We start from the raw sequence: 57,123 nt of genomic DNA, 5'->3' as shown, positions 1-57,123 counted from the left end.
CGCGGTGGAGCACACAATCCGGCGGGCACATCCATCGCGGACGACGCGCTGATGATCGATCTGAGCAAACTCAACGACGTGCGGGTCGATCCGCAGGCCCGCCGGGCCCGGGTCGGGGGCGGCGCCCTGCTGGCCGATGTCGACCGGGCCACCCAGGAGCATGGGCTGGCCATCCCCGCGGGCCTGGTCAGCCACACCGGCATCGGCGGGCTCACCCTCGGCGGCGGAATGGGCTGGCTGACCCGTCGGTCCGGGCTGAGCATCGACCATTTGGTCGCCGCCGAGGTAGTGCTCGCCGACGGACGCATCGTGCGCGCCAGGGCCGACGAACATTCCGAGCTGTGGTGGGCGCTGCGCGGTGGCGGCGGAAACTTCGGCGTCGTCACGGAGTTCGAGTTCACCCTCGATCCGGCCGGACCCATGGTCCACTACGCGATGCTGTTCTTCGACCTGGATCAGCTGACTCCGATGCTGCGCGCGGCCCGCGAGATCGTGCCGGATCTGCCGCACGATGTCACGGTGGTCTTCGGTGCGCTGAACGCACCGCCCGCGCCGTTCGTCCCGGAGGCCGTGTGGTTGCGGCCCGGCGCCGCCGTGCTGGTCACCGGCTTCGGTAACGCCGAAGAGCACGCGCAGGTGCTCGACCAGTTCCGGGCCCGGCTGACCCCGGTTTTCGAAATGGTCACGCCGATGCCGTACGTCGCGTTGCAGCAGTTGATCGACGAGGCCAACGCCTTCGGGATGAGCGCCTACGAAAAGGGCACGCGCATCGCCGAATTCACCGACGAGGTGGTCGAGACCTTCGCCGAGCACATTCCGCGCAAGCGGTCGCCGATGTCGTTGGCGCTGGTCTACCGCCTGGATCACGCGTTCAGCGCGGTCGCCGACGACGCCACCGCCTACGGTGGTCCGCGCGCACCGCATTATCAGCTGTTCATCGTCGGTGTCACCCCCGACCCCGCCGGGCTGCCGGACGAACGGGACTGGGTGCGCGCCTTCTGGGCCGCGTTGCAACCACATTCCGGTCTGGCGGGCGGATATGTGAACGGAATCATCGAATTCGACGACGCCGGACTGCGCGAGGTGTACGGCACCAAACTCGATCGCCTGGCGGCGATCAAGGCCGCCTACGACCCCGATAACGTCTTCCATCACAACGCGAATATCCTCCCGGCACTCTGAGGTCCGGCGTCGGACGCGGGGTCGAGCCGGAAAACCCTCGGCCGCTACCGATTCGGCGGTTGGAGGAGACCGGTTCATCCCTGCCCGAGGCCAACCGCGATAATCGGAGGCGGTTGATCGGGCCGATCGCGCGCACGGCGGCGAGGCGACGGTCTTCTCCGCACACGGCGCGGGTGCGTTCCGGAAGCTCATCGGCAAGGGTTGAGCAACCGGTCAACCGATCAGCTCGCGTCGTTCGCCCGAGTAGTGGACACTTGGGGTCGAGGCCGTCCGGGGGCCGTGTCACCGGATACCAGCTCAGTGGGTGGCACGGAGGCACAGGACATGTTCGCGCGCATCATTCTGATCCTGTTGTTTCCCATCGCCTGGCCGATCTACTTTGTCATCTGGTGCTGTAAACATCCCGATGAAGTGCGGCATACGATCCATTCGGTGCGCGATCTGATCCGGCGCCACCCGAAGCACACCGCGTGGCTGGGAGTGGCCTTCGGCGGGACCGGGCTGATAGGCCATCTGCTCGACGGCGAATTCCTGGCGATGGCGTTCGGCGCGGCGCTGGCCGGCTGGTGCGGTGGGTTGCTGATCAAGTGGAAGCGGCAGGAGATTCGCTGTCACTCGCTCGCGCCGAGTGAGATCTCCGAGGTCTCGGGATAGGCGGGCGAACCGCGCACTGTCGCCGAGAGAGGGGATCCATCGGCGAATCGGCACGAAATCGCCATCGGAAATCCGGGAGAATCGGAAGCGGAGCCGCGAGAAGGAGTGGTCGGTGCGGAATGCGGGAAGCGAGCCCGCGGCCGGGCGGTTGGCGCGGTTGGCGGGGCCCTCGGATGCGCTGTTCGTCTATGGCACGCTGCAATTTCCGGAGGTGCTGGTCGAATTGATCGGGCGGTGCCCGGCGTCTGTGCCCGCGCAGGTGCCAGGGTGGCGGGTGGCCGCGCTGCCGGGGCGGATCTACCCGGGGCTGGTGCCGGATCCCGATACGGTGGCGCGCGGTGTGGTGCTGTCCGGACTGGATGCGGGGGAGTGGGCCGTGCTCGACGGCTTCGAGGACGACGAATACGACCTGCGGCTGATCCATCCCGGGGGCGAGCGGGCCTGGACCTACGTCTGGACGGCCGAGGTGACGTCGCACGACTGGCATCCGTCGGAGTTCGCCGCGACGCACCTTCCGGCGTTCGCGGCCCGGTGCGGTCGTTGGCGGCCTACCGCATAGATGTTCGCCGGCGCAAATCTACGGCGAACTTTCCGGACATCGAGGTTGCAATTAATAGACGACCGGTCGTATATTAAGTCGCATGGCGCGACCGAGACGCAGTGATGACACCCGGCAGCTGCTGGTCGAGGAGGGAGCTGCCGGGTTCCTGTCCAACGGGTACCACGGCACCGGTATCAAGCAGGTGCTGGATGCGGTCGGGGTGCCGAAGGGGTCGTTCTACAACTACTTCGACAGCAAGGAGGGTTTCGGCCAGGCGATCATCGACCACCATTCGCTGTGTATCCAGCGGAATATGGCCGATGCGCTCGGACCGGCCCCCGATCCGGTGACCGGATTGCGGGCGTTCTTCGGGCGGCAGATGGATGAGTTCGTGGCATCGGATTTCACGGGCGGCTGCCTGATCGCCAATCTGGGCGCCGAACTCGAGGGCAGTGACATTCTGCGGGAATCGCTGTCGGATGCCTTCCGGACCTGGCGCGACGGTGTCGCCGTCGCGCTACGGGAAGCGCAGGGGCAGGGCCTGATCCGTGTCGATATCGACGCCGTCGAGCTGGCCGATCTGCTCATCGAATCGTGGGAGGGCGCGGTGATCCGCATGAAGCTCGACCGCTCGCTCGAACCGCTGCACAAATGTCTGCGGCGGCTACTGGACGACTATTTCCGTCCCTGATCTCGACCTCTGTTTCCAGCTGGTCGCCTTATGCCCATTCCAAGACGACCGGTCGTATCTCAATAGGTTAAGGAGAAGTAATGTCAGCGAAGACGGTCATCGTGACCGGATCCTCCAGCGGGATCGGGCGCGATATCGCCAGAGCCTTCGTCGAACGCGGGGACGCGGTGGTACTGAACGGGCGTGACCCGGACAAGCTCGAGGCGGTGGCCGAGGAGCTCGCAGCGCCGGACCAGGTGGCCCAGGTGGTCGGCGACATCGGTTCGCCCGCAACGGGATCCGCGTTGGTGCGGGCGGCGGTCGAGCGGTTCGGCCGGGTCGACGTGCTGGTGAACAACGCGGGGATCTTCGGCGCCAAGCCGTTCGTCGAGGTCACCGAGGCGGACTTGAACAGCTACCTCGACGGCAACCTCAAGGGCACCTATTTCACCACCCAGGCGGTGGTGCGGCAGCTGCTGCAACAGGGCGGCGGCGGCAGCATCGTCAATATCGGCACTGTGCTGATCAACCACGCGCTCGCGGGACTGCCCGCCTCGGCGGCCCTGATCAGCAAGGGCGGTGTGCACGCGCTGACCACCAGCCTGGCTGCCGAGCTCGCGGGCGAGGGTATTCGGGTCAACGCCGTCGCACCCGGCATTATCCGCACCCCGCTACACGGCGACGGTGACGACATCGCGGCGGGCCGCCTCGCACTGCTCAACCGCATCGGCGAGGTTTCCGAAACCACCGCGGCCGTGCTGTATCTCGCGGACGCCGCATTCACCACCGGCCACATTTTCCCCGTCGACGGCGGGTTCATCGCAGGAAGGGCAGCGTAATGCCGTACGTCAATATCAAGGTCACCGACGAGGGCGTCACCCGAGAGCAGAAGTCCCAGTTGATCAAGGGCGTCACCGACTTGCTGTATGACGTTCTCGGCAAGGCGCCGGACAGCACCTTCGTGGTGATCGACGAGGTCGAGCTCACCAATTGGGGAGTGGGCGGCTTGAACGTCGAGGAGTGGCGCGCCCGCAAGTCTTGATGCGCCCGGCCATGGCGAGGGCGGCGGGTTGCGGGTGTCAGATGCGGCACCCGCAACCCGCCGCCCGTGGTCGGCAACCGAACCGCAAGCTTCTCGTAAGTGCGTGGCGGGACAGTGTAGATCGGGCGCGATCCCTCCCCCCGGGGTTGCGCTGCGGACAGTTCGAACGATCTACAGACGTCAGCACGCGACTCACTCGCGGGAGGGGAGCTTCGGACATGCCGACTCCATTGGAGATAACGACCCACTTCTTCCTCCAGGTCGCGGTGATTCTGCTTACTTACCGCCTGCTCTGGCCGCTGTTCCGGCGCCTGGCGCAGGTGCAGGTGGTGGCCATCATGGTCGCCGGGTTCCTGCTCGGGCCCTCGGTGCTGGGGTGGATCTGGCCACAAGCCCAGCAGTGGTTGTTCCCGACGCAGCTCACGGTGGGGGATACGAACGTCATGCATCCCAACCTGTCGGCGATCTACGTGGTCGGCCAACTGGGTCTGGTCCTGTATATGTTCCTGGTCGGCGCCGATTTCAAGCTCGACATTCTTTCCTCGCATCTGCGGAAGGCAGGCGCGACCTCGGTCGCCGGTGTCGGGGTTCCGCTGGTGCTCGGTGGTGCCGTCGGCTGGTGGATGGTGAGCCTGGGTGACTACTTCACCGGCAAGGTCGAGCCGTGGCAGGGCGCACTGTTCGTCGCCGCGGCGGTGGCGATCACCTCGTTCCCGATGCTGGCCTGGATCGTGATCGACTCGGGTTTACAGCACACCCGGCTCGGCACCATGGCGCTGGCGTGTGCGGCCGTCGACGACGCCTGCGCGTGGATTCTGCTGTCCGCCATGGTGGCCAGCACCCAAGGCAGCATGAACGGCGCATTCCTCGCGGTAGGCGGTGGTATCGGCTACGTGGTGTTCATGGCCGTCGTCGGGCGACGTTTGCTGGCCCGGCTGAACGAGTGGACACCGAAGCACGGCGACACCGAGAAGACGGGCGGCATCCCGGTCGCGCACCTGGTGGTGGTGCTGCTGGTCGTACTGCTCGGCAGCTGGTTCACCGATTGGTGTGGCATCTACTCGGTGTTCGGGGCCTTCGTCGTCGGTGCGGTGATGCCGCGCGGCGCACTGCTGGACACGATCAAACAGCGGCTCGAACCCATCGTCTCGTACCTGCTGTTGCCCGCATTCTTCATCTATTCGGGGCTCAACACCGAGCTCGGACTCGTCCTCGAACCGAGCGTGCTGCTGATGGCGGCGGTCATTCTGATCATCTCGTTCGCGGGCAAATTCGGTGCGATCGGGCTCGCGGCGCGCTGGCAGGGTATGAGCTGGCGGGAGGCCGGATCCCTCGGCGCACTGGCCAATGCCCGCGGGCTGATGGAGCTGATTCTGCTGAATATCGGTCTGACCGCCGGGTTGATCACCGCCGAGCTGTACACCATCCTGGCGCTGATGACGCTCGTCACCACCTTCGTGGCGAGTCCGGTGCAGCGGATCTTCGAGCGCGGCGCGTGGAAGGCCGGCATGGTCTTCGGTCCCGACGGCGAGCAGCCGAAAGACGCACCGAAGCCGCAGCAGGCTGCCGAGAGTGCGGGGTCACTCGCGCCCTGAATCGGACGGGACGTACCTACGAAACACGAAACGCATCGGTGCCCGGTGTGGAAACCCTTGGCGCCGATGCGTTTCGGTGTACTCGGTATTACCGCTGCGCGCGCAGCGCGTACGGTTCGATGGACCCGCGGATCAGGGCCCGCGCATCGATGGTCTCCGGCCGGTACGGCAGGGTGACCAGGCGATCGGTCATCCCGGGCACCGGATCGCCGATCTGCTCGTTCAGCCCGAACAGGAACGACCACTCGTGCTCGTCGCTGGTGTAGAGCACCACGGTGCCGAACTGCTCGTGGAAGCGCTGCCAGGACCGCTTGAGGGTTTCGTTGCGCCACATGGTCGCGCATCCGGCCTGGGCGCTGAGCACGCCACCGGGGGCGAGCAGTGCCTTACATCGGGACAGGAACTCCGACTCGTAGAGACGGTTGTGCTGTGCGTCCTCGACCCGCTCATCCGGCAGATCGATGACGATGACGTCGTAGCGGGTACCCGATTCCTGCGCCTTGGCGAGGAAGTCCCAGCCGTCGGCGTAGTGCACCGTGATCGGGCCCTCACCCCGCACGGCGGCGGCGAGCTCATCGCCGGTATAGCCATAGGGCAGGTGCTCGGCGCACAGCTCGACCTCGAGTTGATCGATATCGACGTGATCGACGTGGGTGGCCCCGGCCGCGACCGACATCTGGCTGGCCACGCCCTCGCCGGAACCGATGATCAGCACCCGATCCAGCTTCTCGGCCAGCACGAAGGCGGGGACCATCATCGCCTCGTGGTAGGTCAGCTGGGAGAACTCGGTGGACTGGCGGTCGTCGTCGGAGAACAGGCTGATGCCCTGCTCGCTCCGCGCGATCACCATGTGCTGGTACGGGGTGTTGGTGTCGACGATGACCTCGCCCAGATCCCAGATGCGGGTCAGGCCCGCGCCCACCGGTTCCTGGATCTTTTCGGCACCGTGTCCGCGCTGGATCACCTGCATGCGAACGTCCTTGGGGGACAGCTTGTCTCGCAGCAGTTCGACGGCCTTCGTGGCGCCCGCACCGATGCTGCCGCAGGTGAAGACGTCGACGAAGATGTCGCCGGACTCCGGATAAGTGTGAATCGAGGCGTGGGACTCCGACAACAGCGCGAGGACGGTCACCCCCTGCGGATCGAACTTTTTGTGCACGACATCGCAGATGGTGACGCCCGCCGCGATCAGAGACTCACGCAACGCCGATTCGAGTCGTTCGAGGTCGTCGCAAAGGGCCGCGTCGACACCACCGAACTCGGCCAGCACATGCCAGCCGGTGAATTCCGCCGTCATGGGCAAACTCACTCTCGCTCAGCGCCCGAGACATGAACGGTCAAGGGCGGAAAACCATTGAAGGACACCGACGAATAGCTCGCGGTATAGGCGCCGGTATCGAGGATCTGGATGCGATCACCGGCTCGCAACGTGGTCGGTAAGAGGACTCGCGTGCGTTGATACAGTACATCGTCGCCGTCGCAGGTCGGACCGGCGACCACCGCCTCGTCGACGGGATCGCCGTCGCGGTCGGTGACGAATCGATACGCGATGTACTCGTTCTCGGTCTCGGCCATGCCGTTGTAGCGGCCGATGTCGAGATACACCCAGCGCCGACCGTCCGGCGCGATGCGCACGCCGACGACTTCGGCGTGAATGGTGCCCGCATTGCCGACCAGTGCGCGGCCGGGTTCGATCACCAGACCGGCTGTCGCGGGCAGGAATTCGGCGGCGGCCGCGTTGACCACCGACGCGATGTCGCCGAGCGCGGGGGCGGCATCGGCGTAGGAGATGGGCAGGCCGCCGCCGATATTCACGGTCTGGACGGCAATGTCTTTGTCCGCCAACGCCTTCGAGATCTCGGCGGCCTGCTCGATGCCGATCTGCCAGGCCTCGGGGTCCAGCTGCTGCGAGCCGACGTGGAAGTACGGCCCGGCGACGATCAGCCCCAGATCACGGGCGCGCACCAGCAGCCGCAATGCCTCGGAGGGTGCGCAGCCGAATTTGGTGCCGAACGGGGTGCGCGACTGCGGCGCGGCGGACAGGAAGCGGCATTCGACCTCGGAGCCCGGCGCATGTTCTGCGATGCGCAGCAGGTCGTCCTCGGTGTCGAAGGCGTAGCGGCGCACGCCCAGCGCGTAGGCGCGGGCGATATCGGCGGCCTTCTTGATGGGATTGCCGTAGCAGAGGGTGGCGGGCGCGACGCCCAGATTCAGGCACTGGTCGATCTCGCCGATGCTGGCGACATCGAATTCGGCGCCCTCGGTCGCGAGCAGGCTGATGAGCTCGTCGACCGGACTTGCCTTGACCGCGAAGCGAATGCGGGCCGCCGGCATGGCGGCGGAGAGTGCGCGGTAATTCTCGCGAACTCTTCCAGGGTCGATGACAAGATACGGCGATTCGGGCATAGTTGATCTTTCGCGTCGGCGGCGGGGGAGAGAGTATCAGCGGCCGCTACCCAGATACGAATCCGTCAAACCTCGGATTCGCGGCCGGGGCGCCCACCGGCAGGTCAGCGGTCGGCAAGCGCCGCTGACCAGGGCGGATATGGGGGTTTGGCAGATTGCGGAGGTGCTCAGCCCGCAGTGACGGTGATCTCGTCGAAGACGACCTCGCCGGCCGCGTCGGACTCGGCCAGATCGACGGTCGCGTCGATGGACCACCCGTGGTCGCCCGCGGGGTCGTCGAGCACCTGGCGTACCTGCCAGAAACCGGGTCTTCGTTCGATCTGGAACAGTTGCGGTCCGCGGGCGTCGGGGCCGGTGCCGATCCGGTCGTACTCGGCGAAATAGGGCGCCAGCTCGGTCTCCCAGTCGGGCCCGGTGCTCAGTTCGCCGAGGGTGTCCCAGTGCCGCAGAGCCGCGAGCTCGACGCGGCGGAACATGGCATTGCGGACCATCACCCGGAAGGCGCGTTCGTTGGCGGAGATCGGGCGGATCGTCTCCGCACCGAACGCCAGCTGGTCGGCGTCGGTCTCCGCGCCAGGATTGGTGAGCTGCTCCCACTCGTCCAGCAAGCTCGAATCCACCTGGCGGACAAGCTCACCGAGCCACTCGGTGATGTCCTCGAGTTCCTCGGTGCGGGCGGATTCGGGCACGGTCCGGCGCAGTGCGCGGTAGGCGTCGGCCAGATAGCGCAGCACCACCCCCTCGGAGCGGGCCAACTCGTAGAACGAGATGAGCTCGGCGAAGGTCATCGAACGCTCGATCATGTCGCGCACCACCGACTTCGGCGACGGCGCGAATTCCGAGACCCACGGATGCCCGGCCCGGTAGGTCTCGAACGCGGGCTCGATCAGCTCCGCGAGCGGCTTGGGCCAGGTGACCTCTTCGAGCAGCTCCATCCGCTCGTCGTAGTCGATCCCATCGGCCTTCATCTCCTGGATCGCCGCACCGCGCGCCTTGTGCTGCTGGGCCATCAGCAGCTGGCGAGGATCCTCCAGGGTGGATTCGATGAGCGACACCACATCGAGGGTATAGCTCGGCGCGGCTTTGTCCAGCAGCTCGAAGGCCGCCAGCGCGAAGGGTGACAGCGGCTGGTCGAGGGCGAAATCCCGTTGCAGATCCACCGTCAGCCTGGCCCGGCGGCCCTGTGCGTCCGGTTCCGGAAGTTGTTGCACCACACCGGCGTCGCGCAGGGCGCGGTAGAGGCGGATGGCGCGCAGAATGTGTTTGCGCTGCGCCGGGCGCGGTTCGTGATTGTCCTCGAGCAGGTGACGCATGGCATCGAAGCAGTTGCCGGGGCGGGCGATCACGTTGAGCAGCATGGCGTTGGTGACATTGAAGCGGGACACCATCGGCTCGGGCTGAGCAGCGACGAGACGGTCGAAGGTCTCCTCGCTCCAGGAGACGAAACCCTCCGGCGGCTTGCGGCGCTGCACCTTGCGTTGCTTCTTCGGGTCGTCGCCCGCCTTGGCGAGCAGGCGGGTGTTCTCCACCTCGTGCTCGGGCGCCTGCACGACCACGGTGCCCATGGTGTCGAAACCCGCACGGCCCGCGCGACCGGCGATCTGATGGAACTCGCGCGCCTTGAGTCTGCGGGTGCGCACACCGTCGAATTTGGTCAGGCCGGTGAGCAGCACCGTGCGGATCGGCACATTGATACCGACGCCCAAAGTGTCGGTGCCGCAGACGACCTTCAGCAATCCGTCCTGCGCCAGCCGCTCCACGAGGCGGCGGTATTTCGGCAGCATGCCCGCGTGGTGCACGCCGATGCCGTGCCGGATCAACCGGGACAGCGTCTTTCCGAAGCCCGACGCGAAACGGAATTCGCCGAGTGCGGCGGCGATGGCGTCCTTCTCGGCGCGAGTGGCGAAATTCACGCTGGTCAGTGCCTGCGCGCGCTCCAGCGCGGCGGCCTGGGTGAAATGCACGACATAGACGGGGGCCTGGTGGGTGGTGACCAGTTCCTCGAGTGTTTCGGTAATGGGGGTGCGGGCGTAGGAGAAGTGCAGCGGCACCGGACGTTCGGTCCCCGCGACGATCGCGGCCGGGCTTCCGGTGCGACGTTCCAGATCCTTGGCGAAGAAGTCGACCTCGCCGAGAGTGGCCGACATGAGCAGGAACTGGACGCGGGGCAGTTCCAGCAGCGGAACCTGCCAAGCCCAGCCGCGATCCAGGTCGGCGTAGAAGTGGAATTCGTCCATGACGACCTGGCCGACCTCGGCGGCCGCGCCCTCGCGCAGTGCCAGATTCGCCAGGATCTCGGCCGTGGCGCAGATGATCGGTGCGTCTGCGTTGACCGCGGCATCACCGGTGACCATGCCGACCTTATCGGCGCCGAATACCTCGCACAGAGCGAAGAATTTCTCGCTGACCAGGGCCTTGATCGGGGCGGTGTAGTAGGTTCGCTGCCCGCGGGTCAGGGCGAACAGATGTGCGCCGACAGCGACCAGAGATTTGCCGGAACCCGTCGGGGTGGCCAGGATGACATTGGATCCGGAAGCCAGCTCGAGAATCGCCTCGTCCTGCGCGGGATATAGCGGGGTGCCCTGTTCGGCCGCCCAGGCACCGAATGATTCGTACAGTGCGTCGGCGTCGGTCCCCGGTATCTCCAGCAGTTCGGTCAGATCCACTCCGACCACCCTACGTGCCCGGGATCATGACCCGAGCAGCGCATTGTCAGCCCTTGGGGCCGCCGTCGCCGTCCCAGCCGCCCTGTTCGGCGAGGAAGCGCTCGAATTCGGCGCCCAATTCGTCGCCGCTGGGCAGTTCGCCGTCGCTGGCGAGCAGGCTGGACTGCTGTTCCTGGGCGGTGACGAAGCTGTCGTACTGGCGTTCCAGCGCGTGCACGACCGTCTCGACCTCGGAATTGCCCGCGATGTGCTCGTTCACCTGTTCGCGCACCCGGGCGGCGGCGTCACCCAACGCGGCCAGCGGAATCTCCAATCCGGCATTGTCGGCGACATTTTCGAGCAGCGTCTGCGCGGCCTCCGGATACGCGGTTTGGGCCAGATAGTGCGGCACATGCACCGAGAAGCCGACCGATTCATGCCCGTGCTGGGCCATCCGGAACTCCAGCAGCGAGGAGGCGCTGCCCGGCACCTGTAGCTCACCGGGCCACCGCTGGTGATCGGAGATCAGATCGCGATCCGAGGAGTGCGCGGTCACCCCGAGCGGGCGGGTGTGCGGAATCGCCATCGGAATCGCGCTCAGCCCGATACTGCGGCGCACGCCGAGCTGTTCGGCCAGCAGCCGCACCGCGGTGGTGAACTTCTCCCAGCGCAGATCCGGTTCGATGCCCGCCAGCAGCAGGAACGGGGTGCCCGCGGTATCGCGCAGCGCCCAGAGATTCAGCTCCGGCTCGGCATAGTCCGCGAAGTGATCGGTCTTGAACGTCATGAGCGGGCGCCGGGAGCGATAGTCCAGCAGCTCGTCGACATCGAACGAGGCGACTAGTTCGCTTTCGAGGCTCTCGCGCAGGTGCGTGGTGGCCAGGCGGACCGCATGGCCCGCATCGGTGAAACCTTCCAGTCCGTGCACAAGGACCGGACCCGAGCCATCATCGGACGACAGCTGCGGAGCGGGGAACTCCAGTTCGTACATTCGCGACTCGTGGTCCATCGCGTACTCCTTCCTGCGCGGTCCGCCACCTGCGAGCCGGATGCAGTGCGAGACCTCCATGTCCCGGCACCCGATGTGCGCCGCGCGCGGGAACCATCTCCATTGTCCCCCATGGCGGTGGCAGCCACCGCGCACGGTGCGACACCGACCTATATGTCCAGCCAACAGCGGCAAACCCGCGAGCATTCCCGCCCTGCGCAATTCGCGTTCCGCACGGCTCGGACGGGGTGGTCGGCGTGGCATCGTGGGCGGGCCACCGTGAGTTTGGCACAGTGGACGGTGTGACTGTGACTGTGCCGGTGTCGAGGCGGGGGCCGGGTATCGCCGTGTCCGGACTCGCGGCCGGTGCGGTGCTGCTCGCCGGTTGCGGGGGCGCCGTCACCGGGCGGCCGGTCGCGGCCGAGCAGACCGTCGTCAGCCGGCACATCGACGCCCAGCTCGGCAGTCTGCTGCCGGACCCGTCGCAGTTCCCGGGGAAATATCCCGCGGTGGTGCTGCCCGCGGAAGCGGCCGCTCAGGCCGCGGGCGATCTGAACGGGATCGCCAGAGGAGCCACGGTGCAGCCGGATGGCTGTGTGCCGCCTCAGCAGAGCTTCGGACCCGATCAGACCGCGATCGTGGTCGGCACCGATAACGACACCCGGGCCACGATGACGGTGGAGCTGACCCGCACCCGCCAGCCGCTGTCGGCGCTGCGCACTCAGCTGAAGCGCTGCGGCGAACTGCGGGTGAACCGAGCCGGGGCGACGACCACCGTGCGCACCGAGCTGCAAGCGCCACCGCCGGTAGAGGCCGACGACACTCTCGCGCTACGGCGCACCGTGGCACCCGATAGCGGTGGTGCGGGACTGACGCAGTCCATGCAGACGCTGACCGGGCAGGTGGGAGATGTGCGAATCACGGTGACGTACATGATATTCAGCGATGGGCAAGCCGATACGGCCTCATTGGACGAGTTGTTCACCACCGCCGTGCAGAAGGTGCGGAAAGGGTAGACCGGCACCGGAGATCGCGGTCGAGATACGTGGCGGCGGGGCGGAGTTATCCCCAGCTCGGCGGTTATCCCCAGGTTCGGCGAATGCCCAGGTCGATGGTGCGGTCGGTGCGGCCGCCCGGCGCAGGCTCAGGACATGACTACTCCGACCGAACCTTCCGATACCGGGTTCGTACCCGAGGCCGAACCGACCGCGCCGCACGACGGCGGACCGACCGCCGGATGCGATGACCTACCCGCCAGGTATTGCGCCCCGAAACGAGTTCTTCCTTCGTCCCGGATCGGTGACATACCCGATGCCGGTCACGCCGGTGGTGGGGCTCCGCGAATACGCGCGGCGGGGGCTGGTCGCCACGGGGTGTGTAGCGAGCCGACGCCGTGGTACCGGGGCGGGGAGTGGGCGCGGCCGCTGCGGGTGGACGATCCGGGGGAGTTGATCGCGGCCATGCCCGCGATGGTCGGATTCCCTCCAGAACGGTCCCTGGTCATCGCGGTACTGGCGGACGGGGTGGCGGCGGGGGCGAGCCCGATGATCGAGGCGGTGGTGCGGTTCGACCTGGATCCCTCCGGCAAGCGGCGCGGGGCGGCGACGATGTTCGCGACATGTATCGCGCAGATCTGCACCGCCGAGGAGGCGCGGGAGGTGCTGGCGGTGATCGTCGACGATCGGATGCGAGAGCCCGCACCGCACGAAAGCCGGACGCGACGGGCCGGTGGCGAACCATCGCTCGGTGCGCTGGTGACGGCGCTCCACAGGCGATTGGCCCGGCGAGGGATCGAACTCGGCGGGGCCTGGGCGGTGCGCGCGATCGAGGCCGAACAACGGTGGTGGAGCCTGTTCGATCCGGAACACCGTGGGACCGTACCGGATCCGACGGCATCGTCGGTGGCGCTCGCGCACGTCCTCGACGGACGTCCGATCCGCCGGTCCCGCTCGGAGCTGACCGCGCTGGTCGCCGCGGACCCGGCGATATGCGCGGAGGTTGCGGCACAACTCGACAGCGCGCTCGCGGCGGCCCGGGACCGCTTCACCCGGGCGGTCCGTCACGGTGACCTGGACGGCTACCGCCGTGGCGCCCTCGAACATGTCCTCTGGCAGATCGCGAATGCCGAATCCGGTAGTTGTCTCGATGCCTGGGAAATCGCGGAACTCGTTGCGGCCCTGCGCGATCGAGACGTCCGTGACACCATGTTCGCCCTCGCTGTCGGCGATCATGCCGCCGCCGCGGAACGCCTCTGGGTCGCCATGGTCCGCGCGCTGTCCGGTCCCGACCGTGCCGACATCGCCGCGCTCCTGGGCTACAGCGCCTATGTTCGTGGTGACGGCCCCTTCGCGGGCATCGCCCTCGATGCCGCCCTCACCGCCGACCCCGCCAACCCCATGGCCATCCTCCTCGAAACCTCGCTCCGCGCGGGCATGCGCCCGGAATCCCTGCGCCGTCTCGCCCGCAGCGGCTACGCCACCGCGTCCTACCTCGGCATTGATCTCGGCCCGGTGGTGCGGTGAATTGTGCTGTGGGACAACATGCGTCGGCCTCGGCCGCGCCGCGGGCCGCTTCTCCCTCACCGCCCAGGTGGAGCAGCCGCCCTATCGCTATGTCACGGTGGAGGGCTCGGTGACCGCCATCGAGCCGGCCACCCTCGAGACCGTGCGTCCCATCGCCGTTCGCTACCTCGGTGAACAGGAAGGCGCGGTCTTCGCCGAACAGAACACCGGCGAGCAGTCGATCCTCATCCGCATGCGCCCGGAACGCTGGCTGAGCACGGACTATTCGAAGCAGTAGGGGACGGGTGCCCGCGCAATCCGACGTGGGCGGTGCGGCAGGCGTGGGGTTGTGTCGGTGGATATGGTCCGGCGGGGAGCTAGCGCGGGCCGGATCGTGGTGCCAGGACCGCGGGGTCGATGAAGGATGGATCGCGGGGGATATCCGTGCGATACGGCTCGTCGGAGTCCCAATCCCACGACTCCTCTTCCTCGCCCAGTCGCTCGACCATGGTGAAGAAGCGGTCTTCGATCGGTCGTAGCACGGCGATCGCCTCGGTCAGATTGGTCGCGCCGATGAACCGCGCCTCCTCCTTACCCACCGACAGCACGGCCAGCCATCCGTTCCAGTCGGGCTCCCCGAGGGCGGCACTGGTCTCGGCCCAGAACAGCACCGGATCCGTGGTCGGTTCGGTCTTGAACGGCGCGGCGGCGGCGAACATCAGCAGCGCCGTATGCACGCTCGATTCCACATAGCCGAGGTGGAACAGGTACGCCTCCAGCGCGCCCTCCCGGTACAGCACCACACCGATGGTGGGCTCCCCGGTGCAGGCGTCCTCGGTGCGCCGGGCGAGGAACTCCCGTGGCGTCACGCCGACGGCGGCGGTCGCCCAGGCCGTGCCCGCCCGACGGCCGTCCCAGAACCAGCCGTCGAACATGGCGTCGGGATCGGAGATGACGTCCGGGTTCGGGGCGGGTGTGTCGAGCCACTGCTCGAAGCCTTCGCGTGTCATCGGGATCCTGGTAGCCAGCATGAAGCTGTCGGTCACGGCTGTCTCCTCACCTGAATACCTGGTCTCGACCACGAACGCGTAACTGCCGCAACGGCCGTCACCGTGGCGGCAGTTCTCGTCCGGTCTGCGAAAGCCCTGCTTATCGTGCGCTGTGCGCGCGAGAACCCAACGACCGCAGGAAGGTCCATGCATCGCTGACGATCTCGTCGAGATCGTTGTGCTCTGGATGCCAGCCCAGGTCGGCGATGGCGCGGGCACTGGAGGCGATCAGGACGGCCGGGTCGCCGGGGCGGCGGGGCGCGTCCTGGGCCGCGATGGGCAGGCCGGTCACGCGTTCGCAGGCCGAAATCACCTCGCGCACCGAGAAACCGGTGCCGCTGCCGAGGTTGTAGATGCGATGCAGGCCGGGTTCGGCGGTGGCGAGGGCCAGCAGATGCGCTTGGGCGAGGTCGCGAATATGGATGTAGTCGCGGACCGCGGTGCCGTCGGGGGTGGGCCAGTCGGTGCCGAAGACCGAGATGGCCTTGCGGTGGCCGAGCGCGACCTGGAGCACCAGCGGGATGAGATGGGTTTCCACCACCCGGTTTTCGCCGAGTCCGCCGTAGGCGCCCGCGACATTGAAGTACCGCAGGCTGGTGGCGGCCAATCCGTGCGCGATCGCGTAAGAGGTGATGGCGTGGTCGATGGCGAGCTTCGACGCGCCGTAGGGGTTGGTCGGCCGGGTCGGGGCGTCCTCGGTGATCGGCACCTGCTCCGGTTCGCCGTAGACGGCGGCGGTCGAGGAGAACACCAGCCGCGGCGTACCCGTGTGACGCATCGCCTCGAGCAGTTCGAAGGTCTTCACGACATTGCCGTGCCAGTATTTCTCCGGCTGCTGCACCGATTCCCCGACCAGCGACTGCGCCGCGAAATGCAGGACACCGTCGAAGGTTTCGGCGCGCAGCAGGGCCGTCGCGGCCGTCGCGATATCGCCCTCGACGAACCGGGCGTCCGCCGGGACGCCGTCGGCATTGCCGGTGCTCAGATCGTCGACGACGACGACCTCGTGGCCGTCCTCCAACAGCACCTGCGCGCAGACGCCGCCGACATAGCCCGCACCACCCGTGACCAGAAGTTTCACGTCAGACCAGCTTGACCTGGACGGCGTGGGCCATCTCGTCCGACAGCTCGAAACCATTGTGTCCGGGCACGGTGATGACCACCGAACCGGGCTTGGTCTCGACCGTCACGCGCGCATCCGGCACCACGCCGGCTTCGCGCAGCTGTCCGATGACCTCGGGGTCGGTCTGGATGTGCTCGGCGAGCCGCCGCACCACCACCGCGTGCACCTGGCCGTGCGGCAGATCGGACAGGCGCACCAGGGTCTCCTCGGCGGCGGTGGGCGGCGCGATGCCGAGCTCGTCCAGACCGGGGATGGGGTTGCCGTACGGGGAGGTGGTGGGGTGGTTGAGCACCTCGACGAGCCGGCGTTCGACGTCCTCGCTCATGACATGCTCCCAGCGGCAGGCCTCCGCGTGCACGTTCTGCCAGTCCAGCCCGATGATGTCGACGAGCAGCCGCTCGGCGAGGCGGTGCTTGCGCATGACCGCGACCGCCATGCTGCGACCCTTCTCGGTCAGCTCTAGATGACGGTCACCGGCGACCAGCAGCAAACCGTCGCGCTCCATCCGAGCGACGGTCTGGCTCACCGTCGGGCCGCTCTGCTCGAGGCGCTCGGCGATCCGCGCGCGCAGGGGCACCACGCCCTCCTCCTCGAGGTCGTAGATGGTACGGAGATACATCTCCGTGGTGTCGACCAGATCCTTCACCTGTTACCCCTTCGTCGGCACGAATTCTACCCACGCACGACGGCACCACCCTGTGCCGGATCGTCTCGCGTCGCGCGAGCACCGCCAGTCGCGTGTCCGCCGTACCCGATCTCGCGCCCGCCGTGGGAATCTTCTCGGCGCACGGCTGGCCGCCGTGTTCGCACTTGCTCTATTTCTACTGCATACGAACGCTCCACGGGGCCGGTAGCTTCCCGCGTACCGTTGCGATCATGGCCACTGCACCCCGCGGCGAACCTCAGGCACCGCTCGAGACCGCTGAGACGCCACGCCCGGTGGTATCGGGCCCGGGAACCGTTGTCTGGACGGACCGTTTCCTGGACTACGCCTGGACGCCCCAGCACCCGATGAAACCGGCGCGCCTGAAGTTCACCATGGCGCTCGCCGAAAGTCTCGGATTGCTCGACGGTGTCGAGCGATTGACGCCGGAGCCCGCGGGCACCGCCGATCTGCTGCGGATCCACACATCGGACTACATCGAGGCCGTCGAGCACGCGATCCAACCGCCGGGCGAGCCGCAGGCCCCGCCGTATGGCCTGGGGTCGCCGGACAATCCGGTCTTCCCGAGGATGCACCAGGCGGCCTCGGTGATCGTCGGCGGCACCCTGGCCGCGGCCCGCGCGATCGCCGAGGGCCGGACCCGGCGCGCGGTCAGCATCGGCGGCGGTATGCACCACGCGATGCCGAATTCGGCCTCGGGCTTCTGTATCTACAACGATGCGGCGGTGGCCATCTCCTGGCTACTCGACCACGGCTTCGACCGCATCGCCTACCTCGATGTCGACGTGCATCACGGTGACGGGGTGCAGCGGGCGTTCTACGGCGATCCCCGGGTGCTCACCGTCTCGATCCATCAGCATCCGGCGACATTGTGGCCGAATACCGGTTGGCCGGAGGAGACCGGCGCCGGCGCGGCCGAGGGCACCGCCATCAATCTGGCGGTCCTGCCCGGCATCCGAGATGCCCAGTGGCTGCGCGGCTTCCACGCCGTGGTACCCGGCGCGCTGGCGGCGTTCCGGCCGCAGATCGTGGTCAGTCAGTGCGGGGTCGATACCCATCGCGAGGATCCGCTGGCCGATCTGGAACTCACCGTGGACGGCCAGCGCGCGGCGTTCCTCGCCATGCGCGAGCTGGCCGACCGCTACGCCGAAGGACGCTGGCTGGCCGTCGGCGGCGGCGGGTACGGCCTGGTCCGGGTGGTGCCGCGGGCCTGGACGCATCTGCTGGCCGCCGCACTGGACCGCCGCATCGCCCCGGATACCGCGGTGCCACAGGATTGGATCGATCTGGTGCGTGCGGCGGCGCCCGCCGTCGACCCGCCCCGCACCATGGGTGACGGTGGCGACATCGCCTACCGGGCCTGGGACGGACCGGGCGGAACGGGGGAGACTGGGGACGCGCGCGTGGACCGCGCGCAACGCGCTATCGATACGGCCGTATTGGCCACGCGCCGAGCCACCTTCGGGCTGCTCGGCCTGGATCCGGAGGACCCCCGTGACTGAACCCGCCCCCGGCCCGGATACGCCCGGCACCCCGGTGGTGCCGCCGCCACCGCCGCAACATTGGTTCGCCGATGTGCTGGCCGCCGACGGTGGCGTGGTGCGGTTGCGGCCCATCACCCCGGACGACGCGGACCGGCTGCAGGAATTCCACGCTGCGCTGTCCGACCGGACCAGATATCTGCGCTATTTCGGCCCGTATCCGCGCATTTCGCCCAAGGACCTGTACCGCTCCACCCACGTCGACCACCACGACCGGGTCGGACTGCTGCTGGTACTCGGCGAAGCGATCATCGCGGTCGGCCGGTACGAGCTGCTGCGGGATCGTCCCGGTCCGCGGGCGGCGGAGGTCGCCTTCGTCGTCGCCGACGAGCATCAGGGACGTGGGCTGGGCTCGATCCTGCTCGAGCATTTGGCCGGGGCGGCCGCCGAGAACAAGATCGAGACGTTCGTCGCCGAGGTGCTCGCCGAGAACAATGTGATGGTTACCGTCTTCCGGGACGCGGGCTATCAGGTCGAGCGCAGCCGCGACGGTTCGGTGCTGCACCTGGAATTCGCCATCGATCCGACCGAAGCGCTGCTGTCGGTACGGGATTCGCGCGAACGCGCGTCCGAGGCACGCAGTGTCGGCAATCTGCTCGCGCCCGGTTCGGTCGCGGTTATCGGCGCCACACCGCGCACCGGGCGGGTCGGCGGCGTGGTCTTGGCGAACCTGCTGGCGGGAGTGTTCCAGGGGCCGGTATTTCCGGTGAACCCGAATCGGAAGTCGGTGCGCGGGGTGCGCGCGTATCCGACGGTGCGCGATATCCCGGACGAGGTGGATCTCGCGGTGGTCGCCGTGCCCGCCGAGGCGATCGGGTCGGTCCTCGACGACTGCATGGCCAAGGGCGTCAAGGGTTTGGTCGTGCTGACCGCGGGTTTCGGGGAGACCGGCGCCGACGGCCTCGCCGCCGAAGCCGAGTTGGTCGCCGCCGCGCGCGGGCACGGAATGCGGGTGGTCGGCCCGAGCGCGCTCGGAATCGCCAACACCGATGCGACGGTCTCGTTGAACGCGACGCTGGCCTCGATGCTGCCGGGGCGCGGTCGCATCGGATTCTTCTGCCAGTCCGGGCCGTTGGGCGCGGCCATTCTCGGTGAGGCGGCGGCGCGCAATCTGGGTCTGTCGACCTTCGTGTCGGCGGGCAACCGCGCCGATGTTTCCGGCAACGATCTGCTGCAGTACTGGGACACCGACTCGGCCACCGATGTGATCCTGCTCTACCTGGAGAGCTTCGGTAATCCACGCAAATTCTCGCGGATAGCCCGACGGGTGGCGCGCACCAAACCCATCGTCGCGGTGAGTAGCGGCAGGCTCGGGGCGCGCGCCCAGCCAACCGGCGATATGGATCGGTCGATCGTGCGTGATCTGTTCGGGCAGGCGGGAATCGTTCAGGTCGACTCGATTTCGGAGCTGTTCGACTGCGCGGCGCTGCTGGGTTATCAGCCGCTGCCCGCCGGTCCGAGAGTGGCCGTGGTCGGCAATAGCGCGGCGTTGAACTGGCTGGCCGTCGACGCGGCGCGCGGGGAGGGGCTGGAGGTCAGGCGTCCCGCGGCGCTACCGCTCGGGAGCGCGCGACGCCCCACCGAGCGTGCGGTGGACGAGCATCCGGTCGGTGAGCCGGTGGATCTGGGGCCGGATGCGACGCCGGGGGCATATCTGGACGCGCTGGTCGCCGCGCTCCGTTCGGACGAAATCGACGCGGTGCTGGTGGTCTTCGCACCCCCGGTACCGCTGCCGATGGCCGGATTCGCCGACGCCATCCGCGAGGCGGCGCTGGCCGTACCCGACTCCGGCAAACCCATCCTCACCACTTTTGTTGCCGAACAAGGCATTCCGAACCTCCTCGCGATGCGTGGTCCTGCCGGTACCGCGGTGCGCGGCTCGATCCCGTCCTATCCGGACCCCGAGCGGGCCGCGCGGGCGTTGGCCAGGGTGCGCCGGTACGCGGAATGGCGGACCAAACCGGTGTCGACGGTGGTGCGCCCGGCGGGCATCGATGCCGACCGTGCCAAGCGGTTGATCGACACCTGGATGGGTGGCTCCGACGGCCGCTGGCTCACCGATCTGGAAGCGGTGGAACTGCTGGACTGCTACGGCATCCCGGTGGTCGAATTCCGCGAGGTCCGCAGTGCCGACGAGGCGGTCGCGGCGGCCGAGGAACTCGGCTACCCGGTGGCGGCCAAGGCGACCGGCGAAATGTGGCGGCGCAGACCGGATCTCAGCGGTGTGCGGCTGGATCTGTGGCGTCCGGAGGCGGTGCGCCAGGCCTACGCGCATCTGGTCGAGCTGTGTGGCGACCCCGCCGTGCATATCCAGAAGATGGCCAGCCCCGGCGTCGGCTGTGTGCTCCGCGTACAGGACGATCCGTCCTTCGGCTCGGTCATCGAATTCGGCTTGTCCGGCATGATCATCGAACTGCTCGGTGACCGCGCCTACCGTGCGCTCCCGCTCACCGCCGACGAGGCGACCGCTCTGATCGATGCCCCGCGCGCGGCCCCCCTGCTTTCCGGCACCCCGGCCAGCCCGCGCGTGGACAAGGCGGCCCTCGCCGAACTCGCCCAGCGCGTCTCGGCGCTGTTCGACGATCTGCCAGAGATGCGCGAGCTGTTCTTCGATCCGGTCCTCGCCTCCCCGAACGCGGCGGCGATCCTCTATGCCCGAGCCCGTATCGGACCCGAGCCGAGCCGATTCGACGGCGGTCCACGTCGCTTGGGCTGAACCGCTCCGCCGAGGAGGACAAGAGTTCGCCGACCGGTTCGCGCGAAACCCGGAGGGGACGGGTGCGCGGACACCGGTCGGCGCTTCGATGGTGACCTATTACGGGCCACCGAGCCGGACGCTGGACCGGCCTCGGAGCGGTCCGGCGTCGTGGTTGTGCCGGATTACCGGCACGAATGTGGGGTGACTAGCTGGCGTAGGCCCGCAGGCGATCGGCCCGCTCACCCTTGCGCAGCTTGGCCATGACCTCGCGCTCGATCTGGCGGACCCGCTCACGGGACAGGCCGAAGAGCTTGCCGATCTGGTCCAGGGTGCGCGGCTGGCCGTCGTCCAGGCCGAAGCGCAACCGGATGACCTGCTGTTCGCGCTCGTCCAGGGTGGCGAGCACGCTGCGGACGTCGTGGTGCAGCAGGCCGGCGATCACGGCGGATTCGGCGGAGGTGGCCTCGGAATCCTCGATGAAGTCGCCCAGCGGGGCCTCTTCGTCGTTGCCGACCGGCATATCCAGGCTCACCGGGTCGCGGCTGTGGTCGAGCAGATCGGAGATCTTGTCGACCGGGATGCCCGACTCGTTGGCGAGTTCTTCGTCGGTGGCCTCCCGACCGAGCTGCTGGTGCAGTTCACGCTTGATCCGAGCCAGCTTGTTGACCTGTTCGACGAGGTGGACGGGCAGCCGGATGGTGCGGCTCTGATCGGCCATGCCGCGGGTGATGGCCTGGCGGATCCACCAGGTGGCATAGGTGGAGAACTTGAAGCCCTTGGCGTAGTCGAACTTCTCCATGGCCCTGATCAGGCCCAGATTGCCTTCCTGGATCAGGTCCAGCAGCGGCATGCCGCGGCCGGTGTAGCGCTTGGCTAGCGAGACAACGAGGCGGAGGTTGGCTTCGAGCAGATGCGAGCGCGCGGACTGACCTTCGCGGACGACGAGGGCCAGATCGCGCTTGCGGGTGGCCGACAGTCGCTTGCCGGTCTCCAGCAGATGCTGCGCATAGAGGCCCGCCTCGATGCGCTTGGCCAGCTCGACCTCATCGGCGGCCGTGAGCAGTGCGGTACGGCCGATCCCGTTCAGGTACACACGTACCAGGTCGGCGGCAGGGCTCTGGGCGTCGAGGTCCGAATCGCTGGTGCGCACACGAGTGGTGGCGGGGCTTGTCATGACTTGCCTCCTGTCGGTGGTGTCTCATTCCGAACAACGGACCCGACCTAGAGAAAGTTCCCGCTCCGGGCTTTGATAAACCGCGCTGGCCTGCGGTTTTCGCTACCTACGGCTGAGAAGTTCCTGAGAAGCCCCGCGCGTCGGAACAGGCTGTGTCCCACGCCCGCTCGGACGTCCGCCGCCGGCGTTCACACCGCGGCGTCGGCTATACGGGCCGTATCAATCCATGCCGGACCAGTCCGGCCACCACCGACAGCGCGTCGGCCGCGAACTCCGGTGTCACCTCGTCGGATCCGTGCGCCACTGCCAGCAGTTCGATCAATTCCTGCAACGGCAGACCGTCCGGCCGCATTCCCGCCACCAACGCGACGGTGGCCTCATCCACTTCGTGCTGCCAACGCGGTCCGTCGCCGCGGTGCAGCCGCGCCACCAGTTGGTTCCAGCCCTCGTCACCGGGCAGGTAGACCCGTTCCAGCGCGGTGGCCGGGTCGATGGTGAACCGTGCCGACCAGGCCAGATCGACATCGTTCGCGACAGCGCGCAGCCAGGCCGAACGCTCGAAATACTGGCTCGCCTCGTCGCCGAGCGGGTCGTCGAAGCCGTGCGTGAGGTCCTCGGCCAGGACTTCGGTGGGGCCGTCGATGGCGCGCAGATAGACGAATCCGAAGCCGATGCCCTCGACATCGGCCGCGGTGAAGGCGTCCAGCCACCGCTCGGCGCGCGCCTGCGACGCCGGGTCGCGCGGATCCAGCCCGGCATCGCGCAGCCAGGTCCCGACATATAGCGCGGGATCGGCGACATCGCGCTGCACCACCCAGGCATCGATGCCATGGGCGGGCAACCACGACGAGACCCGCTGACGCCAGTCCTCGCCGTCCACGTGCACCCAGGCCGCCAGCATCGCGGCCGTGCCACCGGGCTGCAACAGGTCCGGAACCTGCGAGATGACCAATTCGCTGGCGCCATCCATGGCCAGCCCGGAGTCGCGGTAGGTGTGTTCGATACGGGCCGGGCCGACCACGAACGGCGGGTTGGCCACCACCTGATCGAAACGGCGGCCCGCGACCGGCTCGAACCAGGAACCTTCCAGCAGATCGATGTCCAGACCGTTGAGCGCCGCGGTGGCCTCGGCCAACCACAGGGCGCGCGGGTTCACGTCGGTGGCGGTCACCGATCGCGCGTAGGAGGCGGCGTGCACCGCTTGCACGCCGCAGCCGGTGCCCAGATCCAACACCGACTCGACCGGCCGGGTCGGGGTGGCCCGCAGCAGCGACAGCGACGCGTGGCCGACCCCGAGCACGTGGTCCTCGGTCAGCGTGCGCCTGCGCATCGAATCGTCCAGGTCGGACAGGATCCACCGGTTACCCGCGCCGGCGTCCAGCGGCCGCAGATCCAGCGCCGCGCGCAGTCGGTCACCGTCGCGTTCCAGTAGCCCGGCCGCGACCGCGTGCTCGACGTCGACCGGCGCCAGCGCGGCGCCGACCTCCCGCTCCGGCAGGGCGTCACCGAGCAGCAACAGCCGAATCAGCGTGCCGAGTTCACCCGCGGCCCGCGCGGCCCGCCGCACCGGAACCGGCTCCTGTCGCCCGAGCGCCGCGTGCACATCCGCGCCCAACGCCTCGAGCAGGGAGTCGGCGTCGTAGCCGACCCGGGTGAGTGCGGTGCGCAGATCCGGGCACAGCGCGGTGAGCAGGGATCCGGTCGTCGTCTGGTTGGAAGGCACACCGGTACTCTGCCACCGCGACTCCCCGGCGCTCGCCACCTGTCCGCCGTGTCACACCGCGACGCGACACCGGCCGGGAGCGGCCCGCGGGGTGCGTCGCTCAGATGCCGTTCGGGTCGCGGGCGGTGACGCAGTAGACGGCGTCGGCCGGGTCCGTCAACACGATCCAATGCGCCTGCCGCTGCACCACGGTCGCGCCGAGGGATTCGTGCCAGGACGCGGTGGCCTCGATATCGGAGGACGACAGATCGATATGGGCGCTGGTTGGTCGGTCCTCGCCGAGGCGCTGCAGCAGGATCTGAATGGGGAGTTGCTCTTTCGCGCGCAGGCGGGCGAATTCCGGCAGCCTCCCCTGGGTGTGCTGCCAGGTGGTGAGGTTCTGCCAGAACGCGGTTTCGCGGGCGTAGTCGGCGGCGCCGATATCCAGGCAGACCTGGTCGATGCGGCTGAGCGTGCCATCCGGGGCCCGGAAGGCCGGGGCGGGCTGTCCCTTGGCGCGGCCGCTGGGGGTGAGGCAGAAGATCTGGCCGGACGGGGAACGCAGCACGGCGTAGTCCGGATGGTTCGCGACCAGTTCGGCGCCCAGGTCCAGGGCGGTACGCACGGCAGCCGCGATATCGTCGACATCCAGGTCGAGGTGCACGCCGCCCAGTCCGGTCACGGACTGCATTTTCACCCCCGCCGCCGCGAAGAGCGCGGGATCGGGGAGCAGCGTGAGGAACTCGCCGTCGGTGCCGCGGCGCTCGGATGGCCGGGTGCCGGTGACCGTGGACCAGAACATCGCGCAGTCGTCGAAACGCTGTGCGGGCCGGTCCAGAAACGCCCAGACCCACCGAATCATCTTGTCTCCTGTGTGTTGTGGGACACACCTGCCAGTTTTGTCCCCGGCACACAGTAGGTGCCGAGTGCCGGACTGTCGAGCCATTTGCGCACGGTCGTTCACCCGGCGCGGAATGTCTTGCGGTAGGCCAGCGGTGGGATGCCCAGCTCGCCGCGCATGTGATGGCGCAGCGATCCCGCGGTTCCCATACCCGCCGCCCGCGCCACCGCGTCGACCGGGAGATCGGTGGTTTCAAGCAGGTGCTGCGCGTGTCGCAGGCGCTGTCGTAACAGCCAGGTGCCCGGCGCCTGCCCGGTCTCCGCCTTGAACCGGCGGGTGAAGGTGCGCACGCTCATCCGGGCATGGGCCGCCAGCGTATTCAGGTCGAGTTCACGATCCAGGTGACGCAGCGCCCACGCCCTGGTCGGCGCGGTCCCGTCGGAGCCGGGGTCGGGGACCTGGCGCTCGATGAACTGCGATTGGCCGCCCTCGCGCCACGGCGGCACCACGCAGTAGCGGGCCGCGCGGTTGGCGATCTCGCTGCCGTGGTCGGCCCGGATGATGTGCAGGCATACGTCGATGCCTGCCGCGAGGCCCGCCGAGGTGCAGATATTTCCGTCCTCGACGAAGAGCAGGTTCTCGTCCAGCCGGACCCGTGGGTACAGCGCGCGGAAGGCAGCGGCGAATGCCCAGTGCGTCGTCGCGCGCCTGCCATCCAGCAGGCCCGCCGCGCCGAGGACGAACGCGCCGGTGCAGATCGACATGATCCGGGCATCCGGCCGGATCGTCGCGAGCGCGGCCGCCAGTTCCGGCGCGAGCGTGCCCTGCGTGCGCGGTCCCTCCGCGCGGGTGCCGGGCACGATCACGGTGTCCGCGGTGGCCAGCAGTTCCGGGCCGTACGCCGGGACCACGGTGTAACCCGCCGTCGACGGGACGCCCGCGGTGTCCAGCCCGCAGATGTCGACGTCGTACTGCGGTGTGCCGTCCTCGGCGGCCGCGGCGCCGAGAACCATCGAGGGGATGGCCATATCGAAGCCGATCACCGGTTCAAGGGCGAGCACGGCGACGCGATGCGGGGCGCTCATCGGTTCGCCGCCGGTTCGTGGTTCGTCGCGATCATCGGCCATCCTCCTGGGTATTCCTGCCCGGAAGACCGAGCGTCCCACCAGTATGGCCGAATATTGACGCATTGTGTCATTCAGGCCACTCGTATGTCCTCCTCGTATCCGGCACGCTCAGCGGGTGACCGAATTGGAGACCTCGCGCAGCGCCCCGGAACCGGTGTCCGACACCGCAACCCGCGCCCGTGGCCCCGGCCTGCATCCGGCCTGGATCGTGGCGGGCGTCGGCTTCATCGCATTGCTCGGCGCGGCCGCGTTCCGCTCGGTGCCGGGCGTGCTGATGGACCCGCTGCACGAGGAGTTCGGTTGGTCGCACGGCACCATCGGGGCCGCCGTATCGCTGAATCTGCTCCTCTACGGCCTGATCTCACCCTTCGCCGCGGCACTGATGGACCGGTTCGGCATCCGCCGGGTCGTGGCCTGCGCGCTGCTGCTCGTCGCGGCGGGCAGCGGCCTCACTGTCTTCATGACCCAGGCCTGGCAGCTGGTGCTGACGTGGGGGTTGCTGGTCGGCGTCGGGGTCGGGTCGATGTCGATGCCATTCGTCGCCACCATCACCGGGCGCTGGTTCGTCCGTCAGCGTGGGCTGGTGACCGGCGTGCTGACCGCGGCGGGCGCGACCGGGCAGCTGATCTTCCTGCCCGTGGTCGCGGCCCTGGCCGACGACCACGGCTGGCGGTTGCCGTCCATGATCGTGGCGGGTACGGCACTGGCCGTGGTGCCCCTGGTCCTGCTGTTCATCCGTGACTTTCCCAGTGACGCGGGCGTTTCCGCGTACGGCGCGGAACCGGGCAGCTCGGTCGGCGTCCGCACGGTCGCGACGGGCGGGGCGGGGCGGGCGATCACCGTACTGGCCAGGGTCGCGCGCACGCCCGGATTCTGGCTGCTGGCGGGCGGATTCGCGGTCTGCGGCGCCTCCACCAACGGGCTGGTCGGCACCCACTTCGTCACCGCCGCCCACGATCACGGCATGCCGTCCACCACCGCCGCCGGATTGCTCGCGGTGGTCGGCATTTTCGATGTCGCGGGCACCATCTTCTCCGGCTGGCTGACCGACCGGGTGGACCCGCGCTACCTGCTGCTGGCCTACTACACCCTGCGTGGGCTGTCGCTGCTGATCCTGCCGTCGCTGTTCGCGCCGGATACCGAACCGAGTATGTGGGTGTTCATCATCTTCTACGGGCTGGACTGGATCGCCACCGTGCCGCCGACCGTCATGCTGTGCCGCGAACTCTTCGGCGACGACGGTCCGATCGCCTTCGGCTGGGTCTTCGCCTCGCACCAGATCGGTTCCGCGATCGCCGCGACCGGTGCGGGCGTCATCCGCGATCTACAGGGCAGCTACGACCTGGCCTGGTATCTGGCGGGGGCGCTGTGCGGGACGGCGGCGCTGATGTCGATCGTCATCCGTCGTCCGGTCCGCGCCGCACTCGCCTGAGGTCACCGGCTGCGGCTCAGCCGTCGATGGCCTTGTGCGCGCGGGATTCGAGGGCGATCTGCTTGCGCCTGGCGTCCCAGCGGCTGGGTTCGTCCTTGCGGCGCGGCGGGCGGTCGTTCGCGATGAGAACCGCGATCCAGGGCAGCGGAATGGAGACGCCGATGATCAGCAGCGAAATCAGCGCGTTGCCCCAGACGCTGTACGCGATCGCCGCGAACACCAGGCAGGGGATGCGGAACGCCATAATGATGGTGTAGCGGCGGACCCGGGCGCGGTGCTGATCCTCGAGCGAGGGCGCGGCCTCGGTAATGAGGACCGGATGCTTGTCGTTGCCGGGGAAGTAGCCGCGCGAGGCGGCCGGCCGGGTGGGCATGCTGACTTCCGGGCGATCACCGCGGCCGATGTCGTCGGCGTCGGGGGTGTCGCCGTACTGCTGCATACCCCGAGTCTTCCACGCTCGCCGCTCCGTTGCACATGGCCAGGTCAGCCGATGACCGATGTCTCGGGGCACGACGCTCGGCAATGCGGCATCATGGAATCCGTGAGTACCGACACCCTGGTTCGCCCGGATACGACGACCGACGAGACAACGGGCGATGACACCCCGAAGTTCTTCCACTATGTGAAGAAGGACAAGATCGCCGAGAGCGCCGTCATGGGCACCCACGTGGTCGCACTGTGCGGCGAGGTGTTCCCGGTGACGCGTTCGCCCAAGCCCGGCTCGCCGGTCTGCCCCGAGTGCAAGAAGGTCTACGACGGGCTGAAGAAGGGCGACTGAGCCCGGTGTGCGGCGGGCAGTCGTGCGCGATGCCCGCAGTCCGGTTCGCTGTTCGTCGCGCGGTGTGAGCGATTCGCGGAACGAATCGCTGCGTCGTCGTGCCTACCGGTCGATCGATGATTCGGTCAGCTCGGACTGCCCAGCGGTGACGGGGTCTGGGGCGGCTCCCCGTTGGCCCGTGTCTGCCGCTGATTCGTCTCGAACCTCGCGCCCGGTTTCGGATTCGACCCCGGTCCGGTGCCGATATCCGCATCGGATGCCGCCGGGTCGGCATCCGGCGCGTTCTCATCGGAGCTGTCGCCGCGGACCTGGTTGGAGATCCACTCCTTCATCTGCTCGATGCGGGTGGCCCGGGCCGGCCAGAACTCCTGGACCGCGGCATTGAACTCGGCGCCGAGGATCACCGCGAATGCGAGGAAGTACGTGAACAGCAGGAATGCGATCGGGGTGGCGAGCGCCCCGTAGCTGACGCCGGTCCTGGTGATCCAGGACAGATAGCGCCGCAACCCCTCGCTGGCCGTCATGAAGAACACGCCCGCCACCAGCGCGCCGCCGAAGAGCCGGTGCCACGGCAGCGACCGGTGCAGGGCGAGTTTGTAGAGCGTGGTCAAGCCGATGATGAGCAGCAGGCCGACGCCCGGGTAGTAGAACGCGTCCAGCAATCGCAGCCCTGGCTCGCGCCAGCTGTCGGGCAGCACCCGGCCGATCAGTGTCGGCCCGAGCGCGACCATCGGGAGGATGAACACCGCCGCCACCAGGAATTGCACATACAGCAGCAGCGCGAAGATGCGCTGCCACACCGGATGTCGGGCGTACTGCTGATCGTGCGCCTCCACAATGGCGTCGACGAAGGTGGCCATCGCCGAGGATCCCGCCCACAGCGACAAGACGAACCCCACCGAGACCACCGCGCCGCGCCCGCGTCCCAGCACATCGGCGACGGTGGGTTCGATGAGGTCGGAGACCACCGAGGAGCTGAACAGGTCCCGGCTGAACGAGATGATCTTGGACTGCACGATCTGTACCGTGTCCGGCCCGAACCAGCCGCCGACGTAGCCGAGACTGCCGAGTACGCCGAGCAGTAGCGGAGCCAGCGACAGTGTCTGCCAGAACGCCGCGGCCGCGGATTTGGCGAAGATCGAGTCGTCCCAGCACTTCACCGCCACTCGGATGATCAGTCGCCCGGCGCGCCTGCCCGCCCGGCGAGCCCACCGGCGCACCGGCGCCGACCGGGATGGCGGCGCACCGCCGCCACCGCTGTGGATCGGCTCGTCGCCGGCCCGCGGTGGGGCACTCGATAGGGGGCTGTCCTCGGTCATGATGTCTACAGCATCGCGCACGAGCCGCCGCGGCACCGGATTGTGGGGTTGTCGTGTCGGTGCGCAGCGGGCGAATACGGCGTGGCGAGCGGTGAATGTGTGATGCCTGTCGCGCCTGCCGCGTCGGTTTGGCGACACGCCGTCCGCGCCCAGTAGGGTCTTCTGCGTGACTGGGTCGGGTGGCGCTGCGGCGGGAGATGAGGCAACGCCGGGCGATTCGGGATCCACGGTTGTCGCGGGCGGTTCGCTGCGTGCCTGGCAGCGGCGCGCGTTGACCAAATATCTGGCCACCAAGCCGCGGGACTTCCTCGCGGTGGCGACCCCCGGCGCGGGTAAGACCACCTTCGCGCTGCGCGTGGCCGCCGAACTGCTGGCCGACCGCACCGTCGACCAGATCACGGTGGTCGCCCCTACCGAACACCTCAAACACCAGTGGGCGGAGTCCGCGGCGCGTAATGGGATCGCGCTGGACTCGCGGTTCTCCAACGCGACCGGCGGCACGTCCGGCGATTACCACGGCGTGGTCGTCACCTATGCGCAGGTGGCCTCGCACCCCTCCCGGCACCGGGTGCGCACCGAACGCCGCCGGACCCTGGTCATACTCGACGAGATCCACCACGCGGGCGACGCCAAGAGCTGGGGCGATGCCACGGCCGAGGCATTCGGCGACGCCACCAGGCGCCTCGCGCTGACCGGTACCCCGTTCCGCAGCGACGACAGCCAGATCCCGTTCGTCACCTACGAACCCGGTGAGGGCGGACTGCCGCAGTCACGCGCCGACCACACCTACGGCTATGCCGAGGCGCTCGCCGACGGCGTGGTGCGACCGGTCGTCTTCCTCGCCTACTCCGGTGAGGCGCACTGGCGCGACAGCGCGGGCGAGGAGTACTCCGCGCGCCTCGGTGAGCCGCTCAATGCCGAGCAGACCGCCCGCGCCTGGCGCACCGCGCTGGACCCGGCGGGCGACTGGATCTCGGCGGTGCTACGCGCCGCGGACACCCGGCTGCGCCAGTTGCGCGGCTCCGGCATGCCCGATGCGGGCGGACTGGTGATCGCCACCGATCAGGAACGCGCCCGCGACTACGCTGAACTGCTCGAACACATTTCGGGGGAGAGACCCGCCGTGGTGCTCTCTGACGACCCGAGTTCCTCGGATCGGATCGCCGAGTTCAGCAAGAACACCCAGCCGTGGATGGTCGCGGTGCGCATGGTGTCCGAGGGCGTCGACGTGCCGAGGCTGGCAGTCGGCGTCTACGCCACCAGCGCCTCGACCCCGCTGTACTTCGCGCAGGCGATCGGTCGCTTCGTGCGTGCCCGCAAACCCGGTGAGACGGCGAGCGTATTCCTGCCCTCGGTGCCCGTGCTGCTGGATCTGGCCGCGCAGCTGGAGTTGCAGCGCGACCACATCATCGGCAAGCCGCATCGGGAGAAGAACGGGCTCGACGACGAGCTGCTGATCGATGCGAACAAGCAGAAGGACGAGCCCGGCGAGGAGGAGAAGTCCTTCGTCGCGCTGGCCGCGGATGCCGAGCTCGATCAGGTGATCTACGACGGATCCTCCTTCGGTACCGCCACCTTCGCCGGGAGCGACGAGGAGGCCGACTACCTGGGCATCCCCGGCCTGCTCGATGCCGATCAGATGCGCGCGCTACTGCGTGAACGGCAGACCAAACAGATCGCCGACCGCGGGGTGGTCGCCACGGCCCAGCCCGCCGCGCAGGTGGCCACGGCCGCCGAACGGGTCGCGACCGCCGACAAACTGGGCGAGTTGCGGCGTGAGCTGAACAGTCTGGTCGCTATGCATCACCACCGGACCGGGAAGCCGCACGGTGTCATCCACGGTGAGCTGCGTCGCGAATGCGGCGGACCGCCAACCGCGTTGGCGACCGCCGATCAGCTCGGTGAGCGGATCGCCGCGTTGCGCCGGAAATAGGATGTGCCGGTCCGGCCTCGCATTCGGCCGATCGCGTGAGCGCGTGGACGCCGCCGCTTACCTCGCGGGCCAGACGGCCATGGCGCAGTCGATGGACCGGGTGAGTTCGGGGAGTGTGGCGCCGTCCCTGGCCTGGAGGGACAGGCCGAACAGGAGTGTGGTGTAGAAGGCAGCCAGTGCGGCGGTGTCGGTCTGCGCGGGGAGATCGCCGTCGGTCACGCCGCGGTCCAGTCTGCGGCGGATGTCTTCGGTTGTCTCGCGGCGTTTTTCGATGAGGAAGTCGCGGATACCGGTGTTGCGGGTGGTGTAGGTGGATCCGGCGAGCACGACCATGCAACCGTGTGGTTTGTCCTCGGCGGTGTAGGCCAGCGCGTTGTCGCGCAACATGGCTTCGATGGCGGCGCGGGCGGTCGGCTCGTCGCGCAGGGCGCGCTCGGTGTGGCTGCCGTCGGTCTGCCCGTAGAGTTCGACCGCCGCGCGGAACAGGGCCTCTTTGTCGCCGAACGCGGCGTACAGGCTCGGTGAGTTGATGCCCATGGCGGCGGTGAGGTCGCTCATGGACGAGCCCTCGTAGCCGTGCTCCCAGAAGACCTCCATGGCGCGACGCAGCGCGACGGACCGGTCGAAGGCCCGGGGGCGTCCGCGTTCCGCCATGGCGACGTCCTTTCTGTGTCGATCGTTAAATATACCCCTTGACGCCGCCTGCGCCGTGCGCTTAGCTATTTATGTACTGATCGACACAGAATTTGGAGGAGTTGCTATGTCGGACCTCACGGGCAAGGTGGCGCTGGTGACCGGTGGCAGCCGCGGGATCGGCGCCGCCGTCGCCCGGCAGTTGGCGGCCGCGGGCGCGGACGTGGCGCTGACCTACCAGAGTGCGGATGTGCAGGCGAAATCTGTTGTCGCCGAGATCGAATCGCTGGGCCGCCGGGCCATTGCCATCCGGGCCGACAGCGCGGACGCGGGTGAGGTCACCGGTGCGGTGGAGCGTGCCGCTGCCGAGTTGGGTGGACTGGACGTGCTGGTGAACAATGCGGGCATCTTCCCCGCCAAGCCCTTCGAGGAGTTCACCGTCGAGGAGGTCGACCGCGCGCTCAATATCCACGCCCGCGCCGCCTTCGTCGCCGCGCAGGCCGCGGTGGCGCATATGACCGGCGGCGGCCGCATTATCAGCATCGGCACCAACCTCGCCGAACACGCCCCCTTCGGCGGCATCACCCTCTACAACCTCAGCAAGTCCGCGCTCAACGGCTTCACCAAAGCCCTTGCCCGCGAACTGGGCCCGCGCGATATCACGGTCAACCTGGTACAGCCCGGCTCCACCGACACCGATATGAACCCGGCCGACGGAAGCCACGCCGCCGGGCAGCGCGAGCTCAGCGCCCTCGGCCGCTTCGGCACCGCCGATGATGTCGCGGCCACCGTCACCTTCCTGGCGGGTTCCTCGGGGCGCGCCATCACAGGCGCGTTCTTCACCATCGACGGTGGTACCAACGCCTGAGCCCGGATTCTCGAGCATGTACTTTTTCACGGATGTCGAAATTCGTTCCGGCGCAGCCATTTTACGCTTCCGCGCCCGCCGCGCCGCCGCCTGATCCCGGGACATCGCCGGACGCTGTCCTCGGCACGGATATGCGCTGCCGGTCCAGCGCTGGGGGCGGACTCACGACGGGGTGCGTTCGAAATAGTCGGCCGGGTCGAGAGTATTGATCGGCGTCCAGCGCGGGGATTCGACGGGTGCGATCGAATCCTGTTGGGCCGCTTCGAAATAACCCTGGAGCTCCAGTGCCAGGCGGGGGTTCTCATCGACCCGGCGGGACAGGTCGTAGAGCACCGATAGGACGTGTACGCACCGGGTGGCGCGGGCCGAGCAGGAACAATCGGTGGCGGCGAGGACCGGGGCGGGGCCGGTGCCAGCCGCGACGAGTGCCCGGTGCATCTCGTCGGTGAGAACGGTGGGATCGGGGATGACCTCGGCGATGGCGGTGACGGCCGCGCGGGACAGCGGCACCACCTCCAGGTGGGTGACCGACGCTTGGCCGCTGCGGTGGATGGCGGCACGGACGGTGCGGCCCTCGATGGTGGTCCGCACGCCGCCGTTGCGGGCGATGCTACGGGCGCGGGGCAGCAGCGGTTCGGGGCGGGTCCGGCGCAGCGGTTCGGCGAGGCGGACCCAGTCCCTTCCCCACGCCGTGTAGCCGAATTCGTTGTCCGCCATCAGATCTCCCTCTTTCGTCGCAGGATCTCGACGAGCTGGTCGTCGTCGAGGCGGGCCAGGGCGGCGATACCCGAGGAGTCGGACAGGTCGGTCAGCGCGGATTTGCGATCGTGCATGCCCGCGATATGTTCCTCGACCGTGGTGCCGGAGGTGAGGGTGGTGATGGTGACGGTGCGGGTCTGGCCGATGCGGTGCGCGCGGTCGGAGGCCTGGGCCTCCACCGCGGGGTTCCACCAGCGGTCGAAATGGATGACGTCGGCGGCGCGGGTCAGCGTGAGACCGGTGCCCGCGGCGCGCAGGCTGAGCACGAGCACCGGTGGGCCGTAGGGGGATTGGAAGTCGGTCACGATCCCGGCACGCTCGGTCTGGTTCAGGCCGCCGTGGAAGAACGGCGCGGTGATCCCGAACTGTTCGGCGAGATGACGCACCAGCAGCTCACCGGTCTGCCGGTACTGGGTGAATATCAGCGTGGGGGAGCCGGTGTCGAGGTTGGTAGCGACGATATCGGTGCACAGGTCGAGCTTGCCGGAGCGTCCCGCCAGTTCGCCGAGATCACCGGTGATCAGGCCGGGGTGATTGCAGACCTGTTTGAGCGCGGTGAGCGCGGCGAGTACTCGGCTCTGGCGTTGGGCGCCGGAGCCGAAACCGTCGTCGACGGCGTGATCGAGCAGTTGGTCGTAGAGCTTCTCCTGCTCGGCGGTGAGATCGCAGAGCAGATCGCTGTGGATCTTCTCCGGAAGCGCGGCGGCGACCTGGATCTTCTTGCGCCCCAACAGCACCGGTTCGACGGCGTCGCGCAGCCGGGCCGCCGCGGTGGCCGAACCTTCGCCGATGGGCCGGACGAAGCGGCGCCGGAACTGCGTGCGGTGCGCGAACAGCTGGGGTGTGACCAGGTTGAGCAGCGCCCACAGCTCCTCCAAGTGGTTCTCCACGGGGGTGCCGGTCAGCGCGACCTTGGCCGTCGCGGTGAGCGCCCGCGCCGCCTTGGACGCCTGGGTGCGCGGATTCTTCAGTGCCTGCGCCTCGTCGAAAATCGCGGTCGCCCAGGTCTGTTCGGTGAGGAGGTGGCCGTGTAGTCGTAACGTCGGATACCCGACGACCACCACCGTGCCCGCGGGCGCGTCCAGCTCCGCGCCGCGCCACACGATCGGCCGTAGCTCCGGCGCGAAACGCGTGATCTCGTGCGCCCAGTTGCCGACCAGCGAGGTCGGGCAGACGACGAGTTGCGATCCCGTAGCCGCGCGGTCGAGCAGAAATCCGATGGTCTGCACCGTCTTTCCGAGCCCCATCTCATCCGCCAGCACCGCCCCGCCGAAGGTTGCGGTCGTCTCCCGCAGCCATCCCACGCCCCGCGCCTGATAGGGCCGTAGCTCCGCGCGCAGTGTCGCGCTCAATTCCGATGCCACCGCCTGCGTCGTGCGCAGCACTCGCAGCGCCCGCTCGCCGGAGACGACCGACGTGCCGACCGCATCGGGCACCGCATGGGCCGCGATCGGGAGTTGCGTGATCTGCTCGTCCCCGCCCAGCACCCGCCGCCATACCAGCAGGGATGGTCCCGGATCGGCGAAGGGGGCGCTGCTCGGCACCGGATCGATTGCGGTCGGCGAATCGTCGTGCCCGCCAGCGGTGTTCGCCGAATCTCCGTTCGCCGCCGCGCCGACGGCGAGGTTCGCGAGTGTATCGGGGGAGATCAGCGCGCAGTCCACATCGGCGATCTCGATCGCGCCGCGCGGACCGATGGGTATCGCGAGGCCGATGGTTTCGCGCTCGCCGAGGCCGGGGGCGCGTCCGGCGGTGTGGTCGTTCCAGGTCCACAGGGCGAACATGTGGCGGTCGGGCAGGTACGTGGCCTGTGTGCTGGACAGAGCGGACCCCTTGATCGTCGTATAGTGTACGGAGTAACGTAACAACGTACACTGTACCGAATTATTTCCGAGGGGAAGAGTGGCCGACGACACAGGTACCGGCGAGGCGAAACAGCTGATGGAACTGCTGTGGCGGCATGCGGTGCCGCCGCGCGCCGGCGGTCGCGGGCCGAAGCAGAAGGTCAGCGTGGACGCCGTGGTCGCGGCCGCGGTCGCACTCGCGGATCGGGACGGGTACGAGAAGGTGTCGATTCGCGCGGTCGCCGCGGAGCTGGGGCTGCGGCCGATGAGCCTGTATACCTACGTGCCGAGCAAGGAGGCGCTGGCCGTGCTGATGGTCGACGCGGTCGCGACGCACGACGCGCCGATCCCCGCCGACGCCGCACCCCGGGACCGGATGGGCGCGATCGCACGCCAGGTGCGTTCGGAACTCCTCGCGCATCCCTGGCTGCTGGACATCTCGCCGTGGCGACTGGTCCTCGGCCCGGGACGGATGCTCCGTTATGAGCGGCAGCTGGCCGCCATCGACGGGATCGGGCTCTCGGATCTGGACATGGATCGGGTGATCGCGGTGCTGTCCGAGTTCGCCGCTGGTAATGCCCGCATGGCCATCGCCGCAGTGCGCGGCGCGGCACAACGCAGCGACGCGCAGTGGTGGGAGGAGCACGGTCCGCTGCTCGATCAGCTCATGCCGGTCGCCGAGTTCCCGCTGTCGTCGCGGGTGGGCGCGGCGGTCGGCGAGTATTACCAGGCGCCCGCCGACCCGGACGACGCCTTCGAATTCGGCCTGAACCGCCTGCTGGACGGGATCTTCGCCGAGGTGGCCGGATCGGCCGACTGACCGGCGATCCGGCCTCGGTGAATATGCCGACAGCGGGCGACTTGGTCGCCCGCTGCCGGGAAGTGCTGTTCTGTTATTCGATGCTGTTGTGTCGGGACGCGAAAAACGGTGGTTCAGAGGGCGGGAGCGGACTCCGTGTCGATCACGGCTTCGAGCTCACGCAATCGGTCCATGTGTTCATTCGCGTGGTGCTGGCAGAAGAGCAACTCTCCACCTGCGGGCAGGGTGGCACGCACTCGTGCCGCCGCCCCGCAGCGGTCGCAACGATCGACCGCGGTCAGTGGGGTGCTTGTCAGGGTTCCTGGCATGACTCCTCCGTCCTGGCTCCCGGCACTACAGTCCGTTCACCTGGTGTGGGGCCCCGTGGTCACTCCGCGAGGCTCGCTACCGCTACTTCCCAGCAGTGGTATGACTACTCTGTCAGACGTTCGGGACGGGGGCTTTGTTCCCGCGAATGATTCAGTGTGTTTTCGATAACATGACCTGCGATTTCGCTACAGGCGAACATCTCTGGTCAGGCAATCCACACATCCTCGTTCACGCCTCGATCCGGCCGATCCAGTTGTCTACCGGGAGATTACCCGTGATCCACGACACTCACACGTTTGTTCACATTTGCACCCTCGAGGAGTGGTTGACCGCTCGGCAAATCGGCGAGTATCGGCCATCGACGCTCGATGAGGTCGGCTTCATCCACCTCTCCGCGCCGCAGCAGGCGCATCTGCCCGCCAACCGGCTCTTCGCCGGACGCCGGGATCTGGTGCTGCTGCGCATCGATCCGGCCCGGGTGGGATCGCCGATCGAGTGGGAGCCCGGCGTGCCGACGGATCCGGAGTCGATGTTGTTCCCGCATCTATACGGACCGCTACCGGTCGGCGCGGTCACCGCGGTCGTCGAGTTCCAGCCCGGACCGGACGGTACGTTCGCGCCGCTGGACCCCGAGGGACTCCGAACCTCAACGCTCCCGTGCCTCCCGTGCCACGATCGCGGCCTGAACCCGGGATCGCACACCGAGTTTGGTGAGCACCCGTGACACATGGGTTTTCACCGTTGTCTCGCCGATGAACAGCCGCGCCGCGATCTGCGCGTTGGACAGACCTTCGCCGAGGCAGTCCAGGACCTCGCGCTCGCGTTCGGTGAGATCGGCGAGCCCGTCGGGAGTCGTTCCCGCCGAATCGTCGGTCGACGAGGCGAACGCGGAGATCACCGCGCGGGTCACCTCGGGCGCGAGCACGCCGTCACCCGCCGCGACCGCGCGCACCGAATCCACCAGAGCCTGACCGGAAGTGGATTTGAGCACGTATCCGGAGGCACCCGCGCGCAGGGTCCGGAAGACGTACTCGTCCAGGTCGAAGGTGGTCAGGATCAAAACCCGGGCCAATCCGTCGGCGGTGATCCGCTCGGTCGCGGTGATGCCGTCGACGCCGGGCATCCGCACATCCATCAGGACCACATCCGGGTGCAGCGCCCTGGCCTGGGTTACCGCGATATCCCCGTCCGCGGCCTCGCCCACGACCTCGATGCCCTCGGCGTTGTCGAGAATCATCCGGAGCCCGGCCCGGATGGCGCCGTGGTCGTCGGCGATCAGCACCCGAATGGTCACGGCACCTCCGGTCTTTCGTGAGGAGAGACGGGCAGGGTGGTACGGACCTCCCAGCCGCCCGCGCGGGGTCCGGCGGCGAAACTGCCGCCGAGGGCGGCGGCGCGTTCGCGCATATTCATCAGGCCGCGCCGGTTCGGTGCGTCGGCTCGCTCGAGCGAATGGTTCGCGGCGGTCAGTGGATTGCGCACCGATACGGTCACCGTAGACATATCGGTATCGACCGCGATATCGACCTCCTGCCCCGGTGCGTGCTTCATCGCATTGGTCAACGCCTCCTGGACGATGCGGTAGGCGGCCTGATCGACCGCGCTCGCCAGGCGTGTCCCGTCGCGCGAATCCCGCACTCGGACGGTGATTCCCGCGGCCAGGGCCGCGTCGACCAAGATGGGCAGTTGCGCCAGCCCGCGGGGTGCGGCGACGTCCTCGTCGGCGCTGTCGTCGCGGAGCAACCCGATCATGGTCCGCATTTCCTGTAATGCGCTCACGCTATTGGACCGGATCGAGGCGATGATCCCGGCCACCGCCGGGTCGATATCGCGACGTGCGGCCACCCCGAGCGCCGCCTCGGACTGGATCGCGATGGCCGACAGATGTCCGGCGATCACATCGTGCAGATCGCGGGCCATGGTCTTGCGTTCATCCGCGATCGCGGCCCGCCGATCCAACTCCGCGACCAGCGACATCGCCTGCACCCGTACGCGTTCCGCATCGGCGATCTCCTTGTGCGTGCGCACCGACAGCGCCCACCAGATCGGGGTGCCGACGAAGGCGAATACGGCGGCGACCGTCAGCACCAGCGCCCGCCAGTCCCCGGTCCCCACGAAGATGGCCACCGTCACCGCGGCCGACAGCACGGCGCAGACATACACCACGATCCGGGATCGCACCCGGGATCCGTAGAGGACGGCCGCGTAGATCAGATCCGAATAGAGGATCCAGATGGGGACCGTCGCACCGAGCACCAGGTCGATGCCGAACGGGATGAGCCCGAGAACCAGCGCGAGCAGCGGGGTGCGCCTGCGCAGCAGCGAGACGCAGCTCAGGAGCCCCAGCACCGCGAACCGGCTGGTCAGCGGCGGGTCGGTGCTCGCGCCGGCCATCGGATAGAGCCCGGAAACAAAGAGCACAGCGCCGAAGGCGAACGTGGAGAGGGCGACCAGCACATCCTGTGCGGTCGCAGACAGCGCGGCCCACTGCTTCACCGACCCATCACAGCACACGCCCGCGCGCACACGGGTCCGCCGAAGTGATGACCCACGCTCGGTTGGGCGCTGGCCTTCGCTGGATTCGTCCTCGCTGCGGCGCGCTCGGCGGGCTGTTCGGCAATTGGGGTGCCCCGAGAGCTAGGGTGGAGAGGTGAACGTCGATGTCACCGCACTGCCCGGGATCGGGGTACGCAAGGATTTCCAGGCGCGCTCCGGCCGCCGCATCGGCGTGGTGGATCACCGCGACGGTGGCATCGATCTGATCGTCTCCAAACTGGACGATCCGGACTCGTGCGCCGCGCAGGTCCCGCTCACTACCGACGAAGCCGCGGTGCTCGCCAACCTCCTCGGCGCACCCCAGCTGGTGGCGAAGCTGCGCGAGGACCACCGCGACCTGCCCGGCATCACCACCAGGCAACTGCCCATCGCCATGGACTCGCCCTATGAGGGGCGCACCCTCGGCGAAACCGGAATGCGCACCCGCACCAAGGCATCGATTGTCGCGGTAATGCGCGCGGGACAGTTACATCCCTCGCCCGGACCCGATTTCACCTTCACCGCCGACGATGTCCTCGTCGTGGTCGGCACCCCCGACGGCTTGGACGCCGCCGCGAAAATTCTGTCCCACGGTTGAACCGGTGACCACTACCGCGCTCGCCCTACTAGAGCTCGGAGCGGTTTTGTTCGCCCTGGGAATGCTGGGGCGGGTGGCGGGTCGTTTCGGCATGTCACCGATCCCGCTATACCTGCTCGGCGGACTCGCCTTCGGTCAAGGCGGTCTAATCCAACTCGGCGCCGCCAGCGAATTCAGTCATCTGGCGAGCGAAATCGGCGTGGTGTTGCTGTTGCTGCTGCTCGGCCTGGAATACACCGCCGCCGAATTGATGACCGGGCTGCGGAGGTCCTGGGCGGCGGGGCTGGTCGACATCGTCGCGAACGCGACACCGGGCGCGGTGGTGGCGCTCATCCTCGGCTGGGGGCTCAACGGCGCGATCGCCATGGCCGGAGTCACCTACATTTCGTCCTCCGGCATCGTCGCCAAGGTGCTCAACGATCTGGGGCGACTGGGTAACCGCGAGACCCCGGTGATCCTGTCCATCCTGGTCTTCGAGGATCTGGCGATGGCGGTGTACCTGCCCGTCCTGACCACGATCCTGGCCGGGCTGAGCCTGTTCGCCGGGCTGAAAGTGCTCTGCCTGGCCCTGATTGCCGTCACCGTGGTGCTGATGGTGGCGCTGCGCTACGGCCGCTACGTCTCGGCGATCGTGGACAGCTCCGATAACGAGGTATTCCTGCTGAAGCTGCTCGGCGCGGCGCTGCTGGTGGCGGGTGCGGCCTCGGCGCTGAATGTGTCGGCGGCGGTCGGCGCATTCCTGCTCGGTATCGCGATCTCCGGGTCCACCGCGCACGAGGCGGTGAAACTGCTGGAGCCGTTGCGCGATCTGTTCGCCGCCATTTTCTTCGTCGCCTTCGGACTCAGCACCGACCCGATGGCCATCCCGCCGGTTCTCGGCTGGGCGATCGCGCTCGCGGTGCTCACTCTGCTGACCAAGATCGGCACCGGCTGGTGGGCGGCGAGCAAACAGGGGATCCGCCATATGGGCCGGGCTCGCACCGGCGCCGCGCTGGTGGCGCGCGGTGAATTCTCCATCGTCATCGCGGGATTGGCGGTGAGTATGGGCGCCGTCGACGGCGAGCTGGCCGCGCTCGCCTCCACCTATGTGCTGGCGATGGCCGTGCTGGGGCCGATCGCGGCGCGGGTGGTGGAGCCGGTCGTCGAATTCGTGGAGCGGCGTACCGGGCCCGCCGTCGCGAGCTGATCGATTCACTCGGCGGTGGCCGCCGAATCATCCGAACTCGGCACCGAAGTGGTGGTCGTCGCGCCGTCGCGCCGGGCCCGCGCCCGCTCGATGCGATGCCAGAAGGTGGACGCGCACGCGCCCACGAGCAGTCCGATCACCGCTGCGCACAGGTGGCCGTAGTCGGTGAAGGTCGGTCCCACCCAGAGCGCGCCGATGAGCGAGGCCACGATGATGCCCGCCCACAGCACTCGCACACGGCCGCGGAAGCGGAATGCCATGGCGGCGAGCACGGTGGTGAATCCGTAACTGGTGCCGACATCCGCGGCCAGCGCCATCCGAACCGGGATGATGCCGCGGTCGATGGCGTGATCGATACCTGTGACGGTGAGCAGCGTCGCCCCGATATGGCCGGTGGCGAACAGCAGAATCCAGCGGGCGGTGCCCAGCCAGCGCTCGGCGGCCGCCATCACGATCAGGAATTCCGCGATGGTGATCCAGGGAAATCCGCCCTCGGTCCAGAACGCCGAGGCGACCAGCACCTGAACCGGATTGTGTTGCATGTTGTAGAGATTCGTCGACGCGGACAGGATCAGCCTGCGCTCGACCACATCGCCGACCCCGCGCAGGGTCCACCAGGTGACGAACAGGGTGAAGGCGTAGGCGGTGGACGCCGGCGCGGCCGACAGGTGACGCCGCACGGCCGGGAGGATCCGCCACATCAGCCGCGGCGCGCGCAGCCGAGCCCATGCCGTGCGCACTTCCGCACGCAGGTCGACGGTCTCGGTCCAGGGCGAGTGCAGTCGGCTCGCGGCGGAGGTAACGACGGTGACGAGTGTGCCGCGCGATTGCCCGGCGTCGCAGCGCGACCCGCCAGCCCTGTGTGCCGCGTCACGGACCCGGCGGTTTGTCCGTAACCTCGTTTCACGCGTGGGCAACATTCGCCCCCAAGAATTGGTCCACTGACCAATTCAGTGGCGGAGGAGTGCGGACCCACTATGACGATTGATGACGCACCGGCGACCGGAACCACGGCGCGGGACGACTATCTGGCGAAGCGGACGCTGCGCTCGGGCTCCGCGGGCTGGCTGCTGCTCGCCGGTCTCGGTGTCAGCTATGTGATCTCCGGTGATTTCTCCGGTTGGAACTTCGGGGTGGCCGAGGGCGGGTTCGGTGGCCTACTCGTCGCGTTCGTGCTGATCGCGGCCATGTACCTGGCGATGGTGCTCGGCATGGCCGAACTGTCGGCCGCGCTGCCCGCGGCGGGTGGCGGCTACACCTTCGCTCGGCGGGCCCTCGGACCGTGGGGTGGATTCGCGACCGGTACCGCGGTGCTGCTGGAGTACGCGATCGCGCCCGCCGCCATCGCCACCTTCATCGGGGCCTACGTCGAATCGCTGAATCTGTTCGGGATCACCGACGGCTGGTGGGTGTATCTGGCCGTCTACGCGCTGTTCATCGGCGTGCACCTGACCGGAGCGGGGGAGGCGCTCAAGGCGATGTTCGTCATTACGGCGATCGCGCTGGTCGGTCTGCTGGTGTTCGCGATCTCGGCGTGGGGGATGTTCGACGCGGGGAAGCTCACCGATATCCCCGCCGATCCGAACGCCGTCGGCTCTTCGTCGTTCCTGCCGTTCGGGCTGTTCGGCATCTGGGCCGCGATACCGTTCGCGATCTGGTTCTTCCTAGCGGTCGAGGGCGTGCCGCTGGCCGCGGAGGAAGCGCGCGAGCCGGAGAAGAATGTGCCCAAGGGCATCATCGTCAGCATGCTGCTGCTGATCGTCACCGGTGCGGCGGTGTTGTTCCTGGCCACCGGTGCGGTCGGCGCGCAGGCGATTTCGAGCTCGGGCAATCCGTTGGTCGAGGCGCTCGGCGACGGTGCGGCGGCCAAGGCGGTGAATTACATCGGCCTGGCCGGGCTGGTGGCGAGCTTCTTCTCGATCGTCTACGCCTACTCTCGGCAGACCTTCGCGCTATCCCGGGCGGGTTACCTGCCGACCCGCCTGTCGGTGACCAACGTCCGCAAGGCTCCGGTGCTGGCGCTGATCGTGCCCGGTGCCCTCGGATTCGCGCTGTCACTGACCGGCAAGGGCGCGATGCTGTTGAATATGGCGGTCTTCGGGGCCGCGGTGAGCTACGTGCTGATGATGATCAGCCATATCGTGCTGCGGGTGCGGGAGCCGGATATGGCGCGGCCCTATCGCACACCGGGCGGCATTGGCACCACCGCGTTTGCCTTGGCCATCGCGTGTGCCGCGGTGGTGGCGACCTTCCTGGTCGACCCGGTCGCCGCGGGCTGGACACTCGCCGCATTCTGCGCCTTCATGCTCTACTTCGGCCTCTACAGTCGGCACCGGTTGGTCGCCGACTCCCCGGACGAGGAGTTCGCGGTGCTGGCGCGCGCCGAGGAAGAGCTCGAATGACGCGTTACGTGCAGCATTTGGGCGGAGTCACCTACGAATTCGACGGACTGGTGGAACTGCTGGCGAAGGCGACCCCGCTGCGCAGCGGTGATGAACTCGCGGGCTGCGCTGCGGGCTCCGATGCCGAGCGGGCCGCGGCGCAGTGGGCGCTGGCCGAGGTGTCATTGACCGAATTCCTCGACCATCCGGTGGTGCCCTATGAAACCGACGAGGTCACCCGGCTCATTATCGATACCCACGATCGGGTTGCCTTTCAACCGATTTCACATCTCACCGTGGGTGGGCTGCGAGACTGGCTGCTGGCCGTCGCGGCGGGGGAGCATGGCGGCGCGCCCGCGGCCACATTGCGGGCGGTCGCATCCGGCCTGACACCGGAGATGGTTGCCGCGGTCAGCAAGATCATGCGCAACCAGGATCTGATCGCCGTCGCCCGCGCGGCCGAAGTGACGGCCGGATTCCGCAGCACCATCGGACTGCCCGGGCGGTTGGGCACCCGGCTGCAACCGAACCATCCCACCGACGATCCGCGCGGCATCGCCGCGGCGGTGCTGGACGGGCTGCTGCTCGGCTGCGGCGATGCGGTCATCGGCATCAATCCGGCCACCGATTCGCCGCAGGCCACCGCGGATCTGCTGCACCTGCTCGACGAGGTGCGCGTACGGTTCGACATTCCGACCCAGTCCTGCGTGCTCTCCCACATCACCACCACCATCCGGCTGATCGAGACCGGTGCGCCGGTGGACCTGGTGTTCCAGTCCGTAGCCGGTACCGAGGGCGCGAATGCCGGGTTCGGCGTGAATCTTTCACTGCTGCGCGAGGGGAACGAGGCGGGCCGGTCGCTACGACGCGGCACCGTCGGCGATAACGTCATGTACCTGGAAACCGGTCAGGGCTCGGCGCTCTCGGCGGGTGCGCACCTGGGCAGCGGCGGCAAGCCCGTGGACCAGCAGACCCTGGAAGCCCGCGCCTACGCGGTCTGTCGTGACCTGGACCCACTGCTGGTCAACACCGTTGTCGGATTCATCGGGCCCGAATACCTCTACGACGGTAAACAAATCATCCGCGCCGGGCTCGAGGACCACTTCTGCGGCAAACTGCTCGGCCTGCCCATGGGCGTGGATGTCTGCTATACCAATCACGCCGAAGCCGACCAGGACGATATGGACACGCTGCTCACCCTGCTGGGCGCCGCGGGTGTCGCGTTCGTTATCGCAGTGCCCGGCGCCGACGATGTCATGCTCGGCTATCAGAGCCTCAGCTTCCACGACGCGCTCTACGCCCGCCGCGTGCTCGGCCTGCGCCCCGCCCCCGAATTCGAGTCCTGGCTGGCCGGTTTGGGCATGCTCGACGGGACCGGCCGGATCCGCCCGGTCGAACCGCTGTCCTCACCACTGCGAGCCCTGGCGGGTGCGCGATGAGCGCGGCGCATCCGGTGCCCACCGCGATCGATTCTGCGGAGCAGGGATTCTGGCGGGAGTTGCGCCGGACGACCCAGGCTCGGATCGGGCTCGGGCGGACCGGGGATGCGTTGCCGACGGCGCGGGTGCTGGAGTTCCGCGCGGCGCATGCGGCGGCGCGGGATGCGGTGCACACCCCGCTCGCGGTGGCGGAGCTGGCCCACCGGGTCGCTGCACTCGGGCTCGGGCCCGCCGTACATGTGCGTAGCCGGGCCGCCCATCGTGCCGAATATCTGCGCAGGCCCGATCTGGGGCGGCTGCCCGCGGCGGGGGAGCCTGCCGACATTCCGCGCAGTGGGGCCGATATCGGATTCGTTCTGGCTGACGGGCTTTCGCCGCGCGCCCTCACCGATCACGGGCCCGCCATGCTCGCGGCATTGGTCGAGGAGCTGGCGCCGCACTATTCGCTCGCGGCACCGGTGATCGCGACCCAGGCTCGCGTGGCACTCGGCGACCATATCGCCGAAACCATGGACGTGCGCACCGTGGTGGTCCTCATCGGTGAACGCCCCGGCCTGTCGGTGGCCGACAGTCTGGGCATCTATCTGACCCACCTACCGCGCCCCGGCCGCACCGACGCCGACCGCAACTGCATTTCCAATATCCATCCACCGGAGGGCCTGGGCTACGAGCAGGCGGCAAAAGTGGTGGCGGGGTTGGTTTTCGGTGCCCGCGCGCTGGGCCGCTCCGGTGTCGACCTGAAGGACACCTCACGCGCCGACGCATTCGGCTCCGGAGAGGTGGTCGCGGTCGAGACCGGATAGCGACGCCTGCGACGTCACCTCTTCTCAGCGACGGCGGGGTACCGGGCGGGTGGTCGGCCAGTACGGCGTGGTCGGCGAGTCCGTGCCCACCCAGTGATCGGGTTGCTCGGGTTCGGGCCGCTCGATCGGGGTTGAAACAGGTTGCAGTAGTGGCGCTTTCGCGATGGGCGGCGGGGCCACATCGTCGCCCGTGGGGCGCAGGGTGGGGGGACGCAGGGGTGGTAGCTCGATATCGCGTTCGATCGAGGTCAGGCTGATGCTGATGAGCAGCAGCATGGTCACGATGCTGATCGCCACGATCAGCGGGGCCAGCAACTGGAGCCCGTCGACGCCGGAGGGGGCAGCGTGATGGCCGCTGTGGTGCGCGTGCATCGACGACATGCCGGTGTAGTGCATGCCGCACACCGCGACAGCCATGATCAGTGCCGCGCCGATGGTGGGGACAAAACCCCTGACGCGCAACGTGAACCAGAGCGCCACCGTGGCCGCCACCACCGCGATCACCAACGACAACACGACCAGGCGCATGTCGTAGCTGATGGTGGCGGTCGTCTTCATCGCGTACATGCCGGTGTAGTGCATACCACCCACGCCGAGGCCGGTGGCGGTGCCGCCCGCCAGCAACGCGAACAGCGTCGGACGCGGGGTGATCACCAGGAACAGCCCGAGCCCGACCACGACGATCGCGGTGAGCGCGCTCAGCAGGGTGAGCGGCACGTCGAAGCGGATCTGCGCGCCTTTGATCGAAAACCCGAGCATCGCAATGAAATGCATGACCCAGATGCCGGTGCCGCCGATGGAGACGGCGGCCAGGGCGAGCCACCCGGCACGGCCCTGACCCGTTCTGGCCCGGGCGGTGCACTGCAACCCGAGAAGCGAGCCCGTAAAGGACATGGCGTAGGCCAGTAGGGGTGTCAACCACCCGTAACTGAAGTGGTAAATGTCTAGCACAACAAAACCCCACTGCCGGACGAGGCCGCCCGGCGTAACTGAAACTTGTAGAGGCTCAGACGATACGGCAGGGGTGGCCGAACCGCGCTGCGAAAGCCGATTCCGGTAGGTGGCCTCCATCACTTTCGGGTTTAGTTGAAAGTGAAATTGGTTAGTGGCCTAAGGGTTTTCGGGTGTCGGAACCGACTGCGCCCAGCCGATCAACCAGGCTTCGTGTTCGGCCGGGAGTACGCCGCTGCCGACGCCCAGATCGATGCGCGCGCACTTGTAGAACTCGTTGCGGCGACGTCCCATATTCTCGTAGAGCCGCGTATACACCTCGTGGTCCACCGCCCGCCCCTGTGCCACATGGCCGAGCGCCCACGCGGCCGTGTGCCAATCCCGCGCTGCCGCAATAGCTTCCGGCGAGGCGAGCAGCAGCATCGTCTCCCACTTGATGGAGCGCTCGACCTCCGTCTCGGCGAGTACCCGGAGGCCGATATCGAGATCGATCGGCTGGGTGGCCGCCGGATATCCGCGCGCGGCCGCGAGCTGATAGGACACGGTCACCAATTTCTTGAGGGCGTTACCGTATTCGCTGTAGGCGGCCAGCCGCCGGTCGTCCCACCGCGTGTTCTGCATCCGTCGCCACTTGGCGCGTTCGTTCAATGCGGTCACCGCGTAGGTCGCGCCCGCGCCGAGCATCACACCGGCCAGCGGAAGAATCTGTTGCAGAACAGCGCTCACGCATCAAGTGTGTCGGCGGCACAACACTTTTTGGGTCTGAATGACATACGCCGGTGCGCTCATCAGATGCGGCGGGTCACCTGGAAGATGGTGCATCCCGGGCCGGTCACCCGGCCGCTGAGATGGGAGGGCGAGACGTCGTCGGCGACCAGATCCACCATCAGGTAGTCACCGGGCCGGGTGATCCAGCGCCGCTGGGTGAAGGTCAGGACATTGTGCAGATAGCCCACGCCCATCTCGAAGGCGCCGATCGGGATCCCGGGATTCGCCGGGGAGGGGCCGAAGCCGAAGACAGCACGCGAGCCGGCGCCGTCCGGCGGGTCGAGCGTCAACGTCAGGGCCGTCTCGCCCTGTGAACAGAAATACGAACCAGTCCACTCACCCGCGAGCACACGCAGCGGGACCCGATCGCCCGCGGGGGTGGTGGACGGCGCCGTCGCGGCGACACCGACCGCACCGGGTTCGGGACCGGGTCGTCCTGCGACCACCTGCCCACATCCACTGAGAAGTATCGAAACAGCACACACCGCAGTGAATGCGGCCCCCCGAAACATGGAGCCGATAGTAGTCGTCGCATTATGAACGTGTGAATGCTATGCCCCTCCAAAGAAATTCGGCGTCATCAACAAGCGCTGTGCCTGCCGATATCCTGGAGTGAACGCAATCCGATGAGCGCCAAGTGCCCCGTGGTACTGCTGGCACTACGGCGTGACCGTTCGGGTTCGGGCGCCTGTGGTTCGTTGTTGGCGAGTTCGGACAGCCTCGCCTGGTCGGATGCGGCCCGCCGGGAGGAGGTGCCGTTGCTGGGGGTGCAGCGGGCACAAACTTCGCGAACTGCCGTATCCACCGCACTACAGCAACGTGCTGACTGGGCGGTCCTTACTCAAACCGTCGACTTCGTGGCGTACTCCCCTGGGCACGGTCGGTCCGAGGTGTCTCGGGTCAGGGTTCGCCCGACTGTTTCTAACCGCGCGGGAAGCGGCCTTACAGCTCACTATCTATAACTATTGCCAGCATGCGTGCGGAGTTGAACTGCTCGATGCCGCATGTGCACATGTCCGAGTCGTGGCGGATCGAGCGTCGGTCAGTCTGTTGGTTGTTCAGTTGCGACCAGAGGTGATGTAGTAGTACATGGGGTCGATCAGGTCGATGAGATGTTCGATTTCGTTGTCGGTGAAGCGGTTTCGGCGGCTGATGGTGATCAGCACGAGGTCGTTGATCGCTTTGGCGATGGTGTCGAATTCGCTGACGGGTGGCGCGGGTGCGGTGCTGGTTGCGCTTCGCGAGGGGTCTGCGCGTTTCAGGTCGGTGCTGGCGTTGGCGGCCCACGTGCGAAGAATGCCGCTGGCGCCGCGTGGGCTTGCGGCGGCGGTGTGGTCGTAGAACTGGATGGCGGCTTGGATCAGTACCGCTGGGTGAGGATGAACAAGGGAGTGGCCGGTTCGGTCGGCGCCTATGCGCTTGGCAGGCTCGTTCGTTATTCCGAGGGATTGCGCTTTCGCTGTCAGGTAGCGCGCAACGAGGATGTCGCGGATGATGCCGTATTCTGCGGTTCGGAGCAGGTCGATAGCCGCCTGTTCGTAGTTCTCCACGGTCGAACCGATGCGGTCGAATTCAGCGGTCGGGTCGGGTCGGTCGAACCGGCTGGTGAGATCGGCGAGGCGCAGTAGCGCGCGGATGTTGCCTTCGTGGCGGTGGCGTTCACCGGTGGTTGAGGGGAAGCAGGCCAACAACTTTCGTGTCGGGTTATCCATATCTTCACCGAAGATCGCGGCGTACAGCTGCTGGTGTTCGGGATGGGTTGCATAGGCAAGGTGGATTCGGCGCAATCCGACGATGACATCGGCGAGTTCGTATGCCCGCAGGGTGTCTTGTGGCTCCCGGGCGATGCTTGGGTTGGGGCTACACAGCTCGATCAGCGTGGTGGTGATCGTGTGATGCGCTCGCATTTCGCGGTCAGGATCTTCTTCGCTGAGCGCGCGGGCATGTTCGGCGTGGAATCGCGCCAGTTCGTGGTGCAACTGCCAGCCGAGAGCGTCGGCGAAGCCCATCTCGGTTTCTTTGATGGACCGGATCCGGCTCAGCCCGGTGGGCTCGTAGACGGGTTTCTTGCACAGGGTCGATTCGGCGGCTGCCGCTGCGCGGGTGCAGCGTATCCCCATCATGCAATCCAGGCGCGCTGCTGGATCGACCAGGGCGATCCCCCGGCGCGCCCAGTCGCGGGCCGCGACCACCGGTTGCTGATTCCCACGGCGCCGTTGTTGCAGGTGGCGTTCGGCCAGTTCCGCTGCCCAGAACAGCATGTCGGAGTGCTCATTGCGGGTCGATGCGTGGTCGAACTGTTCTTCCATACGAGCGATGTCGTAGTGCCGGGCGGAGAATCGCGCTTCCAATCGTTGCGCATCGACCCTGTCGACCCGGATGCCGGCGTGTTCGCCTCGCGCGGCGAGCGCTGCGATCTGATCCGGTACCGGCCGATTGTCGGCTGTCAGGTTCACGATGACCGCGGCGGCGAGCGCTTCGAGAGTTTTGAAGTGCTTCCACATGGTGGCCTTCGGGATCGGGCCCTCGGTGCCGTCGCGTCGAATGTATCCACGGGCACTGCTGCACACATCGGCGAGCGTGAGCCGTTCGATGGAACTGCCCGGATGCGGTGTGGTGATTCTGTCCATCATCACCTGCTCGGCGGCGGCGGCGATCATCGCCCTGGTGTGTTCCTCGAGTACACGGCCGGCTCGCGCCTGGTAGCTCGTTGCATCGCGGTGTATTGCTGTAGACGACACGACCTCTGAGTCTATTGCAGTACACATAGTTGTGCACTCGTCTATTCCGGCTAGGGTCGGCCCTTGAAGGTGAAACCGGCAGCCCGGTTCGAGGGAGGAACCATCTGTGGAGACGACTGGCGCGAGACTCGCTCTACTGCAACAGAATCTGGCAGCAGCACACGAACCGACAGGGGCGGCAGGAATCGCCAAACGCGCCGCGAAGAACATTCCCAGCCCGCGCGACCGCATCGAAATGCTCTTGGATCCAGGTAGTTTCATCGAAGTAGGTGCGCTCGTGCGGCAACCTGGACGTGCTGACGCCCTCTACGGCGACGGCGTTGTCACCGGCCGGGGAACGGTCGATGGGCGTGCGGTAGTGGTGATTTCGCACGATCAGACGGTGTATGGCGGATCGATCGGGGAGATGTTCGGGCGCAAGGTTGCCGCAGCGATGGACTTGGCGGCCGATGTCGGGTGCCCATTCCTTGCGATCAACGATTCCGGTGGTGCGCGGGTACAGGACACCGCGACCTCGCTCGCCTGGTACGCGGCCCTGAGCCGACGGCAACTACGCATGTCCGGCGCAGTGCCGCAGGTGTCGTTGATGCTGGGCAAATGTGCTGCGGGGGCAGTCTATTCACCGATCAACACGGACGTGCTGATAGCGACAGAATCCGCCTACATGTTCGTGACCGGACCTGACATCATCCACGAGACCACCGGTGAGGAGGTGACTCTCGAAGAGCTCGGTGGCGCGTTCAACCAAGCCCAGAACGGCAATATCCACCACGTCGCCGCCGACGAACGCGCGGCATTCGCCTGGGCGCGTAACTATCTGAGCTTCATGCCGTCCAACTGCTTCGACCAGCCACCCGTGGTGAATCCTGGCCTCGAGCCCGGCCTCACCGACAGCGACCGGGAACTGAATACAATCATTCCCGATTCTGACCGGGCCGGATACGACATGTACGACATCCTGGCAAGGATTTTCGACGACGGCGACTTCCACGAAGTCGGCGATGCCGCCGCCCGCAACCTGATCACCGGCTTCACACGGGTCGACGGCCGCAGCGTCGGCGTGATCGCCAACCAGCCGCTGGTCGCCAGCGGGGCGATCGACGCCCGCTGTTCGGACAAAGCCGCGCACTTCATCCGGCTCTGCGACGCCTTCGGACTCCCGCTGGTCTTCGTCGTCGACACTCCGGGGGTCCTGCCCGGCGTCGAAGAGGAAAAGATCGGCGTCATCAAACGCGGCGGCCGATTCTTCTACGCCGTCACCGAAGCCACCGTGCCGATCGTCACCGTCATCGTCCGCAAAGCCTACGGCGGCGCCTACGCCGTCATGGGATCCAAACAACTCGGCGGCGACATCAACCTCGCCTGGCCCACAGCGCGTATTGCCGTCATGGGCGCCGAAGCCGCCGTCAGCCTGACCCAGCGCCGTCAACTCGCAGCCGTCCCGGAGAACGAGCGGCCCGCACTACGCCGGCAGCTGATCGACTTCTACAACGCCACCATGGCCACCCCGTGGACCGCCGCCGAACGCGGCTACATCGACGCGGTGATCGAACCGGCCCACACCCGACTGGAAATCCGCAAAGCACTGCGCCTGCTCCGCGGAAAGACCATCCAGCACGGCCCCCGCAAACACCACCTCCTGCCGCTCTAGAACATAACCGGCCGGTGACAGGACGCGCGTCCATACCGACCGTCCGGACATCCGGTCCGGCTGGCGCTGGATTGGGCCACATACGACACCACCTCGACCAACCCGACCCCAAGTAGCCGAACCGCTCGGCGAGTGTGTCAGGAGATCATTTCGCCGGGATCAGATGGGCGTCGCCGAATTCGTTGAGTGTCTTGCCTTCGGTCAGGGCCGTGATGGCCGAGATGTAGTGCTGTGGGCCGTGGTCGTTCACAGAGAACCGGAACGGCAGGCCCCGCAGCCCACGGAACTTGCTCGCCACGAAGCCGAGTGGGAGCTCGACGAGCCCGATGAGGTCGCTCATCTGCATGATCGGGTCGTCGGAGGTGTCCTTCCACTCGCTGCGGTCGTAGCGGTACTCGCGTCCGAAGTGCTGGAAATCGTCGGAGTCGCTCGGCGGGAGGTGCGGCACCACATCCTTCCGGTAGACGTAGCGGATCACGTTCCGGTCGAGGAATTCGTGCGCGGCGCAGGCCTTGGCGAACTCCGGCGAGCCCACCATCGGTGCGCCGAAGGTGTATGCGCCCTTGGACACCGGCGCGAAGAGCTCGACGTACTCCTCCTCCACCGACAGCATCACGGCCATGAGCGCGGCCATCGCCCCGCCGAGGCTGTGACCGGTGAGGTAGAGCGTGGTCAGCGGCTTCTCCATCGGCTCCATCGGCGTTTGTTCGTCGTCGTCGAGTACGGAGCGCCCCTCGAGCGCCCGCTTCAACGCCGCGATCACCGCGAACCGGGTCGCCCGTACGTTGCGGTAGAACCCGGCATGGACGGCATACGCGTCCGCATCGACGGCCTCCGCACCCTGGGGCTTCGGAAACGGGAAGGCGATCTTGTCGGGGTGGACATCGGCGTCGGTCAGCCAGTTGACCACGTTGGTCGGTTCTGTGCCGCGGTAGGCCAATATCACGACGCTGCCGTCGCTGCTCTGGATCAGGTAGGCGGTGGACCGGATGAACATCGCGTCCACGGTCATGTGCATCCCCAGGCAGTGGGCGCCCGTCAGGCCCATCCGCGCGAGCATCGTCGACACCGTCTCGGCGTCCGAGTAGGCGTAGCCGGACGCGACGGCGAGGGTGTGGGCCACGGTCGGGTCGGGTTGCTGCTCGACCTTGGTGAGCGCTGCCTCGAGATGGTCGTATACCGGGAATGTGGGCGACGAGGTCGGCTTGGTCGGCCGGAGGGTGTCCAACGACGGTGCAATCGACTTCTCGATCAGCATGACGCGACGGTACCCGACCTCGATCGGGTTCGGCGGTGATTCCGCGACGCCTGCGCGGCGGCTGACCGCTCGGTCCTCCCGTGAGCCTGCCGGTCGTGATCATCGCTCCGGGGACCGTCAATGGGATCGTCCCCCACGGGATCGCTCCGTCCGTCGGTTGTGGCAGTCCCGAGGTGCGGGCACCGTCAGAGGAATCCTTCGAGCCGCCATCCCTTGGCAGCGAACATCGGGACGAACTCGGCGGCGACTATCTCGACTGGCAGCGCTGTGCTTGTCGAACAGTTGTGGCCTGACCTGCAAACTCGCAGGTCAGGCCACATCTTGCCGAGATATCTCAGTCCAGGTAGTCGCGCAGCACCTGGGAGCGGCTGGGGTGGCGCAACTTGCTCATGGTCTTCGACTCGATCTGCCGGATGCGCTCACGGGTGACCCCGTAGACCTGGCCGATCTCGTCGAGGGTGCGCGGCTGGCCGTCGGTGAGGCCGAAGCGCAGACGGACCACGCCCGCCTCGCGCTCGGACAGCGTCTCCAGAACCGACTGCAGCTGATCCTGCAGCAGGGTGAAGCTCACCGCGTCCACCGCGACCACGGCCTCGGAGTCCTCGATGAAGTCGCCGAGCTGGCTGTCGCCCTCATCGCCGATGGTCTGGTCCAGCGAGATGGGCTCACGCGCGTACTGCTGGATCTCCAGCACCTTCTCCGGTGTGATGTCCATTTCCTTGGCCAGCTCTTCCGGGGTGGGTTCGCGACCCAGGTCCTGGAGCAGCTCGCGCTGGATGCGGCCGAGCTTGTTGATGACCTCGACCATATGCACCGGGATGCGGATGGTGCGGGCCTGGTCGGCCATGGCGCGGGTGATGGCCTGCCGGATCCACCAGGTGGCGTACGTGGAGAACTTGTAGCCCTTGGTGTAGTCGAATTTCTCGACCGCGCGGATCAGACCCAGGTTGCCCTCCTGGATGAGGTCCAGGAACGCCATGCCGCGGCCGGTGTAGCGCTTGGCCAGCGAGACCACCAGGCGAAGGTTGGCCTCCAGCAGGTGGTTCTTGGCGCGGTTGCCGTCGCGCACGATCCAGTTGAAGTCACGGCGTGTCGCGACCGGGAGCTTCTCGCCCGCCTCGGCCCATTCGCGGACCTTCTCGGCCGCGTAGAGGCCGGCCTCGATCCGCTTGGCGAGTTCGACCTCCTCTTCGGCGTTGAGCAGCGCGACCTTGCCGATCTGCTTGAGGTAGGCGCGCACCGAGTCCGCCGATGCGGTGAGCTCGGCGTCCTTGCGGGCCTGCCGCAGCGCCTCGGATTCCTCTTCGTCCCAGACGAAATCGCCGGAGGCCTTGTCCGCGGCGGTCGGCTCGTCGGCCTCGGCCTCCTCGTCGGCTGCTTCCTCGGCCGCGTCCTCGACGATCTCTTCGGCGTCATCGGTGAGGTCGTCCTCGGAGACCTCGAGGTCTTCGAGATCCTCCATCTCGATCGACTCGTCGTCGAGCACCTCATCGCCGCCGGGCTCGCCGTCGGGTCCGACCTTCTTCGTGGCCGCCTTCTTCGCGGGCGCCTTCTTGGCGGCGGCCTTCTTCGCGGGCGCCGCCTTCTTCGCGGCGGCCTTCTTGGCGGGGGCCTTCTTGGCGGCAGCCTTGCGGACCGGCCGTGCTTCGGTTACATCTGCGGAGTCGGCATCGGCCGAGTCGGCGGTCTGACGGGTCGTGGCTACCACGTACGCCCTTTCGTGACGGTCTCGTGCGGCGTCACGCCAGAGTGGTGTTCCGGCGGAGCGGTCTGTCGGGTTTCACCGGCGGAGGGCCGGTCGGGTTTCACCGGCTCACCGCCGGGCATGTTCCATTGTAACGATCCAACTAGGGTACCTATGGCCACCTTGCGTATTGCGGTGCCGCGCGCGACGGGGTGAGCCCGGTAAATCCCGGGCGAGTCGTTTCGGAGATGCCTCATGGAGCCAGGCCGGCGTCGACGGCCATGGCCGCGCCGACGATGCCCGCGGTGTTCTTCAGGTGCGCGGGCAGCACCGGAGTTCGGTTGGTGAGCAGGGGGATCCACTGATCCGCGTCGCGGCTGATGCCGCCGCCCGCGACGATGACCGTCGGCCAGAAGAGATTCTCCAGACCGATCAGTACGGTACTGACCTCCGCCGCCCACTGCGGATAACTGAGTCCGTCCCGGTCCTTGATCGAGGCGGCGGCGCGGTGCTCGGCCTCCATGCCGCCGATCTCGAGGTGGCCCAATTCGGTGTTGGGCACCAGCGTGCCGTGGTAGAGCAGCGCCGAGCCGATGCCCGTGCCGAAGGTCAGTAACAGCACCAGCCCGGCGAAATCCTTTGCCGCGCCGTACCTGTCCTCGGCCAGACCCGCCGCGTCCGCGTCGTTGAGCACGCTGACCTCGCGCCCGCCCAGCACGGCGGAAAACAGTGTTCTCGCATCGGTGCCGATCCACGCCTTATCGATATTGGCGGCGGTGCGCGCGACGCCGCCGAGCACCACCGACGGCAGGGTGATGCCGACCGGGCCATCCCACTGGGCCTCGGCGACCAGCTTCGCCACCGCGTCGGCGACCGCCTGCGGTGTGGACGGCCGCGGCGTCGGGATCTTGATGCGCTCGTGGACCAACGCGCCGGTGGCCAGATCCACCGCGGCGCCCTTGACGCCGCTGCCGCCGATATCGATACCGAATGCGTGCCCCCGAGCGGACATGGCTAACCCCTCGTTCCGTATGCGTGGTGCGGACGTCCGTCCGAACGCCCCTGCTGGCCGGTGTGCCGACAGCGCCGTCGCACCGGTCCCACTGCCTCACCCACGACGGGCGGCGATGAGGTGCCCGACGACGGCGTTGTGTCGTGCACGACAAGAGTAATGCGAGTTCGATACTGCGCACCCCGAAGGATCTGTGATGCGATGGAGGGCGTGTCCGAATCCACCACGTCAGTCGTTGCCGCATCCGTCGACCTGCCCCCGGAGGAGGTGGCAGAGCTGCGCCGCATCGCGGTCGATCTCGCCGAATCCGCCGCCGCGCATGTGCGCGCCCGCCGCCCCGAGGTGTTCGGCCCGGCCGGTGCGCGCGCCGACGACGCCGTCCAGACCAAGACCCACCCGACCGATCCGGTCACCGTGGTGGACACCGAGGCCGAGGAGTTGATCCGGGCCCGGTTGGCCGAGCAGCGGCCCGGCGATCCGATCCTGGGGGAGGAGGGCGGCGGCAGCCTGGCCGGCGCCCCGGACGCGGTGCACTGGGTGGTCGATCCGATCGACGGCACCGTCAACTTCCTCTACGGCGTCCCCGGCTACGCGGTCTCGGTGGCGGCGATGCGTGGCGGCCGCTCGATCGCGGGTGCGGTCGTCGATGTCGCGCGAGCGGTGACCTACAGCGCCGGGCTCGGGCTCGGTGCTATCAGCGTCGACGCCGACGGCGCCGTCGAACACCTGCGGTGCACCGAGGCCGATGCGGTGTCGATGTCACTGGTGGCAACCGGTTTCGCCTACGGCAAGCACCGGCGGACCCGGCAGGCGGCGCTCATCGCGGAGGTGCTGCCGCAGGTACGCGATATCCGCCGGTTCGGGGCGGCGGCACTCGACCTCTGCTATGTCGCCGCGGGCCGGGTCGATGCCTATTTCGAGCACGGGCTCAATGCCTGGGACTGGGGTGCGGGTGCGCTCATCGCCGCTGAGGCCGGCGCGGTGCTGACCCTGCCGCCCGCTACCGCCCCCGGCGTCGACGGCGATCTGGTGGCCGCCGCGGCCCCGGGCATCGCGGTCGAATTGGCCGCGCTGTTCGACAAGATCGGTGCCACCGAACCGATTCCGGATCGCTGACATACGGCGAAACGCCGGGAGCCTCGATGAGGCCCCGGCGTTCGGTGGGGTTGCTCAGCAGCGTGCCGTGCGGGCGGCGTCGAGCAGATCGAGATCAATGGATCCGCCGCCCGGTGCGGGGTTCTTCAGCGACCGCAGCACCTCTTCGGCGTCATTGCTCGG

52 protein-coding genes and 1 pseudogene (2 of these 53 only partly in view) are annotated in these 57,123 nt (G+C 67.7%); 25 read left to right on the top strand and 28 right to left on the bottom strand.

From position 1 onward, the window contains the following. The 7 genes from AB0H61_RS03990 to AB0H61_RS03960 all read left to right on the top strand — a co-directional run. Positions 1–1,182, top strand: partial view of an FAD-binding oxidoreductase gene (locus AB0H61_RS03990; protein WP_357298895.1) — the 3' portion only. 210 nt of this gene lie to the left of the window's left edge; only the last 1,182 of its 1,392 coding nucleotides appear in the window; its start codon lies off the left edge, out of view; the stop codon is at positions 1,180–1,182. A 324-nt stretch (positions 1,183–1,506) separates the two neighbouring features. After that, positions 1,507–1,836, top strand: coding sequence for a hypothetical protein (locus AB0H61_RS03985; protein WP_357298894.1), 330 nt, complete (start codon positions 1,507–1,509; stop codon positions 1,834–1,836). 112 nt (positions 1,837–1,948) lie between these two features. Beyond that, entirely contained in the window at positions 1,949–2,395 is a 447-nt protein-coding gene (locus AB0H61_RS03980; RefSeq protein ID WP_357298891.1) for a gamma-glutamylcyclotransferase family protein, read from the top strand. An 82-nt stretch (positions 2,396–2,477) separates the two neighbouring features. Further along, positions 2,478–3,068, top strand: a complete 591-nt coding sequence (locus AB0H61_RS03975) for a TetR family transcriptional regulator C-terminal domain-containing protein (RefSeq protein ID WP_357298888.1) — start codon at positions 2,478–2,480, stop codon at positions 3,066–3,068. Positions 3,069–3,148: 80 nt separating this feature from the next. After that, a complete protein-coding gene (locus tag AB0H61_RS03970) occupies positions 3,149–3,886 on the top strand; it encodes an SDR family NAD(P)-dependent oxidoreductase (protein WP_357298887.1) in 738 nt (245 codons plus the stop codon). Beyond that, on the top strand, positions 3,886–4,089 hold the full coding sequence (locus AB0H61_RS03965) for a 4-oxalocrotonate tautomerase family protein (protein WP_357298885.1): 204 nt from the start codon (positions 3,886–3,888) through the stop codon (positions 4,087–4,089). The genes AB0H61_RS03970 and AB0H61_RS03965 overlap by 1 nt, the downstream gene beginning before the upstream one ends. A 218-nt stretch (positions 4,090–4,307) precedes the next feature. Continuing rightward, positions 4,308–5,684, top strand: a complete 1,377-nt coding sequence (locus tag AB0H61_RS03960; protein WP_357298882.1) for a cation:proton antiporter — start codon at positions 4,308–4,310, stop codon at positions 5,682–5,684. 88 nt (positions 5,685–5,772) lie between these two features. Here the strand turns inward: AB0H61_RS03960 and speD are convergent, their stop codons facing one another. From speD to AB0H61_RS03940, 4 genes are all read right to left on the bottom strand, one after another. After that, the gene (gene speD, locus AB0H61_RS03955; RefSeq protein WP_357298880.1) at positions 5,773–6,981 is read right to left on the bottom strand and encodes an adenosylmethionine decarboxylase; all 1,209 of its coding nucleotides are present in this window, start codon (positions 6,979–6,981) and stop codon (positions 5,773–5,775) included. 8 nt (positions 6,982–6,989) lie between these two features. Continuing rightward, on the bottom strand, positions 6,990–8,090 hold the full coding sequence (locus tag AB0H61_RS03950; RefSeq protein WP_357298878.1) for a type III PLP-dependent enzyme: 1,101 nt from the start codon (positions 8,088–8,090) through the stop codon (positions 6,990–6,992). 167 nt (positions 8,091–8,257) lie between these two features. Further along, positions 8,258–10,756: a DUF3516 domain-containing protein gene (locus AB0H61_RS03945; protein WP_357298876.1), complete on the bottom strand. Its 2,499-nt coding sequence runs from the start codon at positions 10,754–10,756 to the stop codon at positions 8,258–8,260. A 46-nt stretch (positions 10,757–10,802) separates the two neighbouring features. Continuing rightward, positions 10,803–11,744 (bottom strand): PAC2 family protein, encoded by a 942-nt coding sequence (locus AB0H61_RS03940; RefSeq protein WP_357298873.1) that lies wholly within the window; start codon positions 11,742–11,744, stop codon positions 10,803–10,805. Between the two features lie 281 nt (positions 11,745–12,025). Here AB0H61_RS03940 and AB0H61_RS03935 point away from each other — a divergent pair, with 281 nt between their 5' ends. From AB0H61_RS03935 to AB0H61_RS03925, 3 genes are all read left to right on the top strand, one after another. Further along, positions 12,026–12,739: a sensor domain-containing protein gene (locus AB0H61_RS03935; RefSeq protein ID WP_357298870.1), complete on the top strand. Its 714-nt coding sequence runs from the start codon at positions 12,026–12,028 to the stop codon at positions 12,737–12,739. Positions 12,740–12,874: 135 nt separating this feature from the next. After that, entirely contained in the window at positions 12,875–14,245 is a 1,371-nt protein-coding gene (locus tag AB0H61_RS03930) for a DUF4192 domain-containing protein (RefSeq protein WP_357298868.1), read from the top strand. Position 14,246: 1 nt separating this feature from the next. Further along, complete coding sequence (locus AB0H61_RS03925; RefSeq protein WP_357298866.1) at positions 14,247–14,522, top strand: hypothetical protein; 276 nt, start codon at positions 14,247–14,249, stop codon at positions 14,520–14,522. 79 nt (positions 14,523–14,601) lie between these two features. On the opposite strand, the gene AB0H61_RS03920 is transcribed toward AB0H61_RS03925, so the two are convergent. The 3 genes from AB0H61_RS03920 to AB0H61_RS03910 all read right to left on the bottom strand — a co-directional run bounded on the left by AB0H61_RS03920 (position 14,602) and on the right by AB0H61_RS03910 (position 17,042). Continuing rightward, entirely contained in the window at positions 14,602–15,270 is a 669-nt protein-coding gene (locus AB0H61_RS03920) for a hypothetical protein (RefSeq protein ID WP_357298863.1), read from the bottom strand. Between the two features lie 103 nt (positions 15,271–15,373). Continuing rightward, positions 15,374–16,354, bottom strand: coding sequence for a UDP-glucose 4-epimerase GalE (galE, locus tag AB0H61_RS03915; protein WP_357298861.1), 981 nt, complete (start codon positions 16,352–16,354; stop codon positions 15,374–15,376). Between the two features lies 1 nt (position 16,355). Beyond that, positions 16,356–17,042 (bottom strand): iron dependent repressor, metal binding and dimerization domain protein, encoded by a 687-nt coding sequence (locus tag AB0H61_RS03910; RefSeq protein ID WP_357298858.1) that lies wholly within the window; start codon positions 17,040–17,042, stop codon positions 16,356–16,358. Positions 17,043–17,272: 230 nt separating this feature from the next. Here AB0H61_RS03910 and AB0H61_RS03905 point away from each other — a divergent pair, with 230 nt between their 5' ends. Together AB0H61_RS03905 and AB0H61_RS03900 are read left to right on the top strand one after the other, a co-directional pair. Then, positions 17,273–18,562: an acetoin utilization protein AcuC gene (locus AB0H61_RS03905; RefSeq protein ID WP_357298855.1), complete on the top strand. Its 1,290-nt coding sequence runs from the start codon at positions 17,273–17,275 to the stop codon at positions 18,560–18,562. Next, positions 18,555–21,317: a GNAT family N-acetyltransferase gene (locus AB0H61_RS03900; protein ID WP_357298853.1), complete on the top strand. Its 2,763-nt coding sequence runs from the start codon at positions 18,555–18,557 to the stop codon at positions 21,315–21,317. Before AB0H61_RS03905 ends, AB0H61_RS03900 begins: the two co-directional genes overlap by 8 nt. A gap of 187 nt (positions 21,318–21,504) precedes the next feature. Here the strand turns inward: AB0H61_RS03900 and AB0H61_RS03895 are convergent, their stop codons facing one another. The 4 genes from AB0H61_RS03895 to AB0H61_RS03880 form a co-directional block, all read right to left on the bottom strand. Beyond that, entirely contained in the window at positions 21,505–22,473 is a 969-nt protein-coding gene (locus AB0H61_RS03895; protein WP_357298850.1) for a sigma-70 family RNA polymerase sigma factor, read from the bottom strand. Between the two features lie 205 nt (positions 22,474–22,678). Further along, the gene (locus AB0H61_RS03890) at positions 22,679–24,196 is read right to left on the bottom strand and encodes a methyltransferase (RefSeq protein WP_357298848.1); all 1,518 of its coding nucleotides are present in this window, start codon (positions 24,194–24,196) and stop codon (positions 22,679–22,681) included. A 100-nt stretch (positions 24,197–24,296) separates the two neighbouring features. Then, positions 24,297–25,037 (bottom strand): VOC family protein, encoded by a 741-nt coding sequence (locus tag AB0H61_RS03885; RefSeq protein WP_357298845.1) that lies wholly within the window; start codon positions 25,035–25,037, stop codon positions 24,297–24,299. Between the two features lie 98 nt (positions 25,038–25,135). Further along, positions 25,136–26,143, bottom strand: coding sequence for a helix-turn-helix domain-containing protein (locus tag AB0H61_RS03880; RefSeq protein ID WP_357298842.1), 1,008 nt, complete (start codon positions 26,141–26,143; stop codon positions 25,136–25,138). Between the two features lie 154 nt (positions 26,144–26,297). On the opposite strand from AB0H61_RS03880, the gene AB0H61_RS03875 reads away from it, so the two are divergent. Next, entirely contained in the window at positions 26,298–27,575 is a 1,278-nt protein-coding gene (locus AB0H61_RS03875; RefSeq protein WP_357299848.1) for an MFS transporter, read from the top strand. Between the two features lie 16 nt (positions 27,576–27,591). Here the strand turns inward: AB0H61_RS03875 and AB0H61_RS03870 are convergent, their stop codons facing one another. Then, a complete protein-coding gene (locus tag AB0H61_RS03870; RefSeq protein ID WP_357299847.1) occupies positions 27,592–27,948 on the bottom strand; it encodes a DUF3099 domain-containing protein in 357 nt (118 codons plus the stop codon). 168 nt (positions 27,949–28,116) lie between these two features. Between AB0H61_RS03870 and AB0H61_RS03865 the strand changes: the two genes are divergently transcribed. After that, a complete protein-coding gene (locus AB0H61_RS03865) occupies positions 28,117–28,353 on the top strand; it encodes a DUF3039 domain-containing protein (protein ID WP_357298840.1) in 237 nt (78 codons plus the stop codon). Between the two features lie 125 nt (positions 28,354–28,478). Here AB0H61_RS03865 and AB0H61_RS03860 read toward each other — a convergent pair whose 3' ends face one another. Continuing rightward, entirely contained in the window at positions 28,479–29,672 is a 1,194-nt protein-coding gene (locus AB0H61_RS03860; protein ID WP_357298838.1) for a YihY/virulence factor BrkB family protein, read from the bottom strand. Between the two features lie 247 nt (positions 29,673–29,919). Here AB0H61_RS03860 and AB0H61_RS03855 point away from each other — a divergent pair, with 247 nt between their 5' ends. Further along, positions 29,920–31,605 carry a DEAD/DEAH box helicase gene (locus AB0H61_RS03855; RefSeq protein WP_357299844.1) on the top strand — a complete coding sequence of 562 codons (1,686 nt, stop codon included), beginning with the start codon at positions 29,920–29,922 and terminating at the stop codon, positions 31,603–31,605. Positions 31,606–31,662: 57 nt separating this feature from the next. Here AB0H61_RS03855 and AB0H61_RS03850 read toward each other — a convergent pair whose 3' ends face one another. After that, positions 31,663–32,259 carry a TetR/AcrR family transcriptional regulator gene (locus tag AB0H61_RS03850; protein WP_357298835.1) on the bottom strand — a complete coding sequence of 199 codons (597 nt, stop codon included), beginning with the start codon at positions 32,257–32,259 and terminating at the stop codon, positions 31,663–31,665. Positions 32,260–32,365: 106 nt separating this feature from the next. On the opposite strand from AB0H61_RS03850, the gene AB0H61_RS03845 reads away from it, so the two are divergent. Then, positions 32,366–33,106: an SDR family oxidoreductase gene (locus AB0H61_RS03845; protein WP_357298833.1), complete on the top strand. Its 741-nt coding sequence runs from the start codon at positions 32,366–32,368 to the stop codon at positions 33,104–33,106. Between the two features lie 162 nt (positions 33,107–33,268). On the opposite strand, the gene AB0H61_RS03840 is transcribed toward AB0H61_RS03845, so the two are convergent. Beyond that, positions 33,269–33,823 (bottom strand): hypothetical protein, encoded by a 555-nt coding sequence (locus AB0H61_RS03840; protein ID WP_357298830.1) that lies wholly within the window; start codon positions 33,821–33,823, stop codon positions 33,269–33,271. Beyond that, positions 33,823–35,649 carry a DEAD/DEAH box helicase gene (locus tag AB0H61_RS03835; protein WP_357298827.1) on the bottom strand — a complete coding sequence of 609 codons (1,827 nt, stop codon included), beginning with the start codon at positions 35,647–35,649 and terminating at the stop codon, positions 33,823–33,825. Before AB0H61_RS03835 ends, AB0H61_RS03840 begins: the two co-directional genes overlap by 1 nt. Positions 35,650–35,806: 157 nt before the next feature. Here AB0H61_RS03835 and AB0H61_RS03830 point away from each other — a divergent pair, with 157 nt between their 5' ends. Beyond that, complete coding sequence (locus AB0H61_RS03830; RefSeq protein ID WP_357299841.1) at positions 35,807–36,529, top strand: TetR/AcrR family transcriptional regulator C-terminal domain-containing protein; 723 nt, start codon at positions 35,807–35,809, stop codon at positions 36,527–36,529. A 113-nt stretch (positions 36,530–36,642) separates the two neighbouring features. On the opposite strand, the gene AB0H61_RS03825 is transcribed toward AB0H61_RS03830, so the two are convergent. Continuing rightward, positions 36,643–36,837, bottom strand: a complete 195-nt coding sequence (locus AB0H61_RS03825) for a hypothetical protein (protein ID WP_033087939.1) — start codon at positions 36,835–36,837, stop codon at positions 36,643–36,645. 275 nt (positions 36,838–37,112) lie between these two features. On the opposite strand from AB0H61_RS03825, the pseudogene AB0H61_RS03820 reads away from it, so the two are divergent. Next, positions 37,113–37,463: pseudogene (locus tag AB0H61_RS03820) on the top strand (DUF952 domain-containing protein); the annotation flags it as partial. Positions 37,464–37,484: 21 nt separating this feature from the next. Here AB0H61_RS03820 and AB0H61_RS03815 read toward each other — a convergent pair. Both AB0H61_RS03815 and AB0H61_RS03810 read right to left on the bottom strand, forming a co-directional pair. After that, positions 37,485–38,132: a response regulator transcription factor gene (locus AB0H61_RS03815; RefSeq protein WP_357298826.1), complete on the bottom strand. Its 648-nt coding sequence runs from the start codon at positions 38,130–38,132 to the stop codon at positions 37,485–37,487. Next, positions 38,129–39,334: a histidine kinase gene (locus AB0H61_RS03810; protein ID WP_357298824.1), complete on the bottom strand. Its 1,206-nt coding sequence runs from the start codon at positions 39,332–39,334 to the stop codon at positions 38,129–38,131. The genes AB0H61_RS03815 and AB0H61_RS03810 overlap by 4 nt, the downstream gene beginning before the upstream one ends. A gap of 154 nt (positions 39,335–39,488) precedes the next feature. On the opposite strand from AB0H61_RS03810, the gene AB0H61_RS03805 reads away from it, so the two are divergent. Beyond that, positions 39,489–39,971 (top strand): cation:proton antiporter regulatory subunit, encoded by a 483-nt coding sequence (locus AB0H61_RS03805; protein WP_357298822.1) that lies wholly within the window; start codon positions 39,489–39,491, stop codon positions 39,969–39,971. A gap of 4 nt (positions 39,972–39,975) precedes the next feature. Continuing rightward, complete coding sequence (locus tag AB0H61_RS03800; protein ID WP_357298819.1) at positions 39,976–41,157, top strand: cation:proton antiporter; 1,182 nt, start codon at positions 39,976–39,978, stop codon at positions 41,155–41,157. Positions 41,158–41,162: 5 nt separating this feature from the next. Here AB0H61_RS03800 and AB0H61_RS03795 read toward each other — a convergent pair whose 3' ends face one another. Beyond that, positions 41,163–41,897 (bottom strand): rhomboid-like protein, encoded by a 735-nt coding sequence (locus AB0H61_RS03795; RefSeq protein WP_357298816.1) that lies wholly within the window; start codon positions 41,895–41,897, stop codon positions 41,163–41,165. 237 nt (positions 41,898–42,134) lie between these two features. On the opposite strand from AB0H61_RS03795, the gene eat reads away from it, so the two are divergent. The 3 genes from eat to eutC are packed head-to-tail and all read left to right on the top strand — an operon-like array spanning position 42,135 to position 45,780. After that, positions 42,135–43,559, top strand: coding sequence for an ethanolamine permease (gene eat / locus AB0H61_RS03790; protein WP_357298813.1), 1,425 nt, complete (start codon positions 42,135–42,137; stop codon positions 43,557–43,559). Further along, the gene (locus tag AB0H61_RS03785) at positions 43,556–44,977 is read left to right on the top strand and encodes an ethanolamine ammonia-lyase subunit EutB (protein WP_357298811.1); all 1,422 of its coding nucleotides are present in this window, start codon (positions 43,556–43,558) and stop codon (positions 44,975–44,977) included. Before eat ends, AB0H61_RS03785 begins: the two co-directional genes overlap by 4 nt. Continuing rightward, positions 44,974–45,780, top strand: coding sequence for an ethanolamine ammonia-lyase subunit EutC (gene eutC / locus AB0H61_RS03780; RefSeq protein ID WP_357298809.1), 807 nt, complete (start codon positions 44,974–44,976; stop codon positions 45,778–45,780). Before AB0H61_RS03785 ends, eutC begins: the two co-directional genes overlap by 4 nt. A gap of 24 nt (positions 45,781–45,804) precedes the next feature. Here the strand turns inward: eutC and AB0H61_RS03775 are convergent, their stop codons facing one another. The 4 genes from AB0H61_RS03775 to AB0H61_RS03760 form a co-directional block, all read right to left on the bottom strand. Then, positions 45,805–46,731 (bottom strand): MHYT domain-containing protein, encoded by a 927-nt coding sequence (locus AB0H61_RS03775; RefSeq protein ID WP_357298806.1) that lies wholly within the window; start codon positions 46,729–46,731, stop codon positions 45,805–45,807. Between the two features lie 159 nt (positions 46,732–46,890). After that, positions 46,891–47,457: a hypothetical protein gene (locus tag AB0H61_RS03770; protein ID WP_357298803.1), complete on the bottom strand. Its 567-nt coding sequence runs from the start codon at positions 47,455–47,457 to the stop codon at positions 46,891–46,893. 62 nt (positions 47,458–47,519) lie between these two features. Next, a complete protein-coding gene (locus AB0H61_RS03765) occupies positions 47,520–47,945 on the bottom strand; it encodes a hypothetical protein (RefSeq protein ID WP_357298800.1) in 426 nt (141 codons plus the stop codon). 612 nt (positions 47,946–48,557) lie between these two features. After that, positions 48,558–50,501 (bottom strand): hypothetical protein, encoded by a 1,944-nt coding sequence (locus tag AB0H61_RS03760; RefSeq protein WP_357298798.1) that lies wholly within the window; start codon positions 50,499–50,501, stop codon positions 48,558–48,560. Positions 50,502–50,517: 16 nt separating this feature from the next. Here AB0H61_RS03760 and AB0H61_RS03755 point away from each other — a divergent pair, with 16 nt between their 5' ends. After that, entirely contained in the window at positions 50,518–51,891 is a 1,374-nt protein-coding gene (locus AB0H61_RS03755; RefSeq protein ID WP_357298795.1) for an acyl-CoA carboxylase subunit beta, read from the top strand. A 145-nt stretch (positions 51,892–52,036) separates the two neighbouring features. Here AB0H61_RS03755 and AB0H61_RS03750 read toward each other — a convergent pair whose 3' ends face one another. The 3 genes from AB0H61_RS03750 to ppgK form a co-directional block, all read right to left on the bottom strand. Beyond that, positions 52,037–53,149: a lipase family protein gene (locus tag AB0H61_RS03750; RefSeq protein ID WP_357298793.1), complete on the bottom strand. Its 1,113-nt coding sequence runs from the start codon at positions 53,147–53,149 to the stop codon at positions 52,037–52,039. 334 nt (positions 53,150–53,483) lie between these two features. After that, the gene (locus AB0H61_RS03745) at positions 53,484–54,857 is read right to left on the bottom strand and encodes an RNA polymerase sigma factor (RefSeq protein ID WP_357298791.1); all 1,374 of its coding nucleotides are present in this window, start codon (positions 54,855–54,857) and stop codon (positions 53,484–53,486) included. A 229-nt stretch (positions 54,858–55,086) separates the two neighbouring features. Beyond that, positions 55,087–55,845 carry a polyphosphate--glucose phosphotransferase gene (ppgK, locus tag AB0H61_RS03740; protein ID WP_357298788.1) on the bottom strand — a complete coding sequence of 253 codons (759 nt, stop codon included), beginning with the start codon at positions 55,843–55,845 and terminating at the stop codon, positions 55,087–55,089. 201 nt (positions 55,846–56,046) lie between these two features. Between ppgK and AB0H61_RS03735 the strand changes: the two genes are divergently transcribed. Next, entirely contained in the window at positions 56,047–56,961 is a 915-nt protein-coding gene (locus AB0H61_RS03735; protein WP_357298785.1) for an inositol monophosphatase family protein, read from the top strand. Positions 56,962–57,015: 54 nt separating this feature from the next. Here the strand turns inward: AB0H61_RS03735 and cei are convergent, their stop codons facing one another. Next, positions 57,016–57,123: the 3' portion of an envelope integrity protein Cei gene (gene cei, locus AB0H61_RS03730; RefSeq protein WP_357298783.1), read on the bottom strand. The gene runs 567 nt beyond the window's last position; 108 of the gene's 675 nt are visible here — the last part of the coding sequence; its start codon lies beyond the right edge, outside the window; the stop codon is at positions 57,016–57,018.

The sequence above is a fragment of the Nocardia sp. NPDC050710 genome (genome assembly GCF_040654375.1).
Lineage (GTDB): Bacteria > Actinomycetota > Actinomycetes > Mycobacteriales > Mycobacteriaceae > Nocardia.
Note: the sequence above shows the minus strand (reverse complement) of the source record. Positions and strands in the feature narration are given on the sequence as shown.

What these genes read in the sequence shown, in the direction of transcription:
- AB0H61_RS03985 (WP_357298894.1), top strand. Translation starts at nt 1,507, where the DNA reads ATGTTCGCGCGCATCATTCTGATCCTGTTGTTTCCCATCGCCTGGCCG.
- AB0H61_RS03975 (WP_357298888.1), top strand. Translation starts at nt 2,478, where the DNA reads ATGGCGCGACCGAGACGCAGTGATGACACCCGGCAGCTGCTGGTCGAG.
- AB0H61_RS03970 (WP_357298887.1), top strand. Translation starts at nt 3,149, where the DNA reads ATGTCAGCGAAGACGGTCATCGTGACCGGATCCTCCAGCGGGATCGGG.
- AB0H61_RS03965 (WP_357298885.1), top strand. Translation starts at nt 3,886, where the DNA reads ATGCCGTACGTCAATATCAAGGTCACCGACGAGGGCGTCACCCGAGAG.
- AB0H61_RS03960 (WP_357298882.1), top strand. Translation starts at nt 4,308, where the DNA reads ATGCCGACTCCATTGGAGATAACGACCCACTTCTTCCTCCAGGTCGCG.
- speD (WP_357298880.1), bottom strand. Translation starts at nt 6,981, where the DNA reads ATGACGGCGGAATTCACCGGCTGGCATGTGCTGGCCGAGTTCGGTGGT.
- AB0H61_RS03950 (WP_357298878.1), bottom strand. Translation starts at nt 8,090, where the DNA reads ATGCCCGAATCGCCGTATCTTGTCATCGACCCTGGAAGAGTTCGCGAG.
- AB0H61_RS03940 (WP_357298873.1), bottom strand. Translation starts at nt 11,744, where the DNA reads ATGGACCACGAGTCGCGAATGTACGAACTGGAGTTCCCCGCTCCGCAG.
- AB0H61_RS03930 (WP_357298868.1), top strand. Translation starts at nt 12,875, where the DNA reads ATGACTACTCCGACCGAACCTTCCGATACCGGGTTCGTACCCGAGGCC.
- AB0H61_RS03905 (WP_357298855.1), top strand. Translation starts at nt 17,273, where the DNA reads ATGGCCACTGCACCCCGCGGCGAACCTCAGGCACCGCTCGAGACCGCT.
- AB0H61_RS03895 (WP_357298850.1), bottom strand. Translation starts at nt 22,473, where the DNA reads ATGACAAGCCCCGCCACCACTCGTGTGCGCACCAGCGATTCGGACCTC.
- AB0H61_RS03885 (WP_357298845.1), bottom strand. Translation starts at nt 25,037, where the DNA reads ATGATTCGGTGGGTCTGGGCGTTTCTGGACCGGCCCGCACAGCGTTTC.
- AB0H61_RS03880 (WP_357298842.1), bottom strand. Translation starts at nt 26,143, where the DNA reads ATGGCCGATGATCGCGACGAACCACGAACCGGCGGCGAACCGATGAGC.
- AB0H61_RS03870 (WP_357299847.1), bottom strand. Translation starts at nt 27,948, where the DNA reads ATGCCCACCCGGCCGGCCGCCTCGCGCGGCTACTTCCCCGGCAACGAC.
- AB0H61_RS03860 (WP_357298838.1), bottom strand. Translation starts at nt 29,672, where the DNA reads ATGACCGAGGACAGCCCCCTATCGAGTGCCCCACCGCGGGCCGGCGAC.
- AB0H61_RS03850 (WP_357298835.1), bottom strand. Translation starts at nt 32,259, where the DNA reads ATGGCGGAACGCGGACGCCCCCGGGCCTTCGACCGGTCCGTCGCGCTG.
- AB0H61_RS03845 (WP_357298833.1), top strand. Translation starts at nt 32,366, where the DNA reads ATGTCGGACCTCACGGGCAAGGTGGCGCTGGTGACCGGTGGCAGCCGC.
- AB0H61_RS03840 (WP_357298830.1), bottom strand. Translation starts at nt 33,823, where the DNA reads ATGGCGGACAACGAATTCGGCTACACGGCGTGGGGAAGGGACTGGGTC.
- AB0H61_RS03835 (WP_357298827.1), bottom strand. Translation starts at nt 35,649, where the DNA reads ATGTTCGCCCTGTGGACCTGGAACGACCACACCGCCGGACGCGCCCCC.
- AB0H61_RS03830 (WP_357299841.1), top strand. Translation starts at nt 35,807, where the DNA reads ATGGAACTGCTGTGGCGGCATGCGGTGCCGCCGCGCGCCGGCGGTCGC.
- AB0H61_RS03825 (WP_033087939.1), bottom strand. Translation starts at nt 36,837, where the DNA reads ATGCCAGGAACCCTGACAAGCACCCCACTGACCGCGGTCGATCGTTGC.
- eat (WP_357298813.1), top strand. Translation starts at nt 42,135, where the DNA reads ATGACGATTGATGACGCACCGGCGACCGGAACCACGGCGCGGGACGAC.
- AB0H61_RS03785 (WP_357298811.1), top strand. Translation starts at nt 43,556, where the DNA reads ATGACGCGTTACGTGCAGCATTTGGGCGGAGTCACCTACGAATTCGAC.
- eutC (WP_357298809.1), top strand. Translation starts at nt 44,974, where the DNA reads ATGAGCGCGGCGCATCCGGTGCCCACCGCGATCGATTCTGCGGAGCAG.
- AB0H61_RS03760 (WP_357298798.1), bottom strand. Translation starts at nt 50,501, where the DNA reads ATGAAACTACCTGGATCCAAGAGCATTTCGATGCGGTCGCGCGGGCTG.
- AB0H61_RS03750 (WP_357298793.1), bottom strand. Translation starts at nt 53,149, where the DNA reads ATGCTGATCGAGAAGTCGATTGCACCGTCGTTGGACACCCTCCGGCCG.
- ppgK (WP_357298788.1), bottom strand. Translation starts at nt 55,845, where the DNA reads ATGTCCGCTCGGGGGCACGCATTCGGTATCGATATCGGCGGCAGCGGC.
- AB0H61_RS03735 (WP_357298785.1), top strand. Translation starts at nt 56,047, where the DNA reads ATGGAGGGCGTGTCCGAATCCACCACGTCAGTCGTTGCCGCATCCGTC.